The organism is Spirosoma pulveris (assembly GCF_054781875.1).
Genome location: NZ_BAAGTO010000009.1, coordinates 115344 through 173014, shown reverse-complemented (window position 1 = coordinate 173014; position 57671 = coordinate 115344). Strand labels below are relative to the sequence as shown.

54 protein-coding genes, 1 tRNA gene and 1 pseudogene (1 of these 56 only partly in view) are annotated in these 57671 nt (G+C 49.6%); 22 read left to right on the top strand and 34 right to left on the bottom strand.

Annotated elements, in window-relative coordinates:
• Nucleotides 1–41 precede the first annotated feature (41 nt).
• From ACYVJM_RS24865 to ACYVJM_RS24850, 4 genes are all read right to left on the bottom strand, one after another.
• On the bottom strand, nt 42–827 hold the full coding sequence (locus ACYVJM_RS24865) for a hypothetical protein (protein ID WP_461150941.1): 786 nt from the start codon (nt 825–827) through the stop codon (nt 42–44).
• Between the two features lie 36 nt (nt 828–863).
• Nucleotides 864–2372, bottom strand: coding sequence for a type IV secretory system conjugative DNA transfer family protein (locus ACYVJM_RS24860; protein WP_461150940.1), 1509 nt, complete (start codon nt 2370–2372; stop codon nt 864–866).
• 112 nt (nt 2373–2484) lie between these two features.
• Nucleotides 2485–2640 (bottom strand): hypothetical protein, encoded by a 156-nt coding sequence (locus ACYVJM_RS24855; protein ID WP_461150939.1) that lies wholly within the window; start codon nt 2638–2640, stop codon nt 2485–2487.
• Nucleotides 2641–2787: 147 nt separating this feature from the next.
• On the bottom strand, nt 2788–2943 hold the full coding sequence (locus ACYVJM_RS24850; RefSeq protein WP_461150938.1) for a hypothetical protein: 156 nt from the start codon (nt 2941–2943) through the stop codon (nt 2788–2790).
• Nucleotides 2944–3900: 957 nt separating this feature from the next.
• Here ACYVJM_RS24850 and ACYVJM_RS24845 point away from each other — a divergent pair.
• Nucleotides 3901–4953, top strand: a complete 1053-nt coding sequence (locus ACYVJM_RS24845) for a hypothetical protein (RefSeq protein WP_461150937.1) — start codon at nt 3901–3903, stop codon at nt 4951–4953.
• 327 nt (nt 4954–5280) lie between these two features.
• Here ACYVJM_RS24845 and ACYVJM_RS24840 read toward each other — a convergent pair.
• Nucleotides 5281–5353, bottom strand: a tRNA-Phe gene (locus ACYVJM_RS24840).
• Nucleotides 5354–5480: 127 nt separating this feature from the next.
• Here ACYVJM_RS24840 and ACYVJM_RS24835 point away from each other — a divergent pair.
• The 7 genes from ACYVJM_RS24835 (at nt 5481) to nadD (ending at nt 10934) form a co-directional block, all read left to right on the top strand.
• Nucleotides 5481–6851, top strand: coding sequence for a 4Fe-4S dicluster domain-containing protein (locus ACYVJM_RS24835; protein ID WP_461150936.1), 1371 nt, complete (start codon nt 5481–5483; stop codon nt 6849–6851).
• Between the two features lie 27 nt (nt 6852–6878).
• Nucleotides 6879–7679, top strand: coding sequence for a (Fe-S)-binding protein (locus ACYVJM_RS24830; protein WP_461150935.1), 801 nt, complete (start codon nt 6879–6881; stop codon nt 7677–7679).
• Nucleotides 7680–7753: 74 nt separating this feature from the next.
• On the top strand, nt 7754–8251 hold the full coding sequence (locus tag ACYVJM_RS24825) for a hypothetical protein (protein ID WP_461150934.1): 498 nt from the start codon (nt 7754–7756) through the stop codon (nt 8249–8251).
• A 249-nt stretch (nt 8252–8500) separates the two neighbouring features.
• On the top strand, nt 8501–9196 hold the full coding sequence (locus ACYVJM_RS24820; protein WP_461150933.1) for a sigma-70 family RNA polymerase sigma factor: 696 nt from the start codon (nt 8501–8503) through the stop codon (nt 9194–9196).
• Nucleotides 9197–9327: 131 nt separating this feature from the next.
• The gene (locus ACYVJM_RS24815) at nt 9328–9570 is read left to right on the top strand and encodes a hypothetical protein (RefSeq protein WP_461150932.1); all 243 of its coding nucleotides are present in this window, start codon (nt 9328–9330) and stop codon (nt 9568–9570) included.
• A 99-nt stretch (nt 9571–9669) separates the two neighbouring features.
• Nucleotides 9670–10269, top strand: coding sequence for a guanylate kinase (gene gmk / locus ACYVJM_RS24810; RefSeq protein ID WP_461150931.1), 600 nt, complete (start codon nt 9670–9672; stop codon nt 10267–10269).
• A gap of 92 nt (nt 10270–10361) precedes the next feature.
• Nucleotides 10362–10934: a nicotinate (nicotinamide) nucleotide adenylyltransferase gene (gene nadD, locus ACYVJM_RS24805; RefSeq protein ID WP_461150930.1), complete on the top strand. Its 573-nt coding sequence runs from the start codon at nt 10362–10364 to the stop codon at nt 10932–10934.
• A gap of 67 nt (nt 10935–11001) precedes the next feature.
• Here nadD and ACYVJM_RS24800 read toward each other — a convergent pair whose 3' ends face one another.
• The 3 genes from ACYVJM_RS24800 to cysS all read right to left on the bottom strand — a co-directional run bounded on the left by ACYVJM_RS24800 (nt 11002) and on the right by cysS (nt 14047).
• On the bottom strand, nt 11002–11382 hold the full coding sequence (locus ACYVJM_RS24800; RefSeq protein WP_461150929.1) for a hypothetical protein: 381 nt from the start codon (nt 11380–11382) through the stop codon (nt 11002–11004).
• A 52-nt stretch (nt 11383–11434) separates the two neighbouring features.
• Nucleotides 11435–12466 (bottom strand): M28 family peptidase, encoded by a 1032-nt coding sequence (locus ACYVJM_RS24795; protein ID WP_461150928.1) that lies wholly within the window; start codon nt 12464–12466, stop codon nt 11435–11437.
• Nucleotides 12467–12547: 81 nt separating this feature from the next.
• Nucleotides 12548–14047: a cysteine--tRNA ligase gene (gene cysS, locus ACYVJM_RS24790; RefSeq protein WP_461150927.1), complete on the bottom strand. Its 1500-nt coding sequence runs from the start codon at nt 14045–14047 to the stop codon at nt 12548–12550.
• Between the two features lie 153 nt (nt 14048–14200).
• Here cysS and ACYVJM_RS24785 point away from each other — a divergent pair, with 153 nt between their 5' ends.
• Together ACYVJM_RS24785 and ACYVJM_RS24780 are read left to right on the top strand one after the other, a co-directional pair.
• The gene (locus tag ACYVJM_RS24785; RefSeq protein ID WP_461150926.1) at nt 14201–15397 is read left to right on the top strand and encodes a hypothetical protein; all 1197 of its coding nucleotides are present in this window, start codon (nt 14201–14203) and stop codon (nt 15395–15397) included.
• A 94-nt stretch (nt 15398–15491) separates the two neighbouring features.
• On the top strand, nt 15492–16412 hold the full coding sequence (locus ACYVJM_RS24780; protein ID WP_461150925.1) for a PfkB family carbohydrate kinase: 921 nt from the start codon (nt 15492–15494) through the stop codon (nt 16410–16412).
• 81 nt (nt 16413–16493) lie between these two features.
• Here the strand turns inward: ACYVJM_RS24780 and ACYVJM_RS24775 are convergent, their stop codons facing one another.
• Both ACYVJM_RS24775 and ACYVJM_RS24770 read right to left on the bottom strand, forming a co-directional pair.
• The gene (locus ACYVJM_RS24775; protein WP_461150924.1) at nt 16494–17303 is read right to left on the bottom strand and encodes a ferritin-like domain-containing protein; all 810 of its coding nucleotides are present in this window, start codon (nt 17301–17303) and stop codon (nt 16494–16496) included.
• 14 nt (nt 17304–17317) lie between these two features.
• On the bottom strand, nt 17318–18046 hold the full coding sequence (locus tag ACYVJM_RS24770; RefSeq protein ID WP_461150923.1) for a ferritin-like domain-containing protein: 729 nt from the start codon (nt 18044–18046) through the stop codon (nt 17318–17320).
• 342 nt (nt 18047–18388) lie between these two features.
• On the opposite strand from ACYVJM_RS24770, the gene ACYVJM_RS24765 reads away from it, so the two are divergent.
• A complete protein-coding gene (locus ACYVJM_RS24765; protein WP_461150922.1) occupies nt 18389–19207 on the top strand; it encodes an SDR family NAD(P)-dependent oxidoreductase in 819 nt (272 codons plus the stop codon).
• Here ACYVJM_RS24765 and ybeY read toward each other — a convergent pair whose 3' ends face one another.
• Nucleotides 19208–19621: an rRNA maturation RNase YbeY gene (gene ybeY / locus ACYVJM_RS24760; protein ID WP_461150921.1), complete on the bottom strand. Its 414-nt coding sequence runs from the start codon at nt 19619–19621 to the stop codon at nt 19208–19210.
• A 66-nt stretch (nt 19622–19687) separates the two neighbouring features.
• Nucleotides 19688–20209: a GNAT family N-acetyltransferase gene (locus ACYVJM_RS24755; protein WP_461150920.1), complete on the bottom strand. Its 522-nt coding sequence runs from the start codon at nt 20207–20209 to the stop codon at nt 19688–19690.
• 82 nt (nt 20210–20291) lie between these two features.
• Between ACYVJM_RS24755 and ACYVJM_RS24750 the strand changes: the two genes are divergently transcribed.
• From ACYVJM_RS24750 to bioD, 3 genes are all read left to right on the top strand, one after another.
• On the top strand, nt 20292–21317 hold the full coding sequence (locus ACYVJM_RS24750) for a zinc-binding dehydrogenase (protein ID WP_461150919.1): 1026 nt from the start codon (nt 20292–20294) through the stop codon (nt 21315–21317).
• 173 nt (nt 21318–21490) lie between these two features.
• The gene (locus ACYVJM_RS24745; RefSeq protein WP_461150918.1) at nt 21491–22678 is read left to right on the top strand and encodes an aminotransferase class I/II-fold pyridoxal phosphate-dependent enzyme; all 1188 of its coding nucleotides are present in this window, start codon (nt 21491–21493) and stop codon (nt 22676–22678) included.
• On the top strand, nt 22675–23307 hold the full coding sequence (bioD, locus tag ACYVJM_RS24740) for a dethiobiotin synthase (protein WP_461150917.1): 633 nt from the start codon (nt 22675–22677) through the stop codon (nt 23305–23307). Before ACYVJM_RS24745 ends, bioD begins: the two co-directional genes overlap by 4 nt.
• A gap of 44 nt (nt 23308–23351) precedes the next feature.
• On the opposite strand, the gene ACYVJM_RS24735 is transcribed toward bioD, so the two are convergent.
• The 8 genes from ACYVJM_RS24735 to fusA all read right to left on the bottom strand — a co-directional run bounded on the left by ACYVJM_RS24735 (nt 23352) and on the right by fusA (nt 34342).
• A complete protein-coding gene (locus ACYVJM_RS24735) occupies nt 23352–24203 on the bottom strand; it encodes an aminotransferase class IV (protein WP_461150985.1) in 852 nt (283 codons plus the stop codon).
• Nucleotides 24204–24300: 97 nt separating this feature from the next.
• Entirely contained in the window at nt 24301–25542 is a 1242-nt protein-coding gene (locus tag ACYVJM_RS24730) for an aspartate kinase (protein ID WP_461150916.1), read from the bottom strand.
• Nucleotides 25543–25650: 108 nt separating this feature from the next.
• Nucleotides 25651–27585 (bottom strand): 1-deoxy-D-xylulose-5-phosphate synthase, encoded by a 1935-nt coding sequence (gene dxs / locus ACYVJM_RS24725; RefSeq protein ID WP_461150915.1) that lies wholly within the window; start codon nt 27583–27585, stop codon nt 25651–25653.
• 248 nt (nt 27586–27833) lie between these two features.
• Nucleotides 27834–28760 (bottom strand): rhomboid family intramembrane serine protease, encoded by a 927-nt coding sequence (locus ACYVJM_RS24720; protein WP_461150914.1) that lies wholly within the window; start codon nt 28758–28760, stop codon nt 27834–27836.
• A 3-nt stretch (nt 28761–28763) separates the two neighbouring features.
• Nucleotides 28764–29543 carry a rhomboid family intramembrane serine protease gene (locus ACYVJM_RS24715; RefSeq protein WP_461150913.1) on the bottom strand — a complete coding sequence of 260 codons (780 nt, stop codon included), beginning with the start codon at nt 29541–29543 and terminating at the stop codon, nt 28764–28766.
• Nucleotides 29544–29578: 35 nt separating this feature from the next.
• Nucleotides 29579–31636 (bottom strand): DNA mismatch repair endonuclease MutL, encoded by a 2058-nt coding sequence (gene mutL, locus ACYVJM_RS24710; protein ID WP_461150912.1) that lies wholly within the window; start codon nt 31634–31636, stop codon nt 29579–29581.
• Nucleotides 31637–31814: 178 nt separating this feature from the next.
• The gene (gene rpsJ / locus ACYVJM_RS24705; RefSeq protein WP_012930032.1) at nt 31815–32120 is read right to left on the bottom strand and encodes a 30S ribosomal protein S10; all 306 of its coding nucleotides are present in this window, start codon (nt 32118–32120) and stop codon (nt 31815–31817) included.
• 107 nt (nt 32121–32227) lie between these two features.
• Nucleotides 32228–34342 (bottom strand): elongation factor G, encoded by a 2115-nt coding sequence (gene fusA / locus ACYVJM_RS24700; protein WP_461150911.1) that lies wholly within the window; start codon nt 34340–34342, stop codon nt 32228–32230.
• Nucleotides 34343–34689: 347 nt separating this feature from the next.
• On the opposite strand from fusA, the gene ACYVJM_RS24695 reads away from it, so the two are divergent.
• The gene (locus ACYVJM_RS24695) at nt 34690–36471 is read left to right on the top strand and encodes an ABC transporter ATP-binding protein (protein ID WP_461150910.1); all 1782 of its coding nucleotides are present in this window, start codon (nt 34690–34692) and stop codon (nt 36469–36471) included.
• A 480-nt stretch (nt 36472–36951) separates the two neighbouring features.
• On the opposite strand, the gene ACYVJM_RS24690 is transcribed toward ACYVJM_RS24695, so the two are convergent.
• Together ACYVJM_RS24690 and ACYVJM_RS24685 are read right to left on the bottom strand one after the other, a co-directional pair.
• Nucleotides 36952–37434 carry a hypothetical protein gene (locus ACYVJM_RS24690; protein WP_461150909.1) on the bottom strand — a complete coding sequence of 161 codons (483 nt, stop codon included), beginning with the start codon at nt 37432–37434 and terminating at the stop codon, nt 36952–36954.
• A 575-nt stretch (nt 37435–38009) separates the two neighbouring features.
• Nucleotides 38010–38546: a S24 family peptidase gene (locus ACYVJM_RS24685; RefSeq protein ID WP_461150908.1), complete on the bottom strand. Its 537-nt coding sequence runs from the start codon at nt 38544–38546 to the stop codon at nt 38010–38012.
• Nucleotides 38547–38843: 297 nt separating this feature from the next.
• Between ACYVJM_RS24685 and ACYVJM_RS24680 the strand changes: the two genes are divergently transcribed.
• Nucleotides 38844–40109, top strand: coding sequence for a DNA polymerase Y family protein (locus ACYVJM_RS24680; protein WP_461150907.1), 1266 nt, complete (start codon nt 38844–38846; stop codon nt 40107–40109).
• Between the two features lie 97 nt (nt 40110–40206).
• Here the strand turns inward: ACYVJM_RS24680 and ACYVJM_RS24675 are convergent, their stop codons facing one another.
• A complete protein-coding gene (locus ACYVJM_RS24675; protein ID WP_461150906.1) occupies nt 40207–41067 on the bottom strand; it encodes a pirin family protein in 861 nt (286 codons plus the stop codon).
• 68 nt (nt 41068–41135) lie between these two features.
• The gene (locus ACYVJM_RS24670; RefSeq protein ID WP_461150905.1) at nt 41136–41951 is read right to left on the bottom strand and encodes an Fpg/Nei family DNA glycosylase; all 816 of its coding nucleotides are present in this window, start codon (nt 41949–41951) and stop codon (nt 41136–41138) included.
• A 373-nt stretch (nt 41952–42324) separates the two neighbouring features.
• On the opposite strand from ACYVJM_RS24670, the gene ACYVJM_RS24665 reads away from it, so the two are divergent.
• A complete protein-coding gene (locus tag ACYVJM_RS24665) occupies nt 42325–43260 on the top strand; it encodes a hypothetical protein (RefSeq protein WP_461150904.1) in 936 nt (311 codons plus the stop codon).
• A gap of 75 nt (nt 43261–43335) precedes the next feature.
• Here the strand turns inward: ACYVJM_RS24665 and ACYVJM_RS24660 are convergent, their stop codons facing one another.
• The 7 genes and pseudogenes from ACYVJM_RS24660 to ACYVJM_RS24630 form a co-directional block, all read right to left on the bottom strand.
• Nucleotides 43336–43767 carry a hypothetical protein gene (locus ACYVJM_RS24660; protein WP_461150903.1) on the bottom strand — a complete coding sequence of 144 codons (432 nt, stop codon included), beginning with the start codon at nt 43765–43767 and terminating at the stop codon, nt 43336–43338.
• Nucleotides 43768–43769: 2 nt separating this feature from the next.
• The gene (locus ACYVJM_RS24655; RefSeq protein WP_461150902.1) at nt 43770–44636 is read right to left on the bottom strand and encodes a transglutaminase domain-containing protein; all 867 of its coding nucleotides are present in this window, start codon (nt 44634–44636) and stop codon (nt 43770–43772) included.
• A 111-nt stretch (nt 44637–44747) separates the two neighbouring features.
• Entirely contained in the window at nt 44748–46361 is a 1614-nt protein-coding gene (locus ACYVJM_RS24650) for an OmpA family protein (RefSeq protein WP_461150901.1), read from the bottom strand.
• A gap of 89 nt (nt 46362–46450) precedes the next feature.
• A pseudogene (locus ACYVJM_RS24645) lies at nt 46451–46609 on the bottom strand (type II toxin-antitoxin system HicA family toxin); the annotation flags it as partial.
• A gap of 47 nt (nt 46610–46656) precedes the next feature.
• The gene (locus ACYVJM_RS24640; RefSeq protein ID WP_461150900.1) at nt 46657–46896 is read right to left on the bottom strand and encodes a type II toxin-antitoxin system HicB family antitoxin; all 240 of its coding nucleotides are present in this window, start codon (nt 46894–46896) and stop codon (nt 46657–46659) included.
• A gap of 52 nt (nt 46897–46948) precedes the next feature.
• Nucleotides 46949–49243 carry an ATP-dependent helicase gene (locus ACYVJM_RS24635; protein WP_461150899.1) on the bottom strand — a complete coding sequence of 765 codons (2295 nt, stop codon included), beginning with the start codon at nt 49241–49243 and terminating at the stop codon, nt 46949–46951.
• An 80-nt stretch (nt 49244–49323) separates the two neighbouring features.
• The gene (locus ACYVJM_RS24630) at nt 49324–49764 is read right to left on the bottom strand and encodes a hypothetical protein (protein WP_461150898.1); all 441 of its coding nucleotides are present in this window, start codon (nt 49762–49764) and stop codon (nt 49324–49326) included.
• A 162-nt stretch (nt 49765–49926) separates the two neighbouring features.
• Here ACYVJM_RS24630 and ACYVJM_RS24625 point away from each other — a divergent pair, with 162 nt between their 5' ends.
• From ACYVJM_RS24625 to ACYVJM_RS24610, 4 genes are all read left to right on the top strand, one after another.
• Nucleotides 49927–50514 carry an RNA polymerase sigma factor gene (locus ACYVJM_RS24625; RefSeq protein WP_461150897.1) on the top strand — a complete coding sequence of 196 codons (588 nt, stop codon included), beginning with the start codon at nt 49927–49929 and terminating at the stop codon, nt 50512–50514.
• An 82-nt stretch (nt 50515–50596) separates the two neighbouring features.
• A complete protein-coding gene (locus ACYVJM_RS24620) occupies nt 50597–51256 on the top strand; it encodes a hypothetical protein (RefSeq protein WP_461150896.1) in 660 nt (219 codons plus the stop codon).
• The gene (locus ACYVJM_RS24615; protein WP_461150895.1) at nt 51240–52295 is read left to right on the top strand and encodes a hypothetical protein; all 1056 of its coding nucleotides are present in this window, start codon (nt 51240–51242) and stop codon (nt 52293–52295) included. The genes ACYVJM_RS24620 and ACYVJM_RS24615 overlap by 17 nt, the downstream gene beginning before the upstream one ends.
• Nucleotides 52296–52352: 57 nt before the next feature.
• Entirely contained in the window at nt 52353–54632 is a 2280-nt protein-coding gene (locus ACYVJM_RS24610; protein WP_461150894.1) for a fused MFS/spermidine synthase, read from the top strand.
• Nucleotides 54633–54682: 50 nt separating this feature from the next.
• Here ACYVJM_RS24610 and ACYVJM_RS24605 read toward each other — a convergent pair whose 3' ends face one another.
• Together ACYVJM_RS24605 and tpiA are read right to left on the bottom strand one after the other, a co-directional pair.
• Nucleotides 54683–55177 (bottom strand): cupin domain-containing protein, encoded by a 495-nt coding sequence (locus ACYVJM_RS24605; RefSeq protein ID WP_461150893.1) that lies wholly within the window; start codon nt 55175–55177, stop codon nt 54683–54685.
• Nucleotides 55178–55267: 90 nt separating this feature from the next.
• On the bottom strand, nt 55268–56032 hold the full coding sequence (gene tpiA / locus ACYVJM_RS24600) for a triose-phosphate isomerase (protein WP_461150892.1): 765 nt from the start codon (nt 56030–56032) through the stop codon (nt 55268–55270).
• 236 nt (nt 56033–56268) lie between these two features.
• Here tpiA and ACYVJM_RS24595 point away from each other — a divergent pair, with 236 nt between their 5' ends.
• Entirely contained in the window at nt 56269–57534 is a 1266-nt protein-coding gene (locus tag ACYVJM_RS24595; RefSeq protein ID WP_461150891.1) for a pepsin/retropepsin-like aspartic protease family protein, read from the top strand.
• Between the two features lie 50 nt (nt 57535–57584).
• On the opposite strand, the gene ACYVJM_RS24590 is transcribed toward ACYVJM_RS24595, so the two are convergent.
• A protein-coding gene (locus tag ACYVJM_RS24590) for a sensor histidine kinase (RefSeq protein ID WP_461150890.1) crosses the window boundary here: on the bottom strand, nt 57585–57671 show its end. 948 nt of this gene lie beyond the right edge of the window; 87 of the gene's 1035 nt are visible here — the last part of the coding sequence; its start codon lies beyond the right edge, outside the window; it ends in the stop codon at nt 57585–57587.

The window sequence follows — 57671 nt, the reverse complement described above, 5'->3', positions numbered from 1 at the left end:
ACTTTTAAAATCAGACCTCTTCTCGCTACATAGTAGTGAAGCTAAACCGCCTCAATTAATTCGTCCCGGTCGATCATCATGTCGGCCAGATCGCGTCGGAAATCCGGGTCAGCCGGACGGCGGCCATACACCTGAAAGCCTTGCGTCTGACTGGCATCCATGCCGTTGACATAGGTATTGTGCAGTTGCCGGTTGGCAATCAATTCGTCCGATTTGTCATACATAAAGTTGTCTCCGATGTAATATTGCGCACGATAGCTCATGCCATAGATCACGGCACAGATCATCAGCAGCGGGCCGAGCGACTGGCCGATCAGCCATAACATGAAGCCTATAAAGAAGAACAATCCCGGTTCGATCAGCGTCTCGACCATGCGCACGTTCACCGGCTTGCCGCCCCATTCGACATTGAAGAAGCGGGCGTCAACAAGACCGGGAGAGAGGCTGAACCAGTTGAAGTCGAAGTCTCCCGGCTCGCGTTTGATCTGGCTCCAATGGTGGTACGCCCTGTAAACCATTGCTGCCAGATATGCATACCAGGTGAGGTAATGCTTCAGCAGTTCGCCGAAATTGAGGTCCGGGCCATAGCTTCTGTGCCGAAACAGGAAACTGGCACTGATCTGGTTCAAAACGGGATAGCAGGCCAATAGTACGGCAAAAACTATAGTACCTGAAAACGTGAAGTACCGTGTCCCGAACTTGCGACGGGTGAACAGCTCAATGGTCAGACGTGGCCATGAACTGCTATTCAGGAACATCATATAGATGGCCACTTTGAAAGCGTTGGTCCGCTTATAGACCTGGCGGTAATACTGATTTCGTTGCATCGTAATAGATGTTTAAAGGTGAGTTTTAATCATGATTTAAAGCTGGCAATTCTGGTTAAAGATCAAACGCAGGTGATTGAGGCCATTACAGAAGCAGTCACCCTGTCGGTGCATATAAGCTTCAACCCGATGGTTGTTGCGCGGGCCCCCTGTGCGGAGTTTGGAAAATTGCTCCGGTCTGACCATGCGTTCCAGCCGGTGAGACTCACCGAATGACTGCGAAAAACTGCTGGATGCTGTCGTCGTATTCTTCGACTTGTCGATGATAAATCCGTCTCCAATAAGCTTCGACGCGTACTCATTGGTCTCCGTATCGGCGTTGGCGCTGAAGATCTTGGTAGACAGCGTTCCTAAAAATGCCCGAACACGGTGTTCAGGAGTGTGTCCCCCCATCGACGCGATATAGTTAGGCAGGTTTTGCGAAAGATAGACCGTTGCCACTCGGCTGCTGCGAGCCGTAGCCTGAAACTCGGCATCCTTGTCATGGATAAGCACATGACTTTCATCACACCATAAAAATACAGGCCGACCGTTCAGCTTGACGTTTCTCTTTTCCCAGGCACTTTGAAAGCAATATTTTACGATAAGCTGGGCATCCCGACCGGATTTCTGGTAAAGCTTTACTGGAAGATTGACAATAACGATTTTACCATTCAGGCAATCTTCTGGCGTAACGGTTGATGCATGCCGACAGAAGAGACTGTAGAACGGTTCGCGGAGCAGACGCAGCAGAAACGATTGAAACATCATTTCAATAATGGAGCGTGTCTTATCGCTGAGATTGTAAAGCGTATCCGAGAAGAAGTTATCGACAAACTTCAATAAACGCGCATCAGCTACCGCATCCATTAATGCATTGTCGTAGGCGGTATCGTCCTGCAATAAATTCTGTTCTTCTCTGCTCAGTGTCGCATGCCACGCTTCAATCTGTGCGGTCACGTTGACTCTGGCGGCTTCAAAGGCTCGTTCAAATGCATTGACGTTATCGTTCGCGGATTGTCTTGCAACATCCACTTTTGGAACGTTTACGACAATGTCATGCAAAACCTGTACGGAAATCTTGCCATAAGCCAGTCGGGTTAAATCGACCGCGTTTCTTAATAACAGGTCGAAAGAGTCCACCCAGAAGGTATCATTCGACTTGCCGCCATCCTGCAAGGCTCCGGCCTGAATGATCGTCTGGAGGAGATCAACGATGTTAGCGGTGTCAGTCACTTCTTCTGAACCCCGACTGGCCTCGTCAAGGAAGTTGAATGTTGCTCCATTCGGCTCGATCACCACCAGATCCTGTTCACGTCCGGTTAACTGGCATAGCTCTTTCCACATGTCTAGCTCATCTGGCTTCACCGTTAAGATCAGACCACCGAAATTTGCCAGAAGGTAGCGCAGTGCCCACAATCGACCACTGCCGGACGTTTTACCACTTCCGATCCCGCCAAAAATCTGCACACCTTCGACGGCATTGCGGATGGTAAAGCTGTCTGTGCCGTAGGAAGAGGGAAACTGAATAAGGGGCGTATCTAAATCAAAAATATCCATAGGCATAAGGTTTTCGATTGGTTCAGTATCATTCTTTAAATACGGGTCAAAGCTTTCCGCTTTGACCCGTAATCCACCGTTCGTCTCATCATGCGACGTGTCCTACTTCTGAGGCAGCTTACTTCTTGTAGAACTTGCCTGAATAGGGACAAGGCTCATATACGTCACCGCCTGAGATGATCTCAGTGATCTGACCCGTGCTGGCAACATTACTCACCCAGCCGGTAATTGAGGTGCCGTTCGGACCATCAACGGTTTGCGTTGTGTTATACATCGTTATATGGATTTAAGGTGGGGCTGAAAGATTACAGGCTTTTCAACGTGGCCTACTACCCGTGCACTGGTGAGTATCGTTAGGGCAAAAGCCTAATATTTCTGTTTTGTATCTGGCACCTTATATAGGACGTCAGATAATTTGGTTTCACTTCTCTGGGGTGTAGAGGCCGGTCGTTTCGCTCAATCGCAGCGTCAGGCCAGTTGCAAGTCTGATACGCGCAGGGCGGGAGCCGTGCCATTCGATGACACGCCCAGCATCGGGCAGATTATAGGGGTTGTCGATAATCGTTATGTCGTTCATGTTTCGTAATCATTTAGGATTTCGGCGTTAGAAATTCTTCCTCCACCAAGCGAGTCAATAACTCGTGGGCGGTTAATTAGGATGGGCTCGCACGAACGGGTCCGGTTGCGAGCGGGAGCGTGCTTCTGTTCCATGAGTAGCGTTTCTTGATCCTTCTTTTCGTCATTTATTCCGGGTCATAAATTCCTTCGGTATTACGCCTTAAGACCGCGCCCCATTGAGTTCGCACGCGGTCGGGGTATCCACTGGTCCAGCTCAGGACTGTGACAGAAAGTTGCTGGCCAAATTGCGCCTGAACAGTGACGAATGTTGACCCGCCGTGGTGAGCAGGGTTGTTTTGAGTTATGTGTATGCCTGTGTTCATCATTTCGGTTTGTTATCTTGACAGCATTGATAGATGATGTTATGTACAGGAAATCAACTTATGTAAGGTTGCAAACATGACCTCTCAGCAGGCATTCCGCGATAATTCAAAACCACTTACTAATCACAAAGCGTCTATTTTGGACGCTTACGTCGCAGCCCATAGTCCTGAACGGGTTGATGGCTATTTGGACGCGGTTCAGGACATGGTTCAGTACATTGAGGACAACGTCTTGTCCACAGAAGAACCCAATAGACGCTACTCTAATACACCTAGCCGCGTTCGCACGAAACTCAAAGAGTTTTGTTCATTCTGTAAAGAGCTGAACGTTACTGCGTCAGGCCAAAATCACAGTGTAATTATCCCGACTGACCTCACACCTGAATAATGGTGTAATGTTCGGATTTTATATTTTGCTTATGCGTTATCCGTTTAAACGGTGACTCTCTATAGCTCTGACATAAATTACAGTATCTAATATTCTCATCTACAGGAATAACTGTAAGTACTCCAATTCGAATCTCTGACCTAAATTGCCGTATCTGTCTAACCAGCTTACAGTTATAACTGTAAGCACTTAAACTCATACAATCATGGTTGTTTTGCGTCATGAATGGCACGTTTTCTATGAACTCCTGTGCAAAAAATTTGTCGAACGAGAGCATGGAAATGTCTTACCTGGAACGGCTAAAAATTTTTATTCACAAGCTATCTGGGAGCAGGAGTACAAAGGCGGAATCTATAAGTCAAAGCGTATTGCCCAAGTGCTTTTTTCTGGTGGTCGAAGTGACAGCGAGTTTTATTTCTGGCGGTTGAATGGTGATTTCAAAAGCAAGCCACAAGCATGGGTTGATGATACATCTCTGTTTAAAGCCTTAAAATATCTCGAAGAGGATTTCACATACGAGATCGTCAAAGAGCTACCTACTAACTTGAAACGGGATGTTGACATTTTGTTTCAACAGTTTCGTAGTTCAAATCGGAGTAAAATAGAGGATCTATCGGCTGAGGCTCAACCGCCAAGTTTTGAAAGATTCAAAGATGAATCTAACCTAAAAGAACCGGACGTGATAAATCAAGAATTTGCGAGTGTAGAAGCCGTTATTGTAGGTTTTTATGAAGACATCTCGGTCAAAGATTTGGATAAAGCATGGGAGCGACTATCTCCTAATTTTAGAAACCGAGACGCCTGGAAAGGTAGTTTTAAGCGCTTTGAGGAAGGGTATGCTAATACGCGTGGAATCCGCAACATTGAAGTTAAAAACATACATCAGTCATCTAAAAGTTTTATAGACTGTGATGTTTCGTACAGGGATGAAATTGAAGCCGGATCTTCTTTTGAACTGGACTCTCTGAGTAGAATGACAGTGAAAGACGTAGATGAATTTGCAAGAATTTTAAAGAAAATTCGGTCAGATGTTGAACGACTAGGCGGAACAGGTTTTGATAAAATCGAACTCTCTACGTTTCTTCAGCCAGCCGCATCTGAAAATATATGGTTCCAATGTGGCTTCAGCCCGGATGTAATTGCAAATCTATTTAGTAATAGAACAACTGTCTATGTAGAGCGTGAATACACCTGTACATGTTATAAGATCGATAATAACTGGTATATCGACAGAATTCGTCATTTCAAGGCCCAATAGTCTAGGTAATTAATCAGAGAACGTATCTACATTGCTGAAATTATCTGGTGATACGGTAATGTAATGACTTTTACTTGTCAGCGGGGCGTACAATTATTTGCAAAATAGTATGCTTGCATACTATTTTTGTATGCAGCTAAACGAAGCATATCGTTTAGGCGTTATACAAATATGGATATTCGAAGCTTTTTTTGTGCTGGATTACAGGCAAGTTCTAGACATACTTACTTTGACATCCTCAATATTTTGAGGAATGAAAGTTGTACCTATGTTGTACCAACAAAAAAGGCAGTCACAACTTTTAGCTGTAACTGCCTCTGTTCAAGGTGGTGATGGACGGAATCGAACCGCCGACACAAGGATTTTCAGTCCTTTGCTCTACCAACTGAGCTACATCACCCTGAAACGTGGGTGCAAAAGTACGTGAAGAATGTCTTTTTGCAACACATTCAAAGAAATAATTTTAGATATTTAAAGAGACTTCTGGCAATCTGTTGATTATCAGAACAAACTAGATTCCTAAACGAATGGAAATTTTTCAGCAAATTTTGTTTGTCGCGGCTTTAACAGTCGTGGCCTGGTACATAACCAAGCGAATTCAGCTTATTTCCCGGGCTATTAAGCTTGGTAGGGCCGAAGATCGGACAGATCACGCCGATGAGCGACTCAAAACCATGTTGCTGGTGGCATTCGGCCAGAAGAAGATGTTTACCAATCCACTGGTGGGTGTCATGCACTTTGTCATTTATGCCGGGTTCATTATTATCAACCTCGAAATTCTGGAAATCATTCTGGATGGTGTTTTGGGTACTCACCGGCTGTTTGCGCCATACATCACGCCCGTTTACCCTTTTCTGATCAATGTCTTTGAGGTTCTTGCCTTTGGTGTACTGGCTGTTTGCGTGGTGTTTCTGTGTCGTCGGTTTGTGGCAAAAGTAAGCCGGTTTCAGCCGGAGCGTCACCGCGAAATGGCTCGCTGGCCCCAGGCTGACGCTGCTATCATTCTGATCGCCGAAATTCTGCTCATGATCGCCTTCCTGACCTGGAACGCATCAGATAGCGTGCTGCGCGATCGGGGCGTTGGGCATTACGGCGAATTACAGGGCATCGTGCCTGATTTCATCATCAGCCAATACCTAAAGCCGCTTTTCATCAACTTTAGTGATACAGGCTTAGTCGCTTACGAACGTACGGCGTGGTGGTTTCATATTCTGGGTATTCTGGCCTTCGCTGTTTATGTTACCTACTCCAAGCACTTACACATTGCACTCGGTTTCCCGAATGTCTACTTCTCCGATCTGCAGCCCAAAGGCGAGATGCAGAACATGCCCGAAATCACCAAAGAAGTACAACTGGCTCTTGGGCTGCCCCTTACAACAGAACCCGATGGCTCGCAAACGAATGATAATGGCGAGCAACCTGCGGAGATAGGCCGTTTTGGCGCTAAAGACGTGCAGGATTTGAAATGGATAAACCTGATGAACGCCTACAGCTGCACTGAATGCGGCCGTTGTACAGCTGCTTGTCCGGCCAATATTACGGGCAAAAAGCTGTCGCCCCGTAAGATCATGATGGACACCCGCGACCGGCTCGAAGAAATTCAGCAGGGCTGGAAAACGAACGGTCCGGACTACCGCGACGATAAATCACTACTGAACGATTACATCACCGCCGAAGAACTCAATGCCTGCACCACCTGTCAGGCCTGTGTAAATGCCTGCCCCATCAATATCAATCCACTGGACATTATTCTTCAGTTACGCCGGTATCGCGTCATGGAAGAGTCGCAGGCACCGGCTTCCTGGAATGCCATGTTCAGTAATATCGAAAACAACATGGCTCCCTGGAAATTCTCGCCTAGTGACCGATTCAACTGGGCCGATCAGGTGAATGATTAACCGTTTCAGGAAAATATTATACTGACGATGACAACTGAAAAAACATACAAAGTGCCGACAATGGCCGACATGGCCGCGTCGGGAGAGGAACCGGAGATTCTGTTTTGGGTTGGCTGCGCTGGCTCGTTCGATGACCGGTACAAACGCGTAACCATTGCCTTCGTTCGCATTTTAAATCACGTAGGCATTAAGTTCGCCGTGTTGGGGCCGGAAGAAGGATGCACCGGCGACCCGGCTCGACGGGCCGGGAATGAGTTCCTGTTCCAAATGCAGGCTATGTCCAATATTCAGGTGTTGAACGGCTACAACGTCAAGAAAATCGTGACCGCCTGTCCTCACTGCTTTAATACCCTTAAAAACGAGTATCCGGAGTTAGGCGGTAACTATGAAGTTATCCACCACTCACAGTTTTTACAGGGTTTGATCAACGAAGGCCGGGTTCGGGTGAAAGATGGCGAGTCGTTCAAAGGTCGCCGGATCACGTTTCATGACTCCTGCTACCTCGGCCGGGCTAACAAAATATACGAAGCTCCCCGTGATGTATTGGCTGCGCTGGATGCCGATCTGGTTGAAATGAAACGCGTGCGTGCCAATGGGCTCTGTTGCGGGGCGGGTGGGGGCCAGTACTTCAAAGAACCGGAACCCGGTAAGAAAGACGTAAACGTCGAACGCGTGGAAGAAGCGCTCAGCACCGGTGCCGATACCATCGCCGTTGCCTGTCCTTTCTGTATGACGATGATGTCTGACGGTGTTAAGAACAAGAACAAAGAAGATTCTGTCCGCGTATACGATATCTCGGAACTGATTGCGCAGGGGCAGGGGTTGTGAAAAAGATGTATGATGTGTGATATATTTTTCGCAAATCATACATCGTACATCATACATCATACATAAATTCCTCCATGTACATTGATTTTGACAAGTTGCCCGATACGGCCCGGGTGTGGGTATATCAGGCAAATCGCCCGTTAACCGACGGCGATGTGAAAATGATTGAGGAGGCCTTACGACCCGCGTTAAACGAGTGGGCCGCGCATGGACAGCCGTTATTGGCGTCGGCACAGGCTGTCGAAAATCGTTTTCTGGTAGTGGGTGTCGATGAAGGCTATACGCTGCCGAGCGGCTGCTCCATCGACTCGTCCATGCGGACGGTGCAGGACATTGGCCGTCAGCTTGGCGTTGATTTTTTCGATCGATCGGCGGCTGTTCAGTCGGCTGATGGATCAGTGCATACAATTGCATTACCGGCTATTAAAGAAGCGGTGACGAACGGGCAACTGGCGCCTGAGACAACAGTATTCAACACGTTAGTGAAGACGAAAGCAGAACTCCTGTCAGACTGGCGGATTCGGGCCGCTGACTCGTGGTTAAAGCGCTATTTTAAGTCAATAACGGCTTAAACGGGCTGTTAATTGGGAAAAGCCGGTCAAGCACCATTTTTTTAAGTGGTGTTTGACCGGCTTTAACGTTGTCAGTTGTTGAAACGTTCACTGCCAAATCGTCATATTAGCCTGATTTTAAACCTTTTTTTTGAACAAAGGATTGATTTTTGTAGTCAACCTCAGATAAGATTCGGCGGATTGGTTTTTCATAATTATCGAATTCGTTGGGTCCTGCCGACGGTACAACGGCAATTTACTCTTACTTTTATGGCGACTATACCCGAAGTTATGTCAGATACGCCAACTCGCGACGACCAGGAGACTGGATCAGACCAATTGTTACCAGACGGAGACGCCGTTGAGCAACCCTCGGCCGAAACGCCCGCTCGCCGATATACCGATGAGCAGAAGTACCAGGTTTTCAACAAGGAGTTCATGCCGCACATTGACTCCATGTACAATTTTGCCTTTCGCCTGACCACCGATGAGGACGACGCCAACGATCTGGTGCAGGATACTTACTTAAAGGCATTCCGGTTTATTTCATCATTTGAGCAAGGAACTAACGCAAAAGCGTGGCTGTTTCGAATACTGAAGAACAGCTTCATTAACGATTACCGAAAGAAAAGTAAGGAGCCGGCAAAAGTGGATTATCAGGACGTTGAAACGACCTATAATTCTGAAGATGCCGAATCTGAACACACAGTCGACCTTCGGGCCGAGTCCGTGTCCGACTTAATCGGCGATGAAGTGGCCACGGCGCTGAACTCGTTGCCTGTTGATTTTCGAACGGTTATTATTCTCTGCGACATCGAAGGATTCACGTACGAGGAAATGGCCAAGATTTTGGATATACCAATTGGAACCGTGCGGTCCCGCCTGCATAGAGCCCGTAACCTATTGAAAGAAAAATTGCGTGATTACGCATCATCAATGGGTTATAATGAAGAAAGTGAAGAATAAACCGAACTTTTTATAAGGCTATTTTGGTTCTGCTAATAACTTAACGTATTATTATTCTTGGAATAAATAAAATTTTTCCAATGCAAACGTCGTCGTCACTATCATCTTCTTCATCAGACTCAAAGCCACAGATGAAAGAACATTGCGACCATCAGGTCGACTGCTTGAAGATGATTCAGTTGATCCTGGATGGAGAAGCTACAGATCAGCAACTCGCCCGATTAAAGGCTAATCTGGTATCCTGTCAACCGTGTATCCAAATGTATCACTTCGAACAAGAGGTAAAAGAGTTGTTAACGAAGCGAATGGAGAAGAAGTGCTGCCCTGAACAGTTAGTGGCAACGATCAAATCGAAGATCCTGACGTTTAGCTAATTCCTAAAGACATTTGATTGGGGTAATTAGGGCGATGCTGTAAAAGCTAACCTTGATTACCCCAATTTTATTATAGATTCAACCAATTGATAACCTGCCGTGGACGGTAAACTGATCATTTTTTCTGCCCCTTCCGGTTCGGGCAAGACCACCATTGTCAAGCATTTGCTGGCCGAGAATAACAATCTCGGCTTTTCCATTTCAGCCTGTACCCGCGACCGAAGGGGCCGCGCAGAAGAAAATGGAAAGGATTATTACTTCCTCACGCCCGAAGAATTCAAACAGCGTATCGATAATGACGAATTCGTTGAATGGGAAGAAGTTTATGTAGGCGCTTTCTACGGCACACTTAAATCAGAAATTGAACGACTCTGGCAAAGTGGTAAGCATGTGCTGTTCGATGTGGATGTACAGGGTGGCCTCAAGCTAAAAGAATATTATGGCGACAAGGCACTGGCCGTTTTCGTAAAAGTGCCTGATGAGGAAACCCTTCGCCAACGCCTGATTGGCCGTGGCTCCGAAACCGAAGAAAGCCTCTCGAAACGCTTGTTTAAAGTACACTTTGAAATGAGTTTCCAAAGTCGGTTCGATGTAATTCTGGTCAACGACGATCTGGATACATCACTTCAAAAAGCCCAGAAGCTGGTCGATGATTTCGTGAAAGCGAACAAAGTGCCCGTGAAGGGGGCGGTTATTTAACAGTATTGGGAGTGAGGAGCGGGAATGGCTGACGCAAGCGAGGACTGGCATCTGCTATTTCCGCTCCTTGCTCCTCGCTCCTAATACTTATTATGAAGATTGGTTTATTCTTTGGCTCTTTCAATCCGATTCACATCGGGCATTTGATTATTGCCAACACGATGGCGACAACGACAGACCTCGAACAGGTGTGGTTTGTGGTATCGCCCCAGAATCCGTTCAAGAAGACTAAAAGCCTGCTGCATGAGTTCGACCGGCTTGATATGGTGGAACGGGCCATTGCCGATAACAGTCGGCTAAAAGCGACTAACATCGAGTTTTCGATGCCCAAGCCCAGTTACACCATTGATACGCTGACCCGGCTTGTCGAGAAATATCCGCAGCACACCTTCCGACTCATTATGGGCGAGGATAATCTGGAGCAGTTTGCCAACTGGAAAAACTACGACAAGATTCTGGAATATTACGGGCTCTATATTTATCCACGGCCCAAAAGCAAGGAGAGCGAATTCAAAATTCACCCGAATGTACGGTTGGTTGAAGCGCCCCTTTTAGATATATCCGCCACGTTTATTCGCGATAACATTCGCGCCAACCGATCCATTCGTTATATGGTACCGGATGTAGTGGAAGAGATGATCGAGCGGAAAAAGTTTTATGTATAATACCGACCATCCCGGTCATGTGTATCATAATTAGCCTTACACCCGACCGTCCCGGTCGGCACTACACTCACGGAATACCATTCTGAAACGTAATCTCTGTCGCCAGGCCAATAGCGCTCATACGAATCGCGACCGACCGACTTGTTGATTTAGTACCCGCCTGATCGCATTGGGGACCTTTTTCAAGGAAGTAGATATAAAACTTCTGGTTCCGGTCGGCGATCTGGTTAACGTCTGGCCGGCCGAGGAGTTCGCCAATTTCATTTGCGGACTTGCCTTTTAAATTCTGGATCTCGGCTCTGAAATCGGGCTCAAGTTTAGACCGGATGCCATAACAGCCGCCCCGGTCCCCGCGCCATTTCTTTATATCAAGTTTACCAAACTGGTCGGGAGTGGAGCTGCACCCACTTATCAGCATAACAGCGAAAGCTGCGTAGAAGAACTTCATTGTCTATGAATGGCTTAGCAGAAAGGCACCGTCTAAGCGGTGCCTTTTCTGATTATTGTTGCTCGTTATAGAGTACTTGCAGAAGCGTTTGACCAACGGCTTTTAGTGTGCCCCGGTCTATATTGCTCATGTTATCTTCAGCCGTGTGCCAGGCAGGGAAGAAGCCCCCCGTACCAATGTTTGTATGAATGATGTCAATCATCGGAATCTTGGCGATGGTGTTCGGTGCCACGTGGTCATCGGTGATCTGACCGCCGGGTGTGTCGATAAAATATTGACTGTAACCAGCCCGGCTGGCCGTCTGCCATACGTTATTCACCACCGTTGGGGCAAACTGCATCGACAATCCTTCTTTGGCAAATGTAGCGCCTTTGGCACCAACCATGTCCAGCAAGATGCCATAATAAGCTGAATAGCCCGGTTTATGCAGGTTTTTAGCCCAGTAACGGGAGCCCAAGCAGAAACCAATGTAATCGAACTGGCTGCCGCCTTCCTTCTCAAAGTCACCAACGGCCTTTTCTCCATTGCCCCAGTCTTCGGCATCGAAGAAGATAATGTCAATACCTACAGTTGGTTTCTGCTGGTTTTGCTGAATGGTACGCGCCAGTTCCAGTAAAACGCCAACGCCACTGGCTCCGTCATTGGCTGCCGTAACGGGCTTCGACTGGTCAGCTTTATCTTCATCGGCGTCAGCATGTGGGCGCGAATCCCAGTGCGAAGCCAGTACGATACGCTTCGTGGCCTTAGGGTTGATGCTGCCAATGATGTTTCGGGCATTCAGTTTCTTGCCATCCCAGGTAGTGGCCACAAATGATTGCTCGGTTACCTCACAACCAAACTGTTTTAGCTTAGCCGCCAGGTAATTACCGGTTTGCACGTGCGCGGGCGTGTTGGGAACCCGTGGCCCAAATTTTACCTGTTGATCCACGTACGCGTAAGCCGAATCTGCATTGAAAGCCGGTGCGGAGACTGTGGCGGGTTGCTCGGTAGTCTGGGTAGCGTCCGTTTGTGATTGCTTGGTTCGGCAGGCACCGGCTGTCAGGATTAACAACGCGGGTACCAGAAATAAAGATGACTTACTCATTCTGTTAGGTCAGGATCAATCTCCAGATTGACCCATGTTCGTTAGGCTGTTCGTAGGCCAGGCTGGAGACTGACCCAGACGTTATTCCTCGTACGCCCAGTCGATCTGGTGTTTCATGTCTTTGATCGCCAGTCCCTGTGCTTTAAAGTACGAACGAATCTGGTCTACCTTGTCGTATTGCCGCTGCTCTTTGTATTCCCGATAGAGTGTCAGTAAGCCTTCCAGAACGGGCTGGTTTGTAGAACCTTCCTCAAGCAAGCCCAGCACATCCTGCATAAACGTCACAAAAGACTCCTTCAACAGGGTAAACGTTTCTTCGCCGAGAACAGCCGCCTGAAGCTGGTTCAGGTACAGCATATTCACATACTTCAACAGGGTAAATAGCTGGGCAATGGCTACGGCCGTATTCAGGTCGTCGTTCATGGCATCGTAAAACTGCCGAACGGCTTGCTGAATCTCTTTTTGCTTGGTCTCGTCAACGGTCACGTCGCTAGCCGTTGTTTCGCCCGACGGATACGTCATCGTTTTAATGACGCGTAGTCCATTGGCCAACCGTCGGTAGCCCTTTTGAGCCGCCTTGAGCGCATCATTCGAGAAGTCGAGGGTGCTTCGGTAATGCGATTGCAGCATGAAGAAACGCACCGTCATGGGGCTGTAGGGCTGGTCGAGCAGGGGGTGACTACCGGCAAAAAGCTCGGCGGGCAGGAATGAATTGCCCAGCGACTTCGACATTTTCTGTCCGTTTACTGTCAGCATGTTCGAGTGCATCCAATACCGAACCGGGTCGACACCGGTGAGGCCGTCACCCTGCGCAATTTCGCATTCGTGGTGCGGAAACTTAAGGTCCATACCGCCACCATGAATATCAAATTGTTTGCCCAGGTATTTGGTACTCATGCAGGTACACTCTAAATGCCAGCCGGGAAAACCTTCGCCCCAGGGCGAGTTCCAGCGCATGAGGTGTTCCGGAGCGGCCCGTTTCCAGATGGCGAAGTCCAGCGGACTCCGCTTCTCAGATTGACCATCCAGTTCACGCGTTTCGTTCAGCAGATCGTCCAGAATCCGGCCCGAAAGCTTTCCGTAATTACCACCCCGCTTGTTATAGGTTTCAATATCGAAGTATACCGACCCATTGGATTCATAAGCCAATCCATTAGCCAGTAAGGTCTGTACCGCTTCGATCTGCTCGACCATATGGCCGGTTGCGGTCGGTTCGATACTTGGTGGAAAGGTGTTGAACTGTCCCATCACCGTGTGGAAATCGTTGGTAAACCGTTGCACAATTTCCATGGGCTCCACCTTTTCCAGCTTGGCCATACGGCCAATCTTATCTTCGCCGTCATCACCGTCGCCCACGAGGTGGCCCACGTCGGTCAGGTTACGAACATAGCGGACTTTGTAGCCGATGAACGTTAGGTAGCGATACAGCGTATCGAAGGTTAGAAACGTACGGACGTTGCCCAGGTGAACATAGTTGTATACCGTAGGGCCGCAAACATACATACCCACATAAGGCGCATTGAGCGCGATGAACGGTTCTTTTTTGCGGGAAAGCGTATTGTATAACTGAAGTGGCTGCATTCGATGTTAAGTCATAATGCTGGTTTTGTTCGGCGGTGGCCGGGTCAAAAACAGACACCCAAAGTTAGGGATTGTTCGGCGGAAAACGGTAGCCCGGATGCTTTTGGCTATATTCGCATTTCATTTTGAAAATTGACCGGCTCTGGTTCTGTAATGCAGGTAGTTGAGGTAGGCGAAAACGCCCAATACAAGAAAGAATTTATTCAGTTTCCCGTACGTCTCTATCGTGCTGATTCATGCTGGATCAGGCCACTGGATGCCGACGTTGAGGAAGTATTCGATCCGGCTCGCAACAAACGCTTTGAACAGGGCGAATGCGTCCGGTATCTGTTACTGAACGACAAAGGCGAAACCATTGGCCGTGTGGCGGCTTTCGTGGATCATGAAATCGCTACCCTCGACAACGATCAGCCTACGGGTGGATTAGGTTTTTTCGAGTGTATCGACGATCAGGCGGCAGCTTTTGCTCTCTTCGATGCCGGTAAGGCCTGGCTGCAAAGCCGGGGAATGGAAGCCATGGACGGGCCGATCAACTTCGGCGATCGCGACCGCTGGTGGGGACTGCTGGTAGACGGTTTCGACCGGGAGCCGAACTACTGCATGCCCTATACTAAACCGTATTACATTCCACTTTTCGAGAATTACGGCTTTAAAGACTATTTTAAGCAGTACACGTTTGGAATCCCAACCACCTGGTCGAAACTTACGGAGATGTCGCAGGCGGTAAAAGACCGTGCTCAGCGCATATTCCAGAACCCGGAATATACGTTCCGAACCATCGACAAAAAGCAGCTGCCGGCAGCTGCCGAGCAGTTCCGGCATATTTATAATGCAGCCTGGGGCGGGCATAGTGGTGTAAAGGAAATGTCGGCGGCACAGGCGCAGGTACTCATGCAGAAGCTGAAGCCGGTAATCGACGAGAAAATCATTTATTTCGCCTATTACCAGGACGAGCCGGTTGCCTTTTTCGTTTGCCTGCCCGAGCTTAATCAGGTGTTTAAACACGTGAACGGCAAGCTGGATTTGATCGGTAAACTTAAGTTTCTGTGGCATATGCTACTGAAAACCAACCGTAAAGCCTTTGGCGTAGTGTTCGGCGTAGCGCCGGAGCATCAGGGCAAAGGTGTTGAAGCCGCCATTGCCCTTCGGATGCCACACGAAGCGGACCATAACCCCAACTTTCAGTATACCGAACTGGAAATGAACTGGGTAGGGGATTTTAACCCAATTATGGTGCGGTTTGTGAGTCAGTTAGGGTCGAAGATTGTGAAGACGCACGTCACTTACCGCAAGCTGTTCGACGAAACCAAGCCCTTTAAACGCTGCCCGGTCATTGGGCGGAAGAAATAAACATACTGTCCAGACCGCTACGGCGGACCGTTCCCGTCTGGTCCTATAACTATAACCCCGACGGGCCAAACGGGAGCTTGGCCCAGCTAGACTAATGAGCTTACTTACCGTTGGTTCTGTAGCGTTCGATGCGCTGGAAACCCCATTCGGCAAAACCGATAAAATTATTGGCGGTGCCGCTACCTACATCACACTGTCGGCTTCGTACTTTACGAAAGAAAACAATCTGGTTGCTGTTGTGGGCGACGATTTTCCACAGACCATGATTGACGACCTCCATCAGCACGGTATCAATACGGACGGACTGGAGATTCGAGTGGGAGAGAAGACCTTCTTCTGGTCGGGGAAGTACCACAACGATATGAACAGCCGCGATACGGTGGAGGTGCAGCTGAACGTGATGGAGCATTTCAATCCCATCATTCCGGATTCGTACCAGGATTGCGACTACCTGATGCTGGGAAACACGGCTCCGGCCATTCAGCAGATGGTGATCGAGCGGTTACACAAACGGCCGAAGCTCATCGTGCTCGACACCATGAACCTCTGGATCGAAATTGCCAACCCGGATCTGATGAACCTGCTCAAGCTGGTTGATGTGCTGGTTGTCAATGACGAAGAAGCCCGCCAGCTTACCCACGAGTATTCACTGGTTAAAGCAGCTGCTAAAATTCGTTCGATGGGACCGCAAACGGTTATCATCAAAAAGGGTGAGCATGGGGCACTGCTATTCAGCGAAGGTAAGATCTTCTTCGCCCCGGCCTTACCTCTCGAAGAAGTGTTCGACCCCACCGGGGCGGGCGATACCTTTGCCGGGGGATTTATCGGTCATTTAGCTAAAACCGATGATATCTCGTTCGAAAATATGAAACGGGCCATTATTTATGGGTCGGCTATGGCGTCGTTTTGCGTCGAGAAATTTGGTGCCGAGCGGATCATGAACCTGACGCAGGACGAAATCCAGGCGCGGGTGAGTGAGTTCGTTACCCTGTCGGCGTTTGGACTGGACTTGTAAAGTATAACACGGTTTACAATCAAAAGCGGTCGCCGGTACATTACCGGCGACCGCTTTTGATTGTAAACCGTGTTAGGTTAATTAGGCTAGGAAAGGCGTAACTAATGCCAATACCTGATCCTTGGTCAGAATTTCATCAAACGCCTGGCTAACCATATCAGCCGTGATGCGGCTATCACCCGCCAAGGCTGAAACCAGATTTACACCAGCCTGAGTCACGTTTTCTTCGCCGGCATAATTGCCATTGACAACGGCCGGAAGACCCTGCATGGCAGCGGTACCACCCGTGATCCAGCCCTTCTGACCCCGCATATAACGTACGTTAGCTGCGTGGGCTGCTTCCGTAGCGTGAATTTGCAGAGCTACCTGTAAAATAGCGGGGGCTGGCATAAGATTGGCCGCCTGCCCTTTGTAGGCCCGAACGCCAGTATCTTCGAGTGTTTGCGCAATGGCAGAGAAGGTCGCGAAGTTGGTAAATGTATCAGTAAACGTGCCCTTTGCCGAGAAGTCGAACTTGGGTTCGGCAACCGCGTCTGCGCCAAGTACCGACTTCAGTAATCGAACGTGTACCTGTTCGTGCTGACGAATCAGTTCAAAAGCGGCTCTATAATCGCTTGGGATCATAGACAAATTGCGGCCGGCATCGTAGAAACGATACTCCAGGTACTCCAGCGTGAGTGCAAAATTAAGCACATCTTTCACGCCTTGTGGGAGTGCGCTCGACTGCCCGTAGGCTTTTGTCAGGGCCGATGCCATGATAGCCGGAGCTGCAACAGCAATCGTTTTTTTGGTCAGTGAGCTAAATAAGCCCCGACGGGAGACGTGAGCCAGGCGATCGAAGATCTCGCCATCCACTTTCTCAATTTCGCTAAGTATGTTCTGTAAGTTCATTGGAGTTGAGTGGTTTATGCCAGGCTGGATACTAGAGCGCTTGCGTCGAGAGTTTCATTGATGTATTTCTGTGCGATGGGGAGCACAAACGTTGGCTCATAGGCAAGGTGTAAACCTGTATCGCTGGTCACGATGGTTGGACCGGCAAATGCATCCGAGTGCGGGTATTGCAGTTCACGGATAATTGAATGGTGGCGCGTCTCTACCGATACGATCTTACCCGCCAGGGTCAGGTAGTCGGCATTTTTGATGTACTTACCAGCACCATTATAGGCACCAACGCCCGTCTTCTCAAACGCTTCGGCATGAAGCAGTACGTCTGCCCGGTTGTTGAAGTCGATGCTTGAGAAGTTGAATGTTAAATCTGGAACGGCACTACCCACAGCGGCTTTGAAAAGAGCACGGTGAATGATTTCGTGGCCGCCAATGTCTGCCCACAATTGCTTGTCGGTAGAAGACATGTTTGGGTAAGGTTTCGCCAAAATCATTTCGTAGAAAGCGGCTTCCAATTGCTCCAGCACATAAGCAAAAGCCAGAATGCCTACGTCGCCGGTTGGTAACGCAACTGTTGGACCCGCTGCACGAGCACCGTTTGGTGTAACAGAAGTTTGATCTGCATTTGAGCAGGCAGATAGCAGACCACCCGTTACGGCTGCTGCGCCCGCTACTCTAAGAAACGACCGGCGGCTGGCTGCGGCCACCTCCGAAGGCGTCGCTTCGGGTCGATTAGTAACGTTTTTCATTGAGTAAAAGTTATTTAAGTGATTATCCTCAATTGTTTGCCGATCAAGGTGATGTATCTACGCGAAGCGTTGGAGGAGGGATTTTTAAATTTATATAAACGCGATTTATTGATATATTGACTCTCGTTACACCTTTGGTTGTTAGTTAGTTACATAGTAAGAAAAATAAAGATTTACGGAAAAGTACAATTAACTAATAGTATAATATAGTCCGGGCGGCTAACCTGGAATCTGATTTGCTTTAGGTTGCAGAGCAATTTTGCCGATACGCGTCCGGAAAGCGCGGCCAAATCATAAAATAGGCTTATTTTTCAGGGCAGAGTACTAATTAGCTTTTTGGGTATGTCGAGCTTCTTACATCAGGTTGCCTTTATTACGGGTGCTGGGTCTGGTATTGGCCGGGCCACCGCCCTTGCCTTTGCTAAAGCCGGTGCTAAAGTCGTTGTTGCCGAAATCAGTGAAGCGGCCGGTCAGGATACCGTGAACCAGATTCTGCAATTGGGAAAGGATGCCCTGTTTGTTCCCTGCAACGTGGCCGAGCCAGACCAAATTAACGCGGCTATTTTGCAAACCGTTGATAGGTATGGTCGACTGGACATTGCCGTTAACAACGCGGGTATCGGCGGTGCATACGGTCGAATTACGGATCAGTCTCCGGAAGATTTCGATCAAATAATGGCCGTAAATGTAGGTGGGGTTTTCTATGGTATGCAGGCGCAGATCCGGCAAATGCTTTTACAGCAAAAAGGGACTAAAGCCGAAGGCAAGGAAGCTGGGGCAGATCCTATGGAGAGTTACCCGGTTGGCGGCCGGATTGTGAATGTAGCCAGCATTGCCGGTATTCGCGGGATGCCCATGGGCGCGCCTTACAGCGCATCCAAACATGCGGTAATTGGGCTGACAAAAACAGCAGCCCTTGAGTACGTGAAGCAGAACATCCGGATCAATGCCATTTGCCCGGCTTACACGCATTCGGCCATGGTGGATGGCCTGATCAGTGCAGCACCTACTATGGAAGACCGAATGCGCCGTGTCATTCCCCTTGGCCGGTTTGGGCAGCCGGAAGAAATCGCCCAGGCTATTCTGTGGCTTTGTTCGGATGAAAATACGTTTTATACGGGGCAGGCGCTTCAACTGGATGGTGGAATGACAGCGGGCTAATTATAGCCGACTGATCCACTCATCTTCTTTTTGTCTCATCCGGGCGGCTTCCTCGTCGGTTTTATCACCGTAACCACACAGGTGCAACAGGCCATGCGCCAGTACGCGACGCATTTCCTGATCGGCGGGAACGGCTAATTTACCGGCATTGTCAACGACCCGCTCCACACTAATAAAGACGTCGCCTTCGATCTTACCTTCCTCTTCACTCATATCGAAGGTAATAATATCCGTGTAATAGTCGTGCTGAAGATAGTCCCGGTTAACCTGCAGTACATGTTCATCGGAACAGAACATGTAGTTAAGATCGCCAACCGAGTACCCTTCGGCTTCGGCTTGCTGCTTCAGCCATTGACGGATTGCCTGCTTTTGAGGAAGCTTATACGGGACGTCCTCATTGAAAAAACGAATCATACGTAATGATCAGCCTTGCGTTCGAGCGTAGGGAAGTGCATGTCTACAACTACCGCTGGCTTTTTGTTAAAGTAATGTTTTGATGTCGGGCCACACGTACCGGTAAGCGTCCGAAATGCCGCCACCGGGATTCTCATGCGCCTTTACTTCCTGATTGACCCCTCCCAGGCTTTGGTAAAATGCCTGGGCGCTGGTGTTTTGCGTCAGCACCCATAAGTATAATCCGGCCTCAGGGGCCTGGGTATACGACCAGCGGGCTGCCGATTTCAGGAGCTGTGTACCAATTCCTTTGCCTTTCTGATGGCTGAGAACGTGTAAATTGTCCAGTAATGTTCCCCAAACAGCGTCATCATCAACATAAACACAGGCGAATCCAAGAAGTATACCCTTCTCTTCAGCAACGATAACCTGCTGATTTTGGACCGGTTGGCTCAGTCGCTCATACCAAACGGTTTGCCTATTCTCCAGAACAGGACCGCTTAAAAAGTCATCTCTCCAGATACCTCTGTAGTTTTGCTGCCAGCTAAGGCTATGGAGTTGCGCGATCGGCTCGGCGTCAATAAGAGTGGCCTCCCGGTAAGTTATCATAGCTTTGTAAAAGCGGGTTCAAACAAATGTAAACGTCCGGTATTGTGTTACAAATTTATCAATCACTTCTTGTCGTCAGTTTATGAAAGCCATACTGCTTGCCGAAAAAAAACAACCTGTGCAACTCGTTGATGCCCCCATGCCGATCGCCGGGGCGGGCCAGATGCTGATCAAGCTCAAAGCCGCTGCCCTGAATCACCGCGATGTATTCGTTCAGCAGGGATTATACCCCGGAATCAAACTCCCGGCTATCCTGGGATCTGATGGGGCCGGTGTTGTGGCCGAGGTGGGTGAGGGTGTCGACGCGATCTGGCGCGGGCAAGCCGTTATTATTAATCCGGGCCTGCATTGGGGGCCGAATCCGAAGTTTTACGGGGAAGATTTCCGGATTTTAGGCATGCCCGACAATGGAACGTTTGCGGAGTATATCGTGGTCGATAAAGCGTATGTGCATGCTAAACCCAATCACCTTTCCTTTAAGCAGGCAGCCGCACTGCCACTGGCGGGTCTGACGGCCTGGCGGGCCTTAATGACGCGGGCAGGCCTGAACACATCGGGTAGTCCCGAAAAAGTGCTTGTGACGGGTATAGGAGGAGGTGCTGCCTTGTTTGCCCTGCAATTTGCGGTGGGTGCCGGGGCCCAGGTTTGGGTTACGTCCGGTTCCGAAGAAAAGCTGGCCAGGGCCGCTGCCTTAGGCGCAGCGGGGGGCGTCAACTACCGGGAGCCAGACTGGGATAAGACACTTATGACGCTTACGGGTGGCGGACGGAAAGGCTACTTCGACGTTATTATCGATAGTGCGGGTGGACCCGGCTTTGCGAAACTGATCGACGCGGCAGCCTCGGGTGGCAGAATCGCTTTCTTTGGTGGCACCACGGGTAATATTACCGACATTATGCCGCCCAAAGTATTCTTTAAACAACTCTCAATTTTTGGTACGACCATGGGCACCGAGCGCGAGTTTGCAGACATGCTTTCGTTCGTAAACCAGAAAAACATAGTGCCGGTTGTAGACGAGGTCTTTTCGTTAACCGATACACCGGAAGCCATGAGGAAAATGGATACCGGCAAACAGTTCGGCAAGATTGTTATCCATATAGCGGATTAATTCTCTTTTAATGATTCGGTTTTGCACGGTTAATAACGCTATGTTCATGATTATACGGCCAAATGAAAGTTATCCACAACTAAATTGTGGATAACTTCGTAGTTACGCACATTTTAGCGATTGTCCCTTAATCAGAAAAAACCAATCCAGTAGGGGATAGTATCTTTGTCGATATGCTTACTTCAACGGGTTCGATTACCCAGACATTGCAGGATCGATTAGCGGACTATCAGCAGAAAGGATTATTACGAAAACTCCGGACTGCAGATGAAGCCGTTGATTTCTGCTCAAATGATTACCTGGGCTTTGCGCGTTCTGCAGAACTTAAGCGGGCTATCCAGGAAGCTGCTGCCCGGCACGTAACCATGCGGACCGGCGCTACCGGCTCCCGTTTGCTGGCTGGCCAAACAGAACTTGCTCAGGCTGTAGAACAGGAGCTAGCCATCTTTTATGGAACAGAAGCCGCGCTTATTTTTAACTCAGGTTACGATGCCAACATCGGTTTGCTGGCTTGCCTGCCCCGAAGAGGAGACACCCTGCTAACGGATGAACTGATTCATGCCAGTATGATTGATGGTGCCCGGCTGAGTTACGCAACCCGTCACCGGTTCCGTCACAATGATCTGGCCGATTTAAGAACAAAGCTGGAGAAGGCGTCCCGGTTACCGGACAGACAGGTTTTTGTAGCTGTAGAGTCGGTTTATTCGATGGATGGCGATATGGCTCCTCTTCGCGAACTAGCTGATCTCTGCGATGAATACGGAGCGGCCTTACTGGTGGACGAAGCACATGCCACGGGTGTTTATGGCTCGGCGGACGGAGCGAATGGCGAAGGCCTCGTAGCCGCTCTGGGCTTACAGGACCGCGTGCTGGCCAGAGTACACACATTTGGTAAAGCACTGGGCGTTCATGGAGCCGCTGTAGTTGGGCCAGCCGTCCTGCGCGATTACCTGATCAATTTTGCCCGGCCATTCATTTATACGACAGCCTTACCTCCGCATAGTCTGCTGGCTATCCGTTGCGCGCATGAGCAGCTAAGAGCAGGCTCATCAGCCTTAGAGCAGCTTCATCATCAACTGGATTATTTCCGTCGGCAGGTAGCCGATAGACTTCCCGGTAGCTACTGGAGCGCTGGTCATTCGCCTATTCAGTGTCTCATTGTTCCGGGGAATGACCGGGCTCGGCGGGTGGCTGCCGCTGCGCAGGCTATCGGTCTGGATGTGCGGGCTATCCTTAGCCCGACGGTTCCGGCCGGGCAGGAGCGACTACGGCTTTGTATCCACGCGTTTAACACAACCAACGAAATAGATCAGCTATTGGGCGTTCTTCAACAGGCGCTGGCTGAAAATGATACAGTATGACAATAACGGAATTACCTACCCAACTGATTGTAGCAGGTATAGGCACTGAGATTGGAAAAACGATGGCGTCGGCAGTGTTGGTGGAAGCCTTACAGGCCGATTACTGGAAACCCGTTCAATCGGGTGGATTGGACGATTCTGATACCGATACGGTTCGCCGATTGATCAGCAATACGAAATCGTACTTCCACCCCGAGGCCTACCGGCTTACGCAGCCGCTCTCGCCACATGCAGCGGCCGAAATTGACGGTGTCACCATCGAACTGGGCAATTTCACGCTGCCCCAAACCAGAAATGCGCTTGTTGTTGAGCTGGCAGGGGGGCTTATGGTTCCTTTAAACGACCATAAACTAACGATTGATCTGGTGCAGCAATTGGCATTGCCGGTAGTCCTGGTATCCCGGAATTACCTCGGAAGCATTAACCATACGCTGCTATCGGTCGAAGCCTGCCGCAGCCGAAATATTCCACTGGTCGGAATTTTGTTTAACGGCCCTACCGTTCCGGCTTCGGAGTCGTTTATTTTGAACTATACGGGGTTGCCCTGTATTGGACGGATTGAGCAGGAAGCCGTTGTTACTAAGGATGTAATCCGGAAATATGCCTCCCGGCTATTTGCGGGCCAGTAAACCCTGACCGGTTCTGCCATTGTGCGTGTTGGCAGAACCGGAAACTACCAGTTCTTAACCATGTCGTCGAACCGTTCCAGCAGAAATCTTGATTTGGGGCCAACATGCCCGTCACCAATGGTCAACTCACCGATTTGCGTGATGGGCAGTATTTTTTTGGTCGAGCTGGTTGTAAAGGCTTCGTCGGCGTCGTAAAGTTCGGAAAGAAGCACTGGCCGTTCTTCGACCTCAAAGTCACTCTGAGCCAGTTGCATCACAGTTTTCCGGGTTATTCCGTGCAGGATGTGGCGGTCGGGCGTGCTAATTTTTTCCCCTTTAACGATGAAGAAATTACTCCGGCTCAGCTCACTTATCTCGCCCCCTTTCTGGTATAGTATGTCCGACGCGCGCGCGGCTCGGATGGCTTCGGCCATTAGAATCACGCGCTTGTAATCCGTGCTCTTCACTTCGGCCATCTCCCGGACATATTCGTCCAGGATCACTTTTATTCCCTGCTCGTACTGAATGACCGGCACTGGATGAATCATTTCGGCCAGGATGAGCAGGTTCGGTTTCTCCACGCTGATGCTATCCGCCGAATAGCCACCCGTCAGCACGAAGCGAATGCCAACATCGGTGGGCGTAGCTGTCCCACTTTTGCGGATTGCCTCGTTGCTGCGTTCCACAAGTTTCATGACGATGGCGTACGTTTCGTCTTTACCGAGCGGTAATTTCAGGTGCATGCGGGAGGCCGAATTCTGAAAGCGTGCCCAGTACCAATCCCACTGAAACGGTCGCCCGTTATACGTCAGGAAGTAATCAAAGAGGCCATAGCCCCGCAGAAGGCCGAGGTCGGTAATGCCAACCGCAAGCTGGTCGGTGGGGGCGATGGTACCATTGAAATATCCGTAAAACATGGGCGATACGTTGGTTTGGCGCATGCCCAAAGATAAATGAAATGGGCGAAAAAGCCCCGAATTTAAACCCAACAGCCGGGGCCGGTCCGGATATGACCTAACTCAGCTCTTTAACAACGAGCTGAACCGTGTATCGGCTTTTCTGCTCCAGGAGTAGTTTCTTGTTGGGCAGGACGCGGTCAATGGTGCTCTGGTCGTAATAGCGGATTGTGATCAGTTCTACGTCACTGTTATACGTTACGCGGAAATCCTGTTTCAACAGATTCAGTAAAGCAGGTACCCGGTCGGGATTGTTGTCGACAACCACGGAGAAGCTGATGGCGGTGTTTTGCATCAGGTTGATTTTAACCCCAGCCTGCGCAAACCGGCCAAAAATGCGGCTCAGGTTATCTTCCGCGATAAACGAAAAGTCGTTCGGATGCAATGAGATCAATACCTGGTTGACTTTGAAAATAAACGATGGAATGGTCAGGTGCCGCTCGTAATTACCGATGACCGTTCCGGGTGCTTCCGGCTTCAGAAAGGAGCGTACATAGAGCGGAATCCCTTTGTTTTGAAGCGGCTTGATGGTTTTTGGATGAATGACCGTTGCGCCATAATATGCCAGTTCAATAGCATCCTGGTAGGTTAGCCGTTCCAGCAGTACTGTGTCATCGAACCATTTGGGATCGGCGTTCAGCACGCCCGGAACATCTTTCCAGATGGTAACGCTTTCGGCATTGAGGCAAAACGCAAAGATAGCCGCCGTATAGTCGGACCCCTCGCGGCCAAGGGTCGTCGTGCGCTTGTCTTCCGCCTGACCAATGAACCCCTGGGTTATACTCACCCCGCTTTTATTCACGGCATCTTTTATCTGTCGCCCGGTTATGTCCCAGTCGACTCGCCCTTCGCGAAAGGTGGTGTCCGTACGAACCAACTGCCGGGCATCGAGCCATTGGGCGTTGAGACCGGCCTGGGTTAAGTAAGCCGCGATGATCTGCGTTGACAGCACCTCGCCCAACGACACAATCTGGTCATACACCTCATCATATAGGCCTTTGACCGGTTGGTTCAGGTAATTTTCGAGCTGGGCAAAGGTTTGGTGAACAGGGCTGAAATCACCGGACAGCTCGTTAATTATGGCGTTGTGGTAGGTCCGAATGGTATCAAATTGGTGTTGGCAAGCTTCCGTTTGCTTGTCGACATACGCCCGAACGAGAGCTTCCAGGCCGTTGGTCGTCTTTCCCATTGCCGAGACGACAACAAGAATGTTCTTACCCTGTGACCTGACAATCTCGGCCAGATTGCGAACTCCGGCAGCATCCTTTACGGAAGCGCCACCAAATTTGAAAACTTTCATTCCGGTAAAAGAAGATAGGAACACAGATAAGACGGATTGAACAGATTTATACGGATACACTATCCGCCCGAATCCATTTTATCCGTCTTATTTGTGCTCCTACGTAAATTAAACAGTTATAGCGCGTCCTGTAAAGAGTAATTCGCGGACGGCGTCGGCAATCCCTTTTGGGTCAAATCCGCATTCACGGTGTAGCTCAATCTGTTCGCCATGCTCAATAACGGCGTCAGGTATCCCCAGTCGTTTCACGCGGGCCATGTAGTCATGATTGGCCATGAACTCCAGCACAGCACTACCAAACCCACCCATCACGCAGCCATCTTCAACCGTTACTACCCGGTCAAACCGGCTAAAGATTTGATGAAGCAGGGCTTCGTCCAGGGGCTTCACGTAGCGCATATCGAAATGAGCGGGGCGTATACCCTCTTTCGCCAGCATTTCGGTGGCTTCAACGGCGTAGTTGCCAATGTGGCCAATGGTCAGAATGGCAACTTCTTCGCCGTCGCTGATCATCCGTCCCTGACCAACTACCTGTTTCTCCAGCGGAGTACGCCAGTTTGGCATAACGCCTTCACCTCGTGGATATCGGATGGTGAAAGCCTGCTTACCCTGCTGAATCTCGTCGGACTGGGCGGTGAACATCATGTTGCGGAGTTCCTGCTCATTCATGGGCGCAGCCACAATCATGTTTGGAATGCAGCGCATATAGGCTAGATCATAGGCCCCGTGGTGCGTAGGCCCATCAGCACCGGCAAAACCGGCACGGTCGAGGCAGAAAATAACCGGCAATTCCTGAATGCAGACGTCGTGAATCACCTGATCGTAGGCGCGCTGCATAAATGTCGAGTAAATGTTGCAGAAAACAACTTCACCCTGCGTAGCCATACCCGCCGAGAACGTTACGGCGTGCTGTTCGGCAATGCCCACATCAAATGCCCGCGTTGGCATCGCCTTCATCATGATGTTCATGGATGAACCCGACGGCATGGCGGGCGTAACGCCCACAATACGGGCATTCTGCTCTGCCAGTTCAACCAGCGTATTCCCAAATACATCCTGGTACTTGGGTGGTTGTGGCGTATCGTAAATTTTCTTCTGAATGACGCCCGTCACTTTATCGAACAGACCCGGCGCGTGCCATTTGGTCTGGTCTTTTTCAGCAGGCCCGTACCCTTTTCCTTTCACCGTAAGTACGTGTAAAAGCTTGGGTCCGGGAATGTGCTTCATGTCGTCCAGAACACTAACCAGATGGTCGATGTCATGACCGTCAATTGGTCCGAAGTAACGCAGATGCAGCGACTCGAACAGGTTGCTTTGCTCAAGCAGTGAACTCTTTATACCCGACTGAACCTGAGAAACCAGCTCCTGCGCCGTTTTCCCGAGTTTGTCCATCTTGCCGAGCAGATTCCAGATCTCGTCTTTTACCTTGTTGTACGTCTGAGAGGTGGTAATGTCGGTAAGATACTCGCGCAGGGCCCCAACATTCGGGTCGATGCTCATGCAGTTGTCATTGAGGACAATCAGCAGGTTGCTATCGGTGGCTCCGGCATGGTTCATACCTTCGAAAGCTTCGCCTGCGGTCAGGGCACCATCGCCAATAACCGCAATGTGATTGCGCTGGGTATTTCCCTGAAGTTGTGAGGCAACGGCCATGCCCAGCGCGGCCGAGATGGAAGTCGACGAGTGACCAACCCCAAAGGAGTCGTATTCGCTTTCTTTTCGCTTAGGAAAGCCCGACAGACCCTTGTAGAATCGATTGGTATGGAACTTCTCCCGCCGACCCGTCAGGATTTTGTGTCCATAAGCCTGGTGGCCTACATCCCAGACCAATTGGTCATCGGGGGTGTTAAAAACGTAATGAAGGGCAACAGTTAGTTCAACTACACCCAGACTGGCACCGAAGTGACCACCATAGACAGATACATCGTCGATGATAAATTGACGTAGTTCGTCAGCAACCTGGGGTAAGCGGGATTTATCTAGTTTGCGAAGATCTTCGGGCGTATTAATGGTGGCAAGAAGACTGCCAGGGGTAATCAGCATGATGGTAGCAGCTAAGCGTCTGTCTTACAACAACACACGTATAGAAATCATTGTTCTATTGACGACGTGCAAATATATTTCTATAGCGAAGCTAGTACAAATTTTATGAATTATAAAAAATCTAAGCCTTCGGAGACCTACATACTTACGCAGGCGCCAAAGGCTTAGATTTTTAAAAGAATAGTAAATGTCTATAGAAGGCCGGTAGAGGGATAAAATTTAGCTCAATACTGGCTAAATCACCCTGTTTAGTTGCGTTGACTGGCCCGGAAAAGTTTTTGTTTTTCTTCGCGTGTCAAACTCTCATAGCCGGAGCGGGAAATCTTATCAAGTATCATATCGACTTCATCCTGGTCTGGCGTTGAGGCCGATGCAGACGATGCCCCGGCGGCCGATACATATGAACTGGCCTGTGTACTGGCGTTGCTTCGTTGCCGATACGACACCTTAACCGCTGGCTTTGGTTTAAGCAGATTGCTCCAGCCATCCACCAGCCAGTAGATAGGACGGCCGAGATCGGTGCCGTTTTGAAGCAGCTTTACATACACAAACCCCATTAGTGCGCCACCAAGGTGAGCCAGGTGCCCGCCTGCATTGGTACCGGCTGTTTGTGCGACCGAAAGAATGATGAAGAAGAAGACGATATATTTGATACGCACCGGTCCAAAGAACAGTAAATGGAAGGTGTAGTTGGGTAGCAAAGTCGCGGCTCCAACGGCTACTGAAAAAGCAGCAGCCGATGCCCCGAGCATGCGTGCGCCATCGGCCTGGCTCTGAAAAAAGGGTACTAGGTTGTACATGGCCAGGTACAGTAATCCACCGGCAAGGCCTCCCATAATGTACAAACCCATTAGCCGCCGATTGCCCAGATATTCATCAATCAACCGCCCGAACCAGTACAGGAACAGCATGTTATAAAGAATATGGAAAATCTCCTCATGCGAGAAAAAGTACGTGAACAGCGTCCAGGGTTTACGTAAAAACGCATGGATTTCACCGGGAACCATCAACTGGCTCGTAATGAAAAAATACGCGCCCGTATTTTCGGCCATTGTTAGACTGACTTTAGTCACTAACAGGACCAGAAATATGACGACATTAACTAATATCAATTGGACCAACGTATTGTTGGGCTTATTGAATTCGCTCCGAAAATCATCGAACAACCCGCTCATTCCTTAATAAAACGTTTTTCGTTGTGAACCCCAGTATTTGATCAGTATAAATGCAAACAGCATGCCGCCAATATGGGCGAAATGAGCAACGTTGTCGGCTTGTGTCCGATACACACCCGAGTAAAGCTCAAAGGCCCCGTAAAAGATAACGAGATACTTTGCCTTCACCGGTATAGGTGGAAACAATAAAAAAAGCTGAGTGTTCGGAAACAATAGTCCAAATCCCATTATAACCCCAAAAATTGCTCCCGACGCACCAACCATTGGCTCATCAACCTGATTGGAAAAAATGCCATTGACAATGGCAATACTATCCTGAATATTCTTACTATCGTTTGGAAAGCTTTTAAACTTATCAATAAAAGGCGTTAACCGATCGTAGTATGAAACTGCGTGCTGATCGACAAATCCCAGAAAGTTGTCGTAACCCGGATTATCTCTATAGGACAGCACTGTTTCATATACGTCGTGTACTTCATAATAGTTTATACCCGAAAACAATAAGGCAGCGCCCAGCCCGGTAAAAAAGTAAAAGAATGTAAACCGCTGCGGTCCCCAAAACCGTTCCAGCATAGGGCCGAACACCACCAAGCCAATCATGTTGCTGAAAATGTGGTTAAAACCACCATGCAGGAACATGTGCGTCAACAATTGAATTGGATTGAATCGATCGGATAAAAACGAGTGCAATCCAAACTGCTCAATGATTGCATCATTTGTTACCAGAAAAACCAATACGTTTATTATTAAGATCGCGCGTACTACTGGAGTTAGTGAAAACATCTTATAATGACAAGTTATGCTGATTAAAGCAAATATCAGCGAAATAGCCCCGCAATTTTATCCAACGACAACACAACCGTTACTGGCTCACCAGTAGGTGTATAACTTGGATTGGCGGACGCAAACAATTGATTAACTAAAGCCTTACGCTCCGTAGTGCTCAGGCGATTAACATAACGCATGGCCGACCGGCGAGCCAGCGAACGAGCCATGGATTCTATTCGGTCTAATTTTAACCGCCCTGTATCGGCCCGAAGTTGTGCCAGCAGGTTAGCGAATAATTCCTCTTCATTCTCGCCCATGATCAGGGCAGGTACACCCCGTATAACAAACGTATTGGCACCCAGTTCGTCGAATTCAAAGCCCAGATTCATCAGGTCTTCGCGAAGGTCGAGAGCCAGTTGAAAATCAACGGGCATCAGCGAAATCGTTTTTGGAAACAACAACTGCTGCGAGGCCCCGTTCCGCTTGGTAAGCGAGGCATGAAACTGATCGTATAGAATCCGCTCATGGGCACGGCGCTGGTCGATCAACAGCATACCCGACTTGATGGGAGCCAGCAAATACCGATTCTGTATCTGAACGATGTTATCATCATCAACCAGTACCGGCACATCTTGTTCCGGCGACTCCAGACTTACCTGCAACTGGTTGGCCCGGCTACCAAGGGTAATGGGTTCATTTTCCGTTGTTGGCTGTTCCGTTGTGGCGGGTGCTGGTTTCGCCGGTCCCAGCCAGTCGCCCTTCTCAACGGGCTCCGCTGTTGGACGTGATGAAGGGCCTGTATTGCCGGCAACGCCTTCATACAGCGTTTGCCAGTTATTGACAGACGGTTTAGGGTCTGCTTTGCGGGGCATGTCGAAGCTGGAGCCCGCAGCCTTGTCCAGAGACTCATTTCGTAACGATGTGCGCTCGCTGGCGGGTTGCTGCGTTCCTCCCGATGCCCAGGAAGGTGAAATAGGTCGTGCGGCCACCGATGCACTTGCCACAGACCTGGTATCGGCCTCGCCGTTGCGATTTACACTGGCATCGGTCGATGCAGGCTTTGGACGAACCCCCGACAGAAAGTTAACGTCTGAGTCGAAGTCGAGGGAGGGCGAGAGGTTATAAAGCCCAACCGCTTTTCGAACAGCCGCCATCATGATCGCGTACACCGACCGCTCATCATCGAATTTTATCTCTGTCTTGGTCGGGTGAATGTTAATGTCAATGTGAGACGGATCAATGTCGATAAACAGCACGTAAAACGGGTGGCTGCCTTCGGGCAATGTCCCTTCATAGGCACCTACCACTGCATGGTGCAGGTAGTTGTGCTTGATGAACCGGTTATTAACGAAAAAAAACTGTTCGTTACGGGCTTTCTTGGCCGATTCGGGCTTGCCGATGTATCCGTGTACGGTCACATACGGCGTCTGTTCTTCACAGAAATTCAGCTGCTCGCGGTAACTTTTGCCGAACATATCAACAATTCGGCGGCTCAGCTTTCCGGCTGGGAGATTGTAGATTTCCTGATCGTTATGAAACAGGGAGAACGCAACTTCCGGATTGGCGAGGGCTACCCGTTGAAACTCGTCGATGATATGACGCATTTCCACCGAGTTCGACTTCAGGAAGTTGCGCCGGGCGGGTACATTAAAAAATAGATTCTTGATCAGGAGGTTTGTTCCGGGTAAACACGAAATAGCTTCCTGCGCTTTGATGTCGGAACCTTCAATTCGAATGAGTGTACCCAACTCTTCTTCGGCCCGGCGGGTGCGCATTTCAACCTGCGCTACGGCTGCAATAGACGCCAGCGCTTCGCCCCGGAAACCCATGGTCCGAATACGGAACAGATCGTCTGACGAACGGATTTTGGAGGTGGCATGGCGCTCGAAACTCATGCGGGCGTCGGTTTCGGTCATGCCAAGACCGTCGTCCACAATCTGAATTAAATTGCGGCCTGCTTCCCGAACAATAACCTGTACGGATTTCGCTTTCGCATCTACCGAGTTTTCCAGCAACTCTTTGACTACCGAAGCAGGGCGCTGAACAACTTCACCAGCCGCAATCTGGTTAGCAATCGAATCGGGTAGTAGCTGAATAACGTTTAACATAACGGATAGATCTCCTCAAACGGCTGGAATGCCGTACCTACAATATACAAAAATAACCCGTGAAAAGGCCGTATAATTCAACAGAATGCGAGGGAAATTCCACGAAAGGAAAAATGCCGCTGGTAAGAAACGGTTTCGTCTCTTACCAGCGGCATCTGAAGCCTTCAACTAAAAATCGTTAGACCTTGATTTCAACGTCAACACCGCTGGGCAGTTCGAGCTTCATGAGCGCGTCTACCGTTTTAGCACTGCTGCTGTAAATGTCTACCAGACGCTTGTAGGTGCACAGTTGGAACTGTTCCCGCGCCTTTTTATTGACGTGGGGCGACCGCAGTACGGTATAGATTTCTTTGTTCGTTGGCAGAGGGATGGGGCCGCTTACGATAGCACCCGTCGACTTAACCGCTTTCACGATCTTCTCGGCCGACTTATCAACCAGCATGTGGTCGAACGACTTCAGTTTAATGCGAATTTTTTGGCTCATTGTGTTTTGGTTCGTTATGTGAAAATGCCGCCGAAAGAACCATTTACTCCAGCGACACAAAAATGGGCAGTCGGTCAACAGACCAACTGCCCAATATCCTGAAAGACTTATTTTCCTGTACCTTTTTCTTTCGCTACAACGCCGTCAGCAATGTTTTGCGGAACAACTTCGTAGTGAGCAAATGTCAGGTTAGCCGTAGCACGACCCGACGACATGGTGCGCAGATCCGTTACATAACCGAACAGTTCCGAGAGAGGGACGTCTGCCTTGATCACCTGCGATCCGGCTTTCGTATCCATTCCTTTCATCACACCCCGACGACGGTTGAGGTCACCCGTGATCGGACCCGTATATTCTTCCGGCGTTAATACTTCAACGGCCATGATTGGTTCGAGCAGTTTCGGACCAGCCTGACGAGCGGCTTCACGGAAACCTAAACGAGCGGCCATTTCGAACGACAGTGAGTCGGAGTCAACGTCGTGGTACGAACCGTGGAACAACCGGACTTTCATGCTTTCGAGGGGGAAGCCAGCCAACGGACCGTTTTTCAGCGACTCGTCAAAGCCTTTCTGAACGGCGGGGATAAATTCGCGAGGAATAACACCACCTACGATACCATTAACAAACTCCAGACCTGGCTGAACAACACCGGTTTCGTCCTGTTCCCGTGGTCCGAGTTCAAATACGATATCGGCAAATTTACCGCGACCACCCGTTTGTTTCTTGTAAACTTCGCGGTGCTCAACGTTTTTCGTCAGCTTCTCTTTATAGGCTACCTGTGGTGCACCCTGGTTTACTTCAACCTTGAATTCACGACGCATCCGGTCGATGATGATTTCGAGGTGAAGCTCACCCATACCACGGATAATGGTCTGGCCGGTTTCTTCGTTCGACTCAACTTTAAGGGTTGGGTCTTCTTCGATCAGCTTACCGATAGCTTTCGAGAAGTTATCCTGGTCGGCAGATTTCTTAGGCTCAATGGCGTAACCGATAACGGGATCGGGGAATACCATTGATTCCAGAACGATTGGGTTCTTTTCATCGGACAGCGTATCGCCCGTCTTGATGTCTTTGAAACCAACCACGGCACCGATGTCACCCGCTTCCAGACGCTCGATCTGGTTTTGCTTGTTGGCGTGCATCTGGAAAATCCGGGAAATCCGCTCTTTGTTACCCGAACGGTTATTCAGGATGTATGAGCCAGACTCCAGAACGCCCGAGTATGAACGAACGAAGCAGAGACGACCTACGTAAGGATCGGTAGCAATTTTGAACGCAAGGGCTGAGAAAGGCTCCGTTGACGAAGGCTTACGAGAAATCTCTTCGCCGGTGTCTGGGTTTGTTCCTTTGATGCTTTCCTTGTCCATTGGCGATGGCAACAGGGCCATCACGTAATCGAGCATGGTTTGCACACCTTTGTTCTTGAAGGATGAACCGCAAAGCATCGGAACGATTTTCATGCTGATGGTTGCTTTCCGCAAAGCCGCCAGAATTTCGTCTTCCGAGATCGATTCAGGATCTTCAAAGTATTTCTCCATCAGGGAGTCGTCGAATTCGGCAACGGCTTCCAGCAGTTTTTCACGCCATTCGGTAGCCTCGTCCAGCATATCGGCCGGGATGGGTACCTCCTGGAATGTCATACCTTTATCATCTTCATTCCACTGGATACCGCGGAAGTTAACGAGGTCAACTACACCTTTGAAGTTCTCTTCTTCGCCGATTGGCAACTGAAGGGGAACAGCGTAACTGCCCAGCATTTCCTTAACCTGCTTGCACACGTTCAGGAAGTCGGCACCGGAGCGGTCCATTTTGTTAACGAAGCCTAAACGAGCTACGTTGTAATTGTTGGCCAGACGCCAGTTGGTTTCCGACTGTGGCTCAACACCGTCAACGGCGCTGAAAAGGAACACCAGACCATCCAGTACACGCAGCGAACGGTTCACTTCAACCGTGAAGTCAACGTGGCCTGGTGTGTCAATGATGTTAATGTGGTACTTTTTGTCACGGTAGGTCCAGTCAACAGTGGTAGCGGCTGAGGTAATGGTAATACCACGCTCCTGCTCCTGTTCCATCCAGTCCATCGTTGCGGCACCATCGTGCACCTCACCAATCTTGTGGCTTACCCCGGCGTAATAGAGAATTCGTTCGGTTGTTGTCGTCTTACCCGCATCAATGTGGGCAGCGATACCGATGTTTCTCGTGAAATTTAAATCGCGAGCCATTAGCTTGTTATACTGAAAGTTATGTTTTTCTACAATCGAAGAAAGAAGCGCTTGCACGTTATTGGCAGGCCTCTTTGCGAATCAGGACGCAAAATTACTGAAAGTCAACCACAAATCAAATTGAATCGTAAAGAATATACTGTTAACGAACCGCTTGTGTTACAAATAGGCCTGGCCCGTACAATTATAGAGCACCTAATGGCACTCACGCCCGTCAGCGTAAAATGACGAGCTGTACCCGAACACTTTAATGTAGATTAAAATTTACATTTTGTTAACGATTTCCTTTTTTTGTGAATATATGTCCCTATATTCGTTAGAGTAAATAGACCGTAACTTGAACCTTCATGAAAAATCCGTATGTAGCCCTGCTACGTACTGCCTGGACGTATGCACGATACGAAAAGCGACAGTATGTGCTCGTATATTGCCTCTTTGTTCTGGCCAACCTGGTTAGAGCTGCTTTCCCTCTGTTATTTGGCTGGTTTGTTGGTGAACTTCAAAAGCAACAAACCGATATTCCCAGGCTGATCTGGATGTATGCCGGGGCGCATTTGGGCCTTATGTTGCTGGACTGGTCTTTCCATGGTCCGGCACGGGTTATGGAACGCCGACTGGCCTTTAACCTGAGCCGAAATTTCCTGGATGAAATGTTTCACCAAACGCTGCACCTGCCCGTTAGCTGGCATAAGGAACACCATAGCGGTGATACCATCAGCCGAATCCGGAAAGCTTACGATGCGTTGAAAGGCTTTTTTCAGGGAGGATTCGTCTACCTGAACGCGCTGTTCAAGCTGGTTTTCTCCTTTGGTGCCATGCTGTATTTTTCCCCCCTGTTCGGCATTATCGGTCTGGGGCTGGGCGCGCTGACGGTTTGGGTCATTCTCCGCTTCGACCGTCCGTTTATTAAAGCACTCGATGAAACCAACGAACACGAGCACGTTGTTTCGGCCAGTCTCTTCGACAATCTGTCTAATATCATCACTGTCATTACCCTGCGGCTGGAGCAACGTATACAGGTGAGTTTCGGTCAGAAAATGGATGCGGTTCTTCCTCCGTTTCTGAAACAGGTAAAGATCAACGAGTGGAAGTGGTTTGTGGCTACCCTGCTGGTCACGCTGATTTACATTGTTATGTCGACGGGCTACATCTACCAGCATTATGTGCCGGGGCAGGTGTTCATGATTGGTGGCCTGGTAACCCTGCTGGGGTATGTTAACCAGTTTACGAGTGTATTCAATGATGTAGCCTTTCAGTACACACAGATTGTACAGTACAACACCGATGTGCAGACGGCGCGGGGTATTGGCGAGGCTTACGCACAGCATGTGCGCCCGGAAGATGAGAGACTACCCGAAAACTGGAAAACGATCAGTATTAGCGGCCTTAATTTCTCACATGGCCGCACTTTCGGTACCTCCAAAAAGGTGGCGAACCTGAGTGAACTGCAAATTAGTTTAAGACGGGGTCAGCGGATAGCCTTCATTGGTGAGAGCGGTTCCGGCAAAAGTACCCTGCTGACATTGCTGCGCGGATTGTACCAGCCGGAGCCGGGTATGTCAGTTTATGTAGATGGCGAGGAACAAGCGGGTCTGAACGCCGTCACGAATACGGTAACGCTGTTTCCGCAGGAGCCGGAAATCTTCGAGAATACGATTGCCTATAACATCACCCTCGGTCTGCCGTTCGACGATGAAACGATTGCCCGGGTTTGTCAGGTAGCCCGTTTCAATGAGGTGGTAAATCGACTGCCCAATGGGCTGGAAACAAGCATTCAGGAGAAAGGACTGAATTTGTCGGGCGGGCAGCGGCAGCGGCTGGCACTGGCGCGTGGTGTATTGGCCGCCCGCACCAGCGACATCGTTCTGCTCGATGAACCTACAAGCAGCATCGATCCGAAAACGGAACTGGCTATTTACCGTAAACTGCTCAATGAGTTTGCCGATAAGGCGGTTGTCTCGACGCTGCACCGCCTGCATTTGCTCCCCCTGTTCGACTACATCTACATCATGCAGGATGGCAAGATCATCGACGAAGGCAGCTTTGCGGAGCTACAGGTGCGGAGCGACGTATTCCAGGAGATGTGGGCGCATCAGAAGGATGTAATGGAACAGCCAGTGCTGGCGTAAAGTGAAGAGAAAGGTATAGCTGAACAAGCTGATTTGTATGTCTGGTCCGGTTTTGTGTTACTTCTTTACAGGAGTAACACAAAACCGGACTTTTCTATTGACACTATTTACCTGCCTGACAACTCACTTTTCAGCAGGGATGTTAAAGGACCGGCTTATCAATTCGTAAAATTTCGGGTTATACGTTTTAAGATCTTCATGGATATTTGTTTCGTTATGAACGCAATAAGTAGGAATTGCCTACTTATTGACGTCAAACCAGTCCTGAACGCCTTCCGCCCAATAGTCGATGTAGTTGCTTCCAGCATTGGTGTTGATCCAAAAACCTTTTGCCACAGCAGCGTTGTAGACGCTTTGCAGCTAACGCTTCTTGGCATTGAGTAAAGGATAAATTCAAAGAAGCAGTAGCCCAAAGGGAGCTTGTAGGCCAGTTTTAATTTTTCTTGCTACCTGTCTATAGGCAGTTGCCCGTTTTTTACCTTAAAGGTCAACGAGATTAGTGTTGATTCGTAAATTTTCCAAGCTCCATCTAATGCCTTGTAGAATAACATCACGATTAACTTGCATAGAAAAACCGCTGTCAACTTCCCACGTTTTACTTTTTAACTCTGAAAGACTTGTGGTCTTTGTTACTGCCCAGCCAGCCAAGTCTTGCGTGTATTCTTTGGTAATCGTCAGATACGGCCGACCTTTAAAATCACGCTTTTCCAAGTGAAAAGCTGATATGTATTGATCAGACAAGTCATAAATTAAATAGAACTCATCCGAGTCTTCTTCGACAAGAGACTGCCAATAATTCAGTAAATCTCTGAAAAGATCCTTTATTGATAATTCGTATTCATGATGCTCATTTTTCTTAGTTTCGAGAAAATCGGCTATATAATAGAAATCAGTTTTCTGAATAGAATTGGTGGTAATAATGATAATATCGGTTGTCTGACAATCAAGTAGGAATCTTATCATTCTTAAATTAAATCCGTTTTTTAAAACGCTTACCTTGTCAATTGAAGCTCGTCCAGCTTATTTGATCTTTCTGTTGAAACATACTGTCATCGCCGGTAACCCATCTTGAACGTTTCACGGAACCACCACAAGGGCGAAAGAACACAAGCAACTTAAATTTTTGAAGTCGGTAATTAGCGCACTTGCTTAACTCCTCAATATCGTCAAGATCATTCTGACCTGTTTCTCTTCGTTTGTTTGAGAAAGAATTTCTCTCAGAATTTCGTTTCCCTCGGCCTCCGGCTTATTTTCAAGTGCTTTCATAACGGCTGATTCTTTAAATATGTCCAGAATCTGCTTTGCTGTTACCTGTTCTTTTGTATTTAGTCTGCAACCCGATGAATAGACCAAGGCAAGACGAGCCAGTCGGCGTGCTTAGCAAGCCTATACACGTGTAGCTGCCTAAATGAAAAAACCACAGAGGCCCAGAGCGCACAGCGGTTTCCGTTAGCAGGTCATTTGCCTGTTACGGAAAACCGCTGTGTGCTCTGGGCCTCTGTGGTATATAAATCTTTTTTCGTCAGTGCAAGTCGCCGTTACTCCACCGGCGCTTCCACGATCGCTACGATCTTCCAAAGGCCGCGAATGTCCTGCAAGGGCACCGTTACATTGCCGCCGTTGGGATTATCGGAGTGGAGGGTCAGGTATTTGCGGGTTAAGAGTTCGTTGTCGCGGATGCGCTTCACAACGAAATAATCCCGGTACATCACTGCATAAACACCCCCCGACTGGTACTCCCAGTTGTTTTCGCTGACGGGAATGGCCAGCACTTTAGCGCCGTGCGCCAGCTGCGGACTCATGCTGTTTCCCGAAATCTCCAGAACAACCGAGTTCTTGTGCCCCTTCACAATGGGTTTCCGTACCCGGAAGGAGTCAACATCGGTCGAGTGAATGCCTTCGGCGAAACTCTCAACAAAGGTGGCGTAAAATTTTACCGGTATGAAGGGCACTTCAATGGTGTCATCATCGGCCGAGAGCAACCTGGCGTTTGCCTGTGGGGAGTTCAGGACGGGCATGATGCCCCGGATCAGATAATCGGCGCTGATTTGGGGGTAGCAGGCCAGCAAACTCATGATAGTGTCGTAAGAAGGTTTGGCTCTGCCATTCAAAATATTATAAAACTTTGATGGGTTCTCGCCTAACTCCTTGGCTATCTGATAAATAGTTATGCCTAGGGCATCAAAAACCTGCTTTAGTCTGTCCTGGATTGTCACGGGGGATGCTATTTTTTTTAAACAATTTTCGGCCATTGCCGTACAGATAGCTAGTGATTATAATACAAGTAAAATATATTGCGCTTGTATTACAACAAACATACTCAAAATATAAACGATTAACAGCACCGAAAGTCACTTTATTACCCAAAATCAATGAATCGCAACCGGCTTTTTACCCAAAGGCAACCAACTGTTCTATTTGTGGACATGAACAGTTTCTTTGCCTCCTGCGAGCAACAGGATAACTACTGGTTACGGGGAAGGCCGGTTGGCGTTTGCGTCTACACAGGCAAGAACGGATGCATAATTGCTCCATCGGTCGAAGCCAAGATGCGGGGCGTAAAGACCGGAATGCGTCTGGATCAGGCCATTGGACTATGTCCGGACCTGGTGCCGATAGAAACACACCCCGGTCGTTATCGGGAATATCACGTGAAGATCATCGACGTGTTGCGAACCTTCTCCGACGATGTTGTGCCGAAAAGTATTGACGAAGCGGTTGTCGACCTGACAAATTACCAGCTAGTCTACAAAGACATCTCGCAGACGGCGATCGCAATTAAACAGGCGATCCGGCAAAAGGTGGGCGACTGGCTGCGCTGTTCCATTGGGATTGCCCCGAATGTATTTCTGGCCAAGCTGGCTTCCAACGTTCAAAAGCCGGACGGTCTGACGATCATTGCACCCGATACAATTGACGACGTACTGAAAACCCTGAGGCTTACCGATCTCCCCGGTATTGGCGACCGCATGGCCGCCCGGCTGGAAGCGGGTGGAGTACGTACACCCCTCGAATTACGCTATGCAGCACCGGATCACTTGCGGGCGGTTTGTAAGAGCATTATTGGCTGGCACTGGCATATCCGGCTCAACTTCGGGGGCGAAGTAGACTTAGACACTAATCCGGACAACAAGAGCATATCGGCGATGCGGACTATTTCGCAGGAGCAGCGAAGCACGCCCGAACGTCTGGACGAACTCCTGCAATCGCTCTGTCTCACGCTCGAACGCCGGATGGTACAGAAAGGCGTGTTTTGTCAGGATATGTCGTTCTCCTGCCGGTATCATAACGGCAAAACCTATAACTACGAAGCCCGATTCAACGAGCCAAAACAGGATGGGCCGGAGCTATACAGCATTATCCGGGAACGTCTGGAGAAGTTTCAACTGGCGCACCGCTGCGAGCCGGTGTTGAATGAACACCTGCGGAGTATGTGCGTGGCCGTTTTTCACTTCATTCCGGCCGAGGTGGTGCCATTGAACCTGTTTGAACGTGACGATCGTAAAGGAAAGTTTCGCCAGACACTCTACGACCTCAAAGCGAAATTTGGCACCGATAAGCTGATTCGGGCTACTGAGTTACGCGATAATCCGGTCTATAAAGACGTAATCGGTTTCGGAAATATTAAGGATTTGTAAGAATTGGGGTATTGAAAAAGGATGGGGCAGAAAGGCGTGCCACGATTCTGGACCGTGCACGCCTTCCTGCCCAACTTCCTCACTACAAATGGCTAACTTAATTCAGCGACCCCATACGCCCGTTCTGGAAATCGTCGAAAGCGGCCATGATTTCCTCGCGGGTGTTCATGACAAAAGGGCCATACACAGCCAGCGGCTCCTGAATAGGCTCACCAGCCAGAATAAGAATTTTAGTGCCGGTAGTGGTCGATACCGTAATGGTGTCGCCGTCGGGGTTCGTGAGGGCTATCTGCCCACGTTCCAGGCTGCTTCCATTAACAGTTGACTGTCCGCTCAATACGTATATCATCAGATTATGCGTAGCCGGAACCGTAATCGTTTCCGATTGACCGCTGGCCAGGGTAAGATCTGCGACAACAACCGGGCTAAACGTGTTTGCCGGACCATGCAGCCCGGCCAGCTCACCCGCAATGACCCGTAACTCGCCACCACCGGGTAAGGTAGACGTGGCAATTCGGGAGGACGCAATGTCCTGATAGCGCGGTGGACTCATTTTATCTTTAGCTGGCAGGTTGACCCATAACTGGACAAAGTCGAGCTGGCCACCCTGACGCGAAAATTCCCGTTCGTGTTTCTCTTCGTGAATTATCCCCGAAGCCGCCGTCATCCATTGCACATCGCCCGAGAAGAGTTTTCCTTTATTACCGGCAGAATCGCGGTGTTCGAGAGCACCTTCATACACGATCGTTACCGTTTCGAAGCCCCGGTGCGGGTGCTGATCGACACCTTTGGGCCGCTCCGATGGCTGAACCTGCATGGGGCCGTGGTGATCCAGCAATAGAAATGGATTGAACGGACGTGACCCTTGCGGATGAAAAGCGTTTAACCCAATAAATCCGTCACCCACGCTGTTGGGGGTAGCGGTTCGTATAGCTGAAATTGTACGTTGTGTTGCCATAATTCGTGTAGATACATCTAATTTTAAAACCAACTAGCTCGGTGACTAGTTCATTTAAACATACACGACTACACGCGTTGCTCATTTGGACAAAAGAACGTGGTGCGCCCGCCTACTACGGAGCGTTCGATGCGTGTTTTACAACGGGGGCAATATTTGTGCGCTTCCACATCATCGTAAGGAGACTCGTCCCACTCGCGAACGTGAATCAGGAAACTGTTCGGGAAGTCGCGATAGGTGGCTTCGTAGCGGATGGCCGTTTCGAGTACTAGCCGGATGGCCTGATGCAAGGCGCTCATCTGTTCATCGGTAAGGGTATCGGCGCGTTGTTCGGGGTGGATGAACGCCTGAAACAGCACCTCATCTACAATCCAGTTACCCAAACCGGCCACAACGCTCTGGTCCAGCAGCACCGGTTTGATGAAAGCTTTTTTGCGACGTACTTGTTTGGTGAGTGTGTCCAAGGATATACTCAGCCCATCTTCGCCAATTTTTTTGCGCTGTAAGAACGTATCTATATTGTCGATCAGGCCAACGCGCTCAAACTTGCGGGGACAAAGGAAGCCCAAATTGAAGCCGGAGTTGAACTCGAACACGATTCGGGCAAAGCGGGGCCGGTCGAGCGATGCGTGATAATAGTCCAGATCGCCGGTCATCCCAAAGTGCATGTGGACAATAACATCGGGCGCGTCGGTCAGGACGAACAAATTTTTACCGACCCGTTGCGTGCCGGTAAACTGTCGTCCAACGAGTGCATTGACTAGGGTAGCGTAATCGGTGGTGAGGAGCTTCTTATCCTCGACCTCGATATGATTTATTGTCTGGTGGAGCGATGATGTTTCGAGGTATTGGCGTCTGATTTCGACCTCTGGAAGTTCGGGCATTGGAACAGATTTTATCTGATAACACACTGTTCATCCGAGATGTTACAAGCCATGGAAATGGCCCGTTCAGGAGGTTTTTTCGGCCGTCTGAGTATAATTTCTTTATTTTGCGGTAGATTCGGTTGATTATCAATGGCTGGTTTTCATGCAATTAGCTATTGGATTAAAAACATTTTCAAAATGCTCGCTGTTGTATGTGGCAATACGAAGCGTAATGAAGACGTTCAACTAACAGTCTGTCAGGTAATTTTACCGACGATTTTCCAGTCTCTTCATTAAAAAAAGTATCAGATGTAACAACCTCTACACAACCGCGAAAGCGGCTTTTTTTGCAAAGTTTGTGCATGTTCAATCGTTAAACTGAAAATTTTAAATGGAAAATAATCCGCAAAAGTCAAAAACTAACGGCGCGTTGCTGGCTGCCCTTATCATCATGACGGGTTTGGCTGGTGTATCCAGTTATTTGTACTTCGATCAGAAGAAAGTTTCTGAAAACCAGGAAGTGACAATTTCGGAGCGTGTAGAAGAGCTGTCAACAACCCGGGTTAAGTTAGATTCTATTTCGACCGCGCTGGATGCCAAAATTGCTGAAGTTCAGAAATTAGGTGGTGACGTTACCGAACTGGAAAAAATGAAAGTGCAACTGGAGCAGGATAAAGCTGCATTGCGAAAAGGTAACCGAATCTCACTGGCTAAGTATGAGGCCAAAATCAAGCAATACGAAGCTTTTCTGGTGGAGAAAGATACGCTCATCTCTAACCTGCAACGCGAAAACGTAACGCTGGCATCGAACGTCAAAGTGCTTGATGAAGAAAACACCGGCCTTAAAACAGAACGCCAGCGACTGGCCGATTCGGTAACGACGGTTGTTTCACAAAATCAGGAACTATCGACAAAAGTTACCCGCGCTGCCGCTTTGAAAGCCCAAAACGTAAAGGTATTTGCGGTGAACGCTAAAGGAAAAGTAAAAGACGACGACTCGTATAAAGCCAAGCGTTTGGACAAAATCAAACTAGTTTATACGCTGTTGGATAACCCGTTGACAAAAGAAGAGCCGAAAGATGTATTCGTTCGGGTACTTGACCCAACGGGCGCTGTTGTATCTGACATGGCCAACGGTTCGGGTACATTTACGGTAGATGGCAACGAAACCATTTATACCACCAAACAAACCGTGAACTACACTAACAACGGACAAAACGTTGAACTGATGTACACACGGGGCATTCCTTACAAACCCGGTAAGTATACCGTGGAGCTGTATTCGGAAGGTTTCCGGATTGGTTCGGGTGAGTTTGCCGTTCGTTAATAAGCTGATTGTTAGTTCATAAAAAAAGCGTGATGCCCAACGGCATCACGCTTTTTTTATGAACTATAGCTGTCTTTACTGTCTGGCACCTGTAAAGTTGACCGTGTTTTCGGAACCATTCTGCAGCGTAATGCGCAAAAGCTTTCCATCTTTTTCCATTCCGTTGCTGGTAAAAACCTGATCGCTTTGTAGGGTAGCAACGGTTGAACTGCCAACGTTGAGTTGAATGCTGGCCGACTGACGGCTCAGACTGACATGCTGAATGGTCCAATCTATTTGGGTCGGCCGATGTACGATCAGCGTAACTGTGCTGTCTGATTCGGCCTTTATTTCCGCATACGGCAGTTGGCCCGATGAAAGCGCAACGGCAGGGTCGAGGTAAAAATTAGTGTGGTAAGTACCGACTACTTCACCTGTCAGTGTCGTGATATTCGGTTGAATATCTCCTTCACGCTGGCATGCTGTCAGTATCCCTACAAACGAGCAGAAAAGCAGTCGTTTTTTCATAGTTAGTTCATTGTTTGATTGGTAGACCCCACTGAGCTTGAAAGGGTTGGCGCGTCATTTGCTTTTTTTTCACTTTCGTTCGCATCCGTTTGCGCAACATCAACCCAGACCTTCATTTCATCGAGCGTCATGGCACCAAATTGTGTTGTAAACGCCACATCAGCGGCATCCCGACCATAGGCTACTGTAATCCGGTTACCGAGTGGCTTGGCCTGTGTTGCGTCGAAGGTAAACCAGCGGCCGTCGACATAGGCTTCAAACCAGGCATGGAGGTCCATTGGATCGAGCTGATACAAATAGCCAACGACCATTCGGGCCGGGATATTCAATGCCCGGCAAAGAGAAATGCCCAGATGGGTAAAATCACGACAAACGCCAATGCGGCTGGCGGCTGTATCTACGGCCGATGTGCTGGCATCGCTGGTGCCGTATTGGTAAGTAACGGATTCCTGAATCCACTTCCTGATCGCTTCGGCCTGATCGTACCCGGGCTCGGCATCTTTGGTAATTTCAGTGGCCAGTTCGCCCAACTGATCGGATTGGCAGTACCGGCTCGGGAGCGTATAATGGAGCACGTCATCCGGTAACTCCTCAACGGGTGTGTAGGGAGCGCCGGGGGCCGTGTCGATTGTATCAGCGGTTTGCACCGTTGCCGAAAAGTGAATAGAAAAAGGTCCTTCCGGCGCAACAACCCGCTGACAAAGGTTACCGTACATGTCCGTAAACTCGGTAACATTAACGGCAGGAGTTATCTGATATTCTTCCCGGATAATCCACTGACCGGCTCCCGAGCGGGGCCTCAGCATCAGAATAAGGGGAGTTGGCGTTTGGGCATGAAAGGAGAGTTCGCAGCCAGCGTTGAGTTGCATCGCTTAATAGGTAATGAAATGAGACATTTGGTTTGTTAAAAGTCAAACACAAATAACTGTGTATAGTTGATGCCCAACAGCAGGTTTTGTCGGAAAAGGCTGAAAACCAGTTTACTTTTTCACGATCACAAACTCTACCCGTCTATTCTGCTGGCGGCCTTCGTCGGTATCGTTGGTGGCCGTTGGTTTCGCTTCGCCAAATCCCTTGCTGGCAATGCGGTCTGGTTCGATGCCTTTGCTGATGAAATACTCCCGAACGGCGTCGGCCCGGTCCTGCGAAAGTTTGGCGTTTATTTCCTTGGAACCCGTATTGTCAGTATGCCCGCGAACTTCGATGGTCATTTTGGGGGCTTCATTCAGCGTAGTTACGAGCCGGTCGAGTTCGGGGCCGGATTCGGGGCGTAGTTCAGATTTTCCTGTGTCGAAGAAGATGTTGTTCAGCCGGACGATGCTGCCTACTTCAATCGGAATCAGTTTTAATTGTTTGTCCGTAATCTGCTGGTAGCCTTTCGGCTGTGTTAAATCAATATTGGCTCCTTCGGCGATGAAGTCTTTGGCTACCGCCCGCATGGTGTAGCGCTGGCCATAAGGCAGTATGATTTTGTACTCGCCCGTAATTGGGTCTGACGTGGCTTCGCCAGCCTCAGCGCCATCGGGAAGGGTTTGGTAGATAATGCGGGCTTCGATGGGCTTGCCCGTAACCTGATCAACTACCTTGCCGCTGATCAGGGCCACGGGATCGGGGCGTGTAACGTCGGTATTAGCTGCTACATCCGTGCTGCCCCCCACTTTGCCGGGTTGGTTGGATGGGGTATCATCCGTCAGTTTAACACGAACAATATCGCCTTTACCCAAGGTGTTTTTGAAGGTGGTCAGATAGGCGTAATCACCCGATGCACTGAGGGTAAAATAGGCATCGTAGCCATCGGTGTTGACTTTCGTGCCGAGGTTAACCGGCTTCGACCAGTGTTTCCAGGTTTTATCGACCCGCTTGCACACATAAATGTCGTTGCTGCCCCGTCCGCCCTCGCGGTCGCTGGAGAAATACAATGTAGCGCCATCGGGAGCTAAAAAAGGCGTCGTTTCGGTGAACTTCGTATTTACTTCTACACCCAGGTTCATGGGCTTGCTCCAGGACCCGTCTTTTTGGCGGAAGCTCACGTAAATATCATCCTCCTTGCTGTTTTTCTTTTCACTGAACGCCATCAGCAGCACTTTGCCATCCGCCGACATGAACCCGCAGTCAAACTGCCCTTTGCTCATGCTTACGTATCCGGGAATGTCTATTTTCTGCGGGGGCGACCAGCCCGAAGCCGTTTTCTTACTCAGCGAGAACCCGCGTGTTTCGTAATTGCCGTTACTGTACTGGCCTTTGATGAGCATGGTGTTGCCATCGGGCGTGATGCTGTAGGCACAGTTGTATTCGTCTTTGTTGAGCGGGAAGCCCATGCGCCGGGCCGGACCCCATTTCCCACTGGTCGCGTCGAGGTCGGAATACCAGATGTCCTGGCTCCCTTTGGTACCATGGGTGTTGTTGGGGTGGCTGATACGGGCGAAGTACAGCGTTTTCCCATCCGGCGAAATCATCGGATTGATTTCGTTGTATTCGGAGTTGACCTGATTGCCGAGGTTTTCAACGCTGGTCGAATCCGCCTTCGGCTGGCCGTTTACCAACAAAGAGACAAGCAATAGAAAACAGGAAGCAACGGCACCAAAAACGTTCATGGACGGTACGAAGGATAGTGGGGGACTTGTAAAAGAACGATTTGAGGAGTAAGTTTTGTATTTGGTTTCGCAGCGTTTGCCAGCTGATTTTATTTATCTAAAAGAGAGATGTCAATACCAGCGTCCTTTAGAATGCTCAGGAACGTCCACTTCTTCATGTCTTTACCAGGAAAAGGAACGGCAACCGTAGTCTTTAAGTCAGGATCGTAATAAATAGGATGGCTGCCTTTTCCCATCCTTTTAAGAAAACAGCCGTTTTTTTAAACGTTTTCAATGGGCCGCTTTGGTGATAAATTCATACCAACGCGGTCGTTAAACCAAGTAAATACGCTACTGTCTGACTATCGTCTGGCGGAATGGGTTGACCTTCTACCTTCAAAACTGCCAGACAACCTTCAATAGCGTCTTTTGCCGTTGCAATACCCTCTTCAATTGTTTCGCCATACGTGATACACCCCCGAATTGTGGGAACTTTCACCGTACATCTTCCTTCGGGCTCAGGCGTTAAAATAAGACGATATGGTAAGGTTGTCATGGAGTCACGAGAATCAGTATAATGTTAGAAATCATGCGGGCCGCCCGGCGGTTCAGACAACTACCCGCAATTTCGCGAAGCTCAGCAGCAACACCCGCTCGCCCGCTTTCTCGAAGGCGATGGTGGCTTTGCGTTCCGTGCCGTTCACATCTACAGCTTTAACCGTGCCAAATCCGAATTTTGCATGCTCAACCCGCTGGCCAGCCGCCAACTCGGCCGTGCTGGTGGGCGCGAAGTCTGAAGAGGGCGTGTGCGAAACGGTTGGCTGGGGGACCTGCGAACGGGCGGTTTTCTGCGCCAGCGATCGCACAAAGTTCATAGAACCCGACGAAGTGCTTTCACTGCGGTCGCGCTCGGGCCGGTCGAAATCCGTCCGGCTCGGTGCCGACCGAAGTTTCGACAGTTTCATGTACTTCTGGTCGATCTCCATCAGAAACCGGCTGGGCTCACACATTTTCAGCCGTCCATAATGGTACCGCGTTTCGGCATAAGAGACTGTCAGGCGTTTTTCCGCGCGGGTAACGGCTACGTAAAACAAGCGACGCTCTTCTTCGAGGTCATTACGGCTCTCGAGCATCATTTGGCTCGGGAACAAGTCTTCTTCCAGCCCAACGATGTGAACGTTCTTGAACTCAAGTCCTTTAGCCGCGTGGATGGTCATCAGCGTCACCTTATCGTTGTCGCCATCCTCTTCCTTTTCATCGGCCGTGGTGAGCAGCGAAACGGACTGAAGGAACGCACTCAGGCTTTTTTCTTCATTGTCCGGGTTATCGACAAACTCTTTGATGGCATTCAGCAATTCCTGTACGTTTTCGTACCGGGCCAGCCCTTCCACCGTTTTATCGTCGTACAGTTCCTTGAGCAAACCCGATGTTTTGGCAATGTGCGAGGCTACTTCAAACGCATCTTTCTGATCGAGCAGGAGTTTGTAACTCTTGATCAGGTTCGCAAAGCCTTCAATAGGAATTTCCGAGCGACCTGCTACGTGCTGACCAATATTGGACACGATTTCCCAGATTGATTCCTCCTTTTCGGCAGCTATAACACTAAGTTTGGCAATGGTCGTGTCGCCAATACCGCGCTTGGGGAGGTTGATGATGCGCTTAAAGGCTTCTTCATCCTGTTGGTTGACCGTGAAGCGCAGGTAGCCAATCAAATCTTTGATCTCTTTCCGCTGGTAGAACGACAGACCACCAATGATCCGGTACTTGATGCTCACTTTGCGCAGTGCTTCTTCAAAAGCCCGCGACTGGGCGTTGGTCCGGTACAGAATGGCAAAGTCATTGTTGGTCAGCGACTCGTTCATCTTTGCTTCGAAAATAGACGAGGCTACCAGACGCCCTTCTTCGTTATCCGACGAAGCTTTGATCAGGTCGATAAGCGGACCGTCTTCATTGGCCGTAAAGACCGACTTCTCCAACTGGTTTTTGTTCCGGGAAATAATAGAGTTCGCGGCTTCTACAATGGTCTTGGTGGAGCGGTAATTCTGCTCCAGCTTTACAATTTTGACGTTCTCCTTGCCGTAATCGCGCTGGAAGTTGAGGATATTCTCGATGTTGGCTCCCCGGAACGCATAAATACTCTGGGCATCGTCGCCCACGATACAGATGTTCTGGTGAACGGCCGCCAGTTTGCGCGTGATGAGGTACTGCGAAACGTTGGTATCCTGAAACTCATCGACCATCACATGCTGAAACTTGTGCTGGTACTTGTGCAGAATATCCAGATGATCGCGGAACAGCACGTTGGTATTGAACAGCAGGTCATCGAAGTCCATGGCGTTAGCCGCAAAACACCGCAGCGCGTACTGTTTGTAAATCTTTCCAATGTGCGGCATCCGCGCCGATTCGTCGTCGGCCTGAATAACTGCGTTATTAATGTAGTCTTCCGGTCCGATAAGCCGGTTTTTAGCGCCGGAAATGCGGCTAAAAACGCTGTTGACCCGGTACACTTTATCATCCAGCGCCATTTCTTTTATGATACTGCGCAGCAACGACTTGGAATCGTCGGTATCGTAAATGGAGAAATTGCTGGTATAGCCAATGGCTTTGGCTTCAATGCGCAGAATTTTGGCAAAGACGGAGTGGAACGTGCCCATCCAGATGTTGCGGGCTTCGGTCCCAACCACCTTTTCGATCCGGTTCCGCATCTCACCAGCCGCCTTATTGGTAAACGTCAGCGACAGAATTCGGAATGGGTCAATGCCGGTTTCGATGAGGTGAGCAATGCGGTACGTCAATACGCGGGTTTTTCCCGAACCTGCTCCGGCTATAATCATCAGCGGGCCACTGCCGTGCATGACGGCTTCCCGCTGGGGGTCATTTAATCCTGAAATATAATCAACCATTCGGCTCGTATCTCTTCCTTCTATAACAAGTAAAAGTACGAAAAAATTTGGTTGGGGTGGAGGAGGAAATCGGCTGAGCGCTATACAAACTCACCCATATCGATGCCCATCACGTCTGAAACAGACGAGGCTGTGGCGGCTCCGCCGTCGCCTTTCCGGTAGCGAAACCACTCGCGGCTTTTATAGTTGTAGACAAAGCCTTCGAGAATGCCGTACTCAGTGTCTTCGATGAGTCGAATGACTTTTTTCAAGTCGTTGTTAACACCCCGGTTAGTACAAACTTCAATAATGATACGAGTCTGTTCTAGGTTCTCGTCAAACAGGATCACATCGGGTACCGGAAAACCCGGCCCTTCGTCTAAGGGTGTTTCGGGAAGCGGAATGAGCACTATTGTCTTTTTGTGATAATACAGCACGCCTAATTCAACGGTTAGCTTGCTGATGATGCGCTGATGACCAAACGGAGAATTGGTGCCATCGTCATGAGCCAGAGAGGGCGAATTATAATTTTGTTCGTACATAGCTGTTAGACGAATTTGGTGCTCTAAGTTACAGAAAAACAGCGCCTAAGGTGAGCGGCTGCAAAAACGTTGTCTTTTTCTGAATTATTGTGCAACATTTCAGAAATTCATGCCTCTTTCTATCGATAACAACCTAAAAACCACCCCGAGACGCTGAATCTGTTGGAATCGAACCGAAATCATGACGGTGCACCGGTCGGACCGCCTTACCCGGACCGTCATGCCGACCTGGTCAAACGCTGCCAACAGGGTGAGCGACGAGCGCAGTATGACCTGTATCAGCAATACGTGAAGGCGATGTACAACGTTTGCCTGCGGATTGTGAACCACGAGGCCGAAGCGGAAGATGTATTGCAGGAGGCTTTCATGGACGCCTTCAGTCATATCAACTCGTTTCGGGGCCAGAGTACGTTTGGCGCGTGGTTGAAGCAGATTGTCGTGCATCGGGCCATCAATCATTTGCGTACAAGGCGGTTGGAACTGGTCGATATGGAGTCGCACCGGCTGGGTGAGGACGATGGACTCGACTATGCCGACGCTGAACCCTACGACGAAGAAGGTACACAACTGGAAGTCGAGCGGGTGAAGCGGGCGATGCAGCAACTGCCGGAAGGGTACCGGGTCGTGTTATCACTGTACTTATTTGAAGGATATGACCACGAAGAAATCGGGAATGTCCTGAACATAAGTGAAACCACCTCGCGAACGCAGTATTTACGCGGCAAAAAACGATTGCTGGAGTTATTATAAGTACTGTGCTGAACGAGGGCCGCAAACGAAGAGTACAACGAACAAATACGAACGACGAGTCACTAGATTCGACACCAGGAAAATGAAAAAAGATAATCTTGAACGCTTCGTCCGCGATAATCGCGAAGCTTTTGACGACAAGGAGCCACCCAATAGTTTGTGGCAGAAAATAGAAGCTGGTTTGGACAAGCAGCAAGCCGACCGCGATACGCCGTTCCGTCAGATTCACATTAACCCTGTTCAAACAGGCAGTGAGGAATACGGAGCGTCGAAAACGATACCGTCGAAAACCGATACTGGCCGCTCCCGATTTGCTGGCAGGCAGATTGGCTGGCCCTCGCTCGACTGGCGGGTGGCGGCTTCGGTGGCGGTGCTGCTGCTGGCGGGTGCTTTTCTGTACATGAACCATGAGTATGGCGTTGCGCATCAGCCGGAGGTTGTAGCGGCCAGTCCGTTGTATGCCAAAGAGGTGGTCCATTATACCGAGTTGATTGACGTAAAGCGGGCCGAGCTGAAGCAAATGACGGGAGATAACCCGGCTTTGTATCAGGAGTTTGCCTCCGACCTCGACCGGCTCGAAAAGTCATACAAATTGTTAAAGTCAGACTTACCCAAAAACCCAAACCAGGAAGTGCTTATTCAGGCCATGATACAGAATTTGCAACTCCAGATTAACCTGCTGAATGAACAGTTGCATGTTATTGACCGCATTAAACAACAAACTCATGAAAATCCTGTGTAGTCTATTGCTGTGCCTGTTACCAATGCTCACCTGGGCCGAGGAGCATGAAGGATTTGGCGCAATCGAAAAGAAGAAAACGATTATCAAATTGTTCGATGTGAGCAGTAATGATAATTTGGTAGTCGACAACCAGTTCGGTCAGGTATCGGTTGGGCTGTGGGATAAAAGCGAAATTCGGGTGCAGATCACCATTATCGCCAATTCAGACTCCGACGAGCGGGTGCAAAAGTTCATGGATGCTGTTTCCATTGAAGAGAAAAGATCCGGCAACCAGATTACCGTCCGCACCAATTTCAGCCAGAGTAGTGTGTCGAACTGGAGTTTGGGTAAATGGAAAGAAGGCGGTGAGCGCAACTTCGTTAAGATCAATTATGAAGTCATGATGCCCCGACAAAACGCGCTGACTGTCCGGAACCGTTTTGGTGATACCAGCATCCCCGCTTTTCAGGCGCCTTTAACCGTATATAGCCGCTATGGTAACTTTAGCGCCGATGAGTTAACCAGCCGCCAGAACGACATCGATGTGGCTTATGGTAAGGCGGACATTGGCAACATAGGACAAGGGAAAGTGGATATGGCTTACGGTAGTCTGGAACTGTCCAAAGCCAACGTGCTGGTGCTGACCAACAAATTTGGAAAAATGAATATTGGCGATGTAGGTAAGCTGGATGCAGATATCAATTACTCGGGTGCTAAAATTGGTACCATTCGGGAATCAGGCAAGATCAAAATTGAGTTCTCGAACGGTTTCCGGATCGAACAGCTACCCAAAAGTGCGGATAACCTGAACATTCAGGCGTCCTATTCGTCGGTCGGTCTGCCGCTGGACAATAGCAACGACTGCGACTTCGATGTGACCGTAAGCTACGGCAATTTCAATTACGGGTCCGGGTCAACGATGCACTTCTCCAGTCAACCTAACGACAATGACAGTCACCGCGGCCCGCGGCTTACCAAGCAGTACATTGGTAAAGTTGGCAATGGTTCGGGCACCAAAGTAAGGGTTGTATCGAAATTTGGTAATGTAAGCTTCAGATAGACAGCTGATTTAATCAGAAATATACAGGGATAGGCAGGATGTATATATATTTCGGGTATGACATTACTTACCCGACCCGTAACATTCTCCATAAGGCTGCTATACTGTCTATTCTTTTTGTCCGGATTTGCGGCCCTATTATATCAGGTAATCTGGCAGCGGCTGCTGGTTTTCTATACCGGCTCCGACACCGTCAGCATCAGCCTCATCGTATCAGCCTTCATGACCGGCCTCGGCCTGGGCTACCTCTTTGGAGGACGCCTGGCCGACCGGGCGCTGGCGGCCCGCAACCTGCGTTATTTTCTATGGGCCGAAGCGGGCATCATGGGGTTTGCCGCCATCAGCAAGTGGGTTTTGTATGACATCCTCTACGTCAACAGCCCAATCGACAATGCCAGCCCCGTTGTCATGTATGCTGTGGTCTTTGGCGTGTTGCTGCTACCCACCTTTCTGATGGGTTTCTCGCTTCCGGCTTTATCAAGGGCATTCCAGTTTAGCGATGGCCCCGCTCAGGGCCGCTACATCAGCCTGCTTTACTTTGCAAACACACTGGGGGCGGCAGTAGGGGCGTTCGTTACCGGCTTCCTGCTGGTTCGTTGGATAGGCTATGAGTCCTCCATCTGGGTCGGGGTATTCTTCAATGGGTTATGCGTAGTGGGCGCACTCTGGTTGGGACGACGGCTGCATCAGTCGGCCGGCTTTCGGCAGCACACCAACAACTCAGCATCCGCCCCGTTACAATTTACACCGGCTTTAACGTTCTGGTCGGTGCAGTACGGCCTGTCTGGGTTGGCTGCACTTTCGCTGGAGTTGATCTGGTTCCGGGTTCTGGAGTCACTGATCAAATCTGTTTCGCTAACCTTCTCCATGCTGCTGGCGGTCTATCTGGGCTCCATGGCACTGGGTACGCTGGTGGGAGTTGGCCTGAGCAGGAGACTCTCCTTACGGGCGCCGGTGCGTCGGGAGCGCCTGTTTTTATGGGCACAAACGGGCCTGTATATTTATACCGCGGCATCAATAGGCCTGTTCGTTCAGGCCATCGGACGCGTTTCTGCGCTCGATTTTCTCTGGAATTATTTTAAAAGTGGGGAGCCAGTTCTATCTCCGAGCTTTGCCATTGTCACCTATGGGCTCATTCCCCTGTTTTTGCTGTTTGTACCCACCTTTTTGATGGGGTTAAGCTTTGCGCTATCGCAATCGCTGATTCAGGACCGGTTTGAAGAGGTAGGACGTAAAATAGGCTGGCTGCAATTCGTTAATATCGTCGGCTCGGCACTGGGGGCCTGGTTGGTTACGTGGGTCGGCTTCCCGATTCTGGGTACAGCCATGCTGCTTAAACTCATTGCCGGGCTTGGCCTGGTTTACGGATTTGTGCTGTTTGCCCGTCGGCATCTCAACGCGCTGGCCGTATCTGTGCTGACGGTTGTTCAAATCATGGCCCTCCTGTTAATTCCGGGTAATACCATCCTTTGGCAACGCCTGAACGGTGTCGATACGCCAACCGATCTGCTGTTCAACGAGAACGAATCGGGCGTATCGGTCATTAAATTTATGCCCGGCCGTCAATCGGGCATTGTATTTGTCAACGGTCTTGGTCAAAGTGCTTTGCCTTATTCAATTGACGATGTACACACGTTGCTGGGCGGTCTGCCCGTAATGATGCACCCCAACCCGGAACGCGTCGCCGTAATTGGGTTAGGATCGGCCGGAACCGTTCAGGGCATCGGTGGCCGGGCTGAAACCCGACAAATCGACTGTTTCGAGATCGTTAGTAATCAGGCCCAAATCCTGGCGGACTATGGCGTACAGGCCAAAGACAGCAGTGTCAACAACGTACTGTCGGACAGTCGACTCAAACTTATTTTTCGCGATGGTCGGTACGCGCTCCAGCATAGCCCTGACACTTATGATGTGATCGAGGCAGATGCCCTCCGGCCAACATCGGCTTTTTCGGGGAATATTTATTCGAGAGAATACTTCGAGTTACTTCGGTCGAGGTTACGGCCGGGTGGGTATGCGGTTACCTGGTCTCCTACGGTGCGTATCCGCAACACGTTCCAGACGGTATTCCCGTACATTGTTTATGTCGATGACTTAGTCCTGATTGGCAGTAATAAACCCATCACGATCGACTGGAACGCCATTCAACAACGGGCCATGACTAGCTTCAGCCAGGCTCATTATAAATCGGCAGGTATTGATCTATGGAAGATTTTGACCCGCTATCGATCACATACTCACTTAATACCGGGAAATCAGCCGGTGGGCCGGGAGATCAATACAGACCTATTCCCCAAAGATGAATACAGTATCCGGCAGCGGGACAAAGCGCAGTAAGTAAACTCGATAATAATTGCAGGTAATCAGAGAGAGAGCTGGCAGAGCGACTACGATAGCCTCTCAATAACTCCCCTATGCTGAGGGAACTCCGCCAGCAGCTTCTCACGGCTGGCCATTTCGAAATCGGCAAAGTCGAAACCGGGTGCTACCGTGCAACCGACCAGTGAGAAGTCAACCCCCGCTGCGGGCGCAGACCCGAACCAGCAACCCGCCGGAACGACCGCCTGAAATACGTCACCTTTTTCTGGGTTGTTGCCCAGCCGGACAACCGTTAGCTCGCCGGTTGGGGTAATTACAAAAATCTCCAGTGCTCCACCCGCATAAAAATGCCAGACTTCGTCGGATGCGATCCGGTGCAGGGCCGATACATGATGGCTTTCGAGCAGAAAATAAATCGCCGTACCAAACGAACGTGCTCCGCCAAATCGACCCGGCAAAGCAGACTCAGGGATGGTCTCGGCTGAGCGGTACGTCTCTACAAAATAGCCTCCTTCCGGATGGGGCTGCATATGGAAGGTTCGAACGTAGTAAGCGGCTGTCATAATGGCGAATGAGTGAAAGAGCGAATGAGTGAACGCGTGTTGCTTTGATAGGCCACGCGTTCACTCATTCGCTCTTTCACTGTTTTACTTTTATTGCGCTGCTTTTACAACCGTCAGGAAATCGCGGGACTTGAGCGAAGCACCACCGATGAGGCCACCATCAACGTCGGGGCGGGCGAAAAGCTCTTCGGCGTTCTGCGCGTTGGCGCTGCCCCCGTACAAAATGGTCGTGTCCTGCGCAACGGTATCGCCGTACTGACCGGCAATGTGTTGGCGAAGTTCAAAATGCATGTCCTGCGCCTGGGCCGATGAAGCCGTCAGCCCGGTACCGATGGCCCAGATGGGTTCGTAGGCGATAACGATATTGGCGAAGGACTCGGCCGAGAGGTGAAACAGGCTTTCCGTAATTTGATCTTTCACGAAGGCAACGTAATCGCCGTTTTCGCGAAGGTCGCGGGATTCACCGCAGCAGAAAATAGGCTTCAGACCATTCTCCAGAGCAATGTTTACCTTTTCGGCCAACTGGGCGTTGGTTTCATTGAAGTACTGCCGCCGTTCGCTGTGTCCCAGAATGACGTACTCAACGCCGATGGACTGAAGCATAGGTGCTGAAATTTCACCCGTGTAAGCACCGGATGCTTTCTCATGGCAGTTCTGAGCACCCAGCGCAACCTTACCGCCCTGGGTCACGTATTGCCGGGCAGTAGCCAGATACAGCGCAGGTGGGCAAAGGACTACCTCTACATCGCCGGTTACTTCATCCTTAACCATATTGATTACCTCCGATAGCAAGGCTGTTGCTTCTTCGGCTGTCTTATTCATTTTCCAGTTTCCGGCAACGATTTTTTTCCGCATAATCAATTAATAATGAGTTCAGAACCAATAAATAAACCCCTAGAAACAGTCGTTTCTTTGTCAATTCGGGACGAAATTAGAACATTTCAGCCGAACACCCGGCCCGTACTGTTACTAAAATTTGTTTAGCGGGTCGCTGGGGGGCTAAACCATTCATACACAGAAAAAACCAATCGATATAATCTTGTGTTATTCGGATAAAAAAATGCGTAATTTTAATGTAAGATAATCTCTATATGAAAACGCTGGTATTGATAATCGGGCTGTTATGCACCTGCGCGGTCACGCGGGGCGACGATCACCAGCAGGGAATACCTGACAAGGAGCGTTACGGTTTTTTCATCACCGGAAATCGAACCTGGACCCGCATCCCGTTCCAACTTCACTCGAACCTGATCATCGTTCCGGTACGCATCAACGAATCCGACACGCTGCGATTTATTCTGGACACAGGCGTAAGCAATACCATCATTACTGACCCCAATGCGTTTGCTAAAAAGCCGCTGACGCTTACCCGAAAAGTGAAAATCAGTGGGGCTGGTGAAGGGGGGAGTTTGACAGCCTCAATCGCCATCGATAACACGTTGAGCATGGGCGGGCTTCGGGCTGCGCATCATAACCTGGTCATTCTCGACGAAGATGTTCTAAAACTGTCGGAGTATGTAGGCACGCCCGTTCATGGCATCTTTGGCTACGAGGTCTTTGCCAATTTTGTGGTCAATGTCGATTTTCAGCGTCGGGAAATAACCCTGATGAAGCCGGAAAAGTACACGTACCGAAAGCGTAAAGGCGATCGCTATCCAATTACCATTCAGGATACAAAAGCCTATACCGACGCATTATCTGTGTTTGACGGCGAGAAAAGTTTGCCCTTACGGGTAGTACTGGATACGGGGGCGGGCCATGCCTTGCTGCTTGACCGTTCGCGAAGTACGGCTGCCATGCCCATGCCCGCCAAGAGCATTCGGGCACAATTGGGCCGGGGCCTCAACGGGGTTATCAATGGCGTAATGGGCCGTATTCAGAAAGTTCGGTTTGGCCGGTATGAGCTGGATAACATTCTGGCGTCATTTCCAGACAGCATGGCCTTTGGCATGAAACTAGTCGATATGCCGGAACGACAGGGTAATGTGGGCTGTGAGCTGCTGCGACGCTTCAACGTTACCTTCAACTATACGGATCGATACATTGTCATGAAGCCCATCAAACGGCTCATGCGCGAGAGTTTTGAGCACGATATGAGCGGTATGGAACTCCGCGCCAAAGGTGAACGGCTTCGAAATTATTATGTCGATAAAGTCGTCGACGGCTCCCCGGCCGATATGGCTGGTTTACGGGAAGGCGATGAAGTTCTGTTCGTTAATAATACTTCGGCCAGCGAGCTGACGGTTAGTGATATATACAAAATTCTTCAGAAGGGAGAAGGGAAGGAAGTTTCTATACTGGTCCGGCGAAACGGACAGATTATTTTAACAAGCTTTGTGCTGAAGCGACTTATCTAAACGATAGTGCGGGCGGTGCATCGCCTTGTAACCGTGTGCGGCTCATGCGGCTACTCAACCCGCTCCAGCTTGAATCGAAAAGTTGTTCCTTTATCGACTTTGCTCATTACGGAAATCTTCGCTTTGTGGGCGTTCAG

Coding starts and splice junctions, on each gene's coding strand:
- dxs (WP_461150915.1), bottom strand. CDS start 27,585: ATGCTGATTACCCCTGGCAGTCTTCTTGCCACCATTAATACGCCCGAA.
- ACYVJM_RS24650 (WP_461150901.1), bottom strand. CDS start 46,361: ATGAACGTTTTTGGTGCCGTTGCTTCCTGTTTTCTATTGCTTGTCTCT.
- ACYVJM_RS24605 (WP_461150893.1), bottom strand. CDS start 55,177: ATGACAGCCGCTTACTACGTTCGAACCTTCCATATGCAGCCCCATCCG.
- ACYVJM_RS24745 (WP_461150918.1), top strand. CDS start 21,491: ATGCTTACTTCAACGGGTTCGATTACCCAGACATTGCAGGATCGATTA.
- ACYVJM_RS24640 (WP_461150900.1), bottom strand. CDS start 46,896: ATGACAACCTTACCATATCGTCTTATTTTAACGCCTGAGCCCGAAGGA.
- ACYVJM_RS24730 (WP_461150916.1), bottom strand. CDS start 25,542: ATGAAAGTTTTCAAATTTGGTGGCGCTTCCGTAAAGGATGCTGCCGGA.
- ACYVJM_RS24845 (WP_461150937.1), top strand. CDS start 3,901: ATGGTTGTTTTGCGTCATGAATGGCACGTTTTCTATGAACTCCTGTGC.
- ACYVJM_RS24830 (WP_461150935.1), top strand. CDS start 6,879: ATGACAACTGAAAAAACATACAAAGTGCCGACAATGGCCGACATGGCC.
- mutL (WP_461150912.1), bottom strand. CDS start 31,636: ATGTTAAACGTTATTCAGCTACTACCCGATTCGATTGCTAACCAGATT.
- fusA (WP_461150911.1), bottom strand. CDS start 34,342: ATGGCTCGCGATTTAAATTTCACGAGAAACATCGGTATCGCTGCCCAC.
- ACYVJM_RS24755 (WP_461150920.1), bottom strand. CDS start 20,209: ATGATAACTTACCGGGAGGCCACTCTTATTGACGCCGAGCCGATCGCG.
- ACYVJM_RS24660 (WP_461150903.1), bottom strand. CDS start 43,767: ATGAAAAAACGACTGCTTTTCTGCTCGTTTGTAGGGATACTGACAGCA.
- ACYVJM_RS24715 (WP_461150913.1), bottom strand. CDS start 29,543: ATGTTTTCACTAACTCCAGTAGTACGCGCGATCTTAATAATAAACGTA.
- ACYVJM_RS24860 (WP_461150940.1), bottom strand. CDS start 2,372: ATGCCTATGGATATTTTTGATTTAGATACGCCCCTTATTCAGTTTCCC.
- cysS (WP_461150927.1), bottom strand. CDS start 14,047: ATGCAGCCACTTCAGTTATACAATACGCTTTCCCGCAAAAAAGAACCG.
- ACYVJM_RS24635 (WP_461150899.1), bottom strand. CDS start 49,243: ATGGTTGATTATATTTCAGGATTAAATGACCCCCAGCGGGAAGCCGTC.
- bioD (WP_461150917.1), top strand. CDS start 22,675: ATGACAATAACGGAATTACCTACCCAACTGATTGTAGCAGGTATAGGC.
- ACYVJM_RS24610 (WP_461150894.1), top strand. CDS start 52,353: ATGACATTACTTACCCGACCCGTAACATTCTCCATAAGGCTGCTATAC.
- ybeY (WP_461150921.1), bottom strand. CDS start 19,621: ATGATTCGTTTTTTCAATGAGGACGTCCCGTATAAGCTTCCTCAAAAG.
- ACYVJM_RS24820 (WP_461150933.1), top strand. CDS start 8,501: ATGGCGACTATACCCGAAGTTATGTCAGATACGCCAACTCGCGACGAC.
- ACYVJM_RS24865 (WP_461150941.1), bottom strand. CDS start 827: ATGCAACGAAATCAGTATTACCGCCAGGTCTATAAGCGGACCAACGCT.
- ACYVJM_RS24780 (WP_461150925.1), top strand. CDS start 15,492: ATGAGCTTACTTACCGTTGGTTCTGTAGCGTTCGATGCGCTGGAAACC.
- ACYVJM_RS24695 (WP_461150910.1), top strand. CDS start 34,690: ATGAAAAATCCGTATGTAGCCCTGCTACGTACTGCCTGGACGTATGCA.
- ACYVJM_RS24665 (WP_461150904.1), top strand. CDS start 42,325: ATGGAAAATAATCCGCAAAAGTCAAAAACTAACGGCGCGTTGCTGGCT.
- ACYVJM_RS24765 (WP_461150922.1), top strand. CDS start 18,389: ATGTCGAGCTTCTTACATCAGGTTGCCTTTATTACGGGTGCTGGGTCT.
- ACYVJM_RS24615 (WP_461150895.1), top strand. CDS start 51,240: ATGAAAATCCTGTGTAGTCTATTGCTGTGCCTGTTACCAATGCTCACC.
- ACYVJM_RS24775 (WP_461150924.1), bottom strand. CDS start 17,303: ATGAACTTACAGAACATACTTAGCGAAATTGAGAAAGTGGATGGCGAG.
- ACYVJM_RS24720 (WP_461150914.1), bottom strand. CDS start 28,760: ATGAGCGGGTTGTTCGATGATTTTCGGAGCGAATTCAATAAGCCCAAC.
- ACYVJM_RS24815 (WP_461150932.1), top strand. CDS start 9,328: ATGAAAGAACATTGCGACCATCAGGTCGACTGCTTGAAGATGATTCAG.
- ACYVJM_RS24855 (WP_461150939.1), bottom strand. CDS start 2,640: ATGTATAACACAACGCAAACCGTTGATGGTCCGAACGGCACCTCAATT.
- ACYVJM_RS24675 (WP_461150906.1), bottom strand. CDS start 41,067: ATGGCAACACAACGTACAATTTCAGCTATACGAACCGCTACCCCCAAC.
- ACYVJM_RS24750 (WP_461150919.1), top strand. CDS start 20,292: ATGAAAGCCATACTGCTTGCCGAAAAAAAACAACCTGTGCAACTCGTT.
- ACYVJM_RS24690 (WP_461150909.1), bottom strand. CDS start 37,434: ATGATAAGATTCCTACTTGATTGTCAGACAACCGATATTATCATTATT.
- ACYVJM_RS24835 (WP_461150936.1), top strand. CDS start 5,481: ATGGAAATTTTTCAGCAAATTTTGTTTGTCGCGGCTTTAACAGTCGTG.
- ACYVJM_RS24825 (WP_461150934.1), top strand. CDS start 7,754: ATGTACATTGATTTTGACAAGTTGCCCGATACGGCCCGGGTGTGGGTA.
- rpsJ (WP_012930032.1), bottom strand. CDS start 32,120: ATGAGCCAAAAAATTCGCATTAAACTGAAGTCGTTCGACCACATGCTG.
- nadD (WP_461150930.1), top strand. CDS start 10,362: ATGAAGATTGGTTTATTCTTTGGCTCTTTCAATCCGATTCACATCGGG.
- ACYVJM_RS24800 (WP_461150929.1), bottom strand. CDS start 11,382: ATGAAGTTCTTCTACGCAGCTTTCGCTGTTATGCTGATAAGTGGGTGC.
- ACYVJM_RS24785 (WP_461150926.1), top strand. CDS start 14,201: ATGCAGGTAGTTGAGGTAGGCGAAAACGCCCAATACAAGAAAGAATTT.
- ACYVJM_RS24735 (WP_461150985.1), bottom strand. CDS start 24,203: ATGTTTTACGGATATTTCAATGGTACCATCGCCCCCACCGACCAGCTT.
- ACYVJM_RS24770 (WP_461150923.1), bottom strand. CDS start 18,046: ATGAAAAACGTTACTAATCGACCCGAAGCGACGCCTTCGGAGGTGGCC.
- ACYVJM_RS24680 (WP_461150907.1), top strand. CDS start 38,844: ATGAATCGCAACCGGCTTTTTACCCAAAGGCAACCAACTGTTCTATTT.
- ACYVJM_RS24795 (WP_461150928.1), bottom strand. CDS start 12,466: ATGAGTAAGTCATCTTTATTTCTGGTACCCGCGTTGTTAATCCTGACA.
- ACYVJM_RS24655 (WP_461150902.1), bottom strand. CDS start 44,636: ATGCAACTCAACGCTGGCTGCGAACTCTCCTTTCATGCCCAAACGCCA.
- ACYVJM_RS24685 (WP_461150908.1), bottom strand. CDS start 38,546: ATGAGTTTGCTGGCCTGCTACCCCCAAATCAGCGCCGATTATCTGATC.
- ACYVJM_RS24670 (WP_461150905.1), bottom strand. CDS start 41,951: ATGCCCGAACTTCCAGAGGTCGAAATCAGACGCCAATACCTCGAAACA.
- ACYVJM_RS24620 (WP_461150896.1), top strand. CDS start 50,597: ATGAAAAAAGATAATCTTGAACGCTTCGTCCGCGATAATCGCGAAGCT.
- ACYVJM_RS24850 (WP_461150938.1), bottom strand. CDS start 2,943: ATGAACGACATAACGATTATCGACAACCCCTATAATCTGCCCGATGCT.
- ACYVJM_RS24595 (WP_461150891.1), top strand. CDS start 56,269: ATGAAAACGCTGGTATTGATAATCGGGCTGTTATGCACCTGCGCGGTC.
- tpiA (WP_461150892.1), bottom strand. CDS start 56,032: ATGCGGAAAAAAATCGTTGCCGGAAACTGGAAAATGAATAAGACAGCC.
- ACYVJM_RS24630 (WP_461150898.1), bottom strand. CDS start 49,764: ATGTACGAACAAAATTATAATTCGCCCTCTCTGGCTCATGACGATGGC.